The organism is Xanthomonas hortorum, assembly GCF_024339125.1.
GTDB classification, from domain to species: Bacteria; Pseudomonadota; Gammaproteobacteria; order Xanthomonadales; family Xanthomonadaceae; genus Xanthomonas; species Xanthomonas hortorum.
In genome coordinates this window covers 2,967,812-3,024,632 of the sequence record NZ_CP101417.1, presented here as the reverse complement: position 1 = coordinate 3,024,632, position 56,821 = coordinate 2,967,812, and the positions used below count along the sequence as shown (strand labels likewise).

Genomic DNA, 56,821 nt, shown 5'->3' with positions numbered 1-56,821 from the left:
TGTAGCGCGACCACGCCGGCAGCCCGGACATCGGCAGCCTGCTTGGCTCACTGCTGGGCGGCTTGGCCAATGGTGCGCAAGGCAATGGCGCCGGCATCGTGAGTCATCTGTTCGGCGACAAGGCACCGCAGGCGGCGGCAGGCCTGGGCAAGGCCACCGGGCTGGAAACCGGCAAGGCCAGCCAACTGCTGCAACTGTTGGCGCCCATCGTGATGGCGTATCTGGCCAAGCGCTTCCTCAGTGGCACGACGACGGCCAGCAGTCAGCTCGGCCCGGCCTTGGCACAGGAACGCCAGCAAGTCGGCAGCAATAGCGGCGTCAGCGGCCTGCTGAGCAGCGTGCTGGATCAGGATGGCGACGGGAAGCTGGGCCTGGGCGATGTCATGAAACTCGGCGGCAGCCTGTTCGGCAAGCGCTGACAGGTCGCTGCCGTGCGCCTGGGTTCCGCCCGGGTGTCTCCTCGCATCCATAGCGACACACTATCGATATGGTTGAATAATTCGAATTCCCCAACCGATCGATGCTCCTTATCGTGTGCACACGCCGCCACGACGAGTCCGCCTGATGCGCACCTCTGCCAGTCACATTCCGGATACCGGCCTATACCGGCCCCTGCGGGCAGGCGCTAGCATCGGCACACGCGGCAACGATGTTCGATGACCCCACGGCCGCATGTGCGCCTTCGATCGATCACCATAGCTGACGCATTGCCCACCACTTCGACTCCACCAGCACGTGTCCGCAGTTTCGGCACACAGCTCCCCAAGTGCTCACGCACACAGGTATTGCCATGACAACCGAAGCAAAGTGCCCGTTCAATCACGCCGTCGTCGGTACCGGAACCACCAACCGCGATTGGTGGCCCAAGCAGCTGCGTGTGGACCTGCTCAGCCAGCATTCGAGCAAGTCCAACCCGCTGGGCCAGACCTTCAATTACGCCGAGGCGTTCAAGCGCATCGATCTTGCTGTGCTCAAGCAGGAACTGCGCGCGCTGATGACCGATTCGCAGGACTGGTGGCCGGCCGACTTCGGCCATTACGGTCCGCTGTTCGTGCGCATGGCCTGGCATAGCGCCGGCACCTATCGCATCGGCGATGGCCGTGGCGGCGGCGGTCGTGGCCAGCAGCGCTTCGCACCGCTCAACAGCTGGCCCGACAACGTCAGCCTGGACAAGGCGCGCCGCCTGCTGTGGCCGATCAAGCAGAAGTACGGCCAGGCGATTTCCTGGGCCGATCTGATGATCCTCACCGGCAACGTCGCGCTGGAAAGCATGGGCTTCAAGACCTTCGGATTTGCCGGCGGCCGCGAAGACACCTGGGAGCCGGATCAGGATCTGTACTGGGGCCGCGAAACCAAGTGGCTGGGCGGCGACGACCGCTACTCGCGCGGCTCGCCGGGCGTGGACGAAGCGCACGGCGTGCTGGTGAAGGACGACGACAGCGAAGTGCCGCACACCCGCGATCTGGAAAACCCGTTGGCTGCCGTGCAGATGGGCCTGATCTACGTCAATCCGGAAGGCCCGGACGGCAAGCCCGACCCGATTGCTGCCGCGCGCGACATCCGCGACACCTTCGCGCGCATGGCGATGAACGACGAAGAGACCGTGGCGCTGATCGCCGGCGGCCATACCTTCGGCAAGACCCACGGCGCCGGCCCGGCCGACAACGTGGCCGCCGAGCCGGAAGCCAGCGATCTGGAAAGCCAGGGCCTGGGCTGGCACAACAGCTACGGCACCGGCAAGGGCGCAGACACCATCACCAGTGGCCTGGAAGTCACCTGGACCACCACCCCGGCGCAATGGAGCAACGACTTCTTCGATCACCTGTTCAAGTTCGAGTGGGAACTGAGCAAGAGCCCGGCCGGCGCGCACCAGTGGGTGGCCAAGAATGCCGACGCCATCATTCCCGATGCGCACGATGCCTCGAAGAAGCACCGGCCGACCATGCTGACCACCGATCTGGCGCTGCGCTTCGACCCGGCCTACGAAGCGATCTCGCGTCGCTTCCACGAGCATCCCGACCAATTCGCCGATGCCTTCGCCCGCGCCTGGTTCAAGCTCACCCACCGCGACATGGGTCCGCGTTCGCGTTACCTGGGGACCGAGGTGCCGAGCGAAGAACTGCTGTGGCAGGACCCGGTGCCCGCCGTCGACCACCCGCTGGTCGATGCGCAGGACGCCGCTGCTCTCAAGCAGACCATCCTCGCTTCCGGCCTGAGCGTGGCGCAGCTGGTCTCCACCGCGTGGGCATCGGCATCGACCTTCCGCGGCTCGGACAAGCGTGGTGGCGCCAACGGGGCACGTCTCCGTCTGGCACCGCAGAAGGACTGGCAGGCCAACCAACCCGAGCAGCTGGCGCAGGTGTTGGGCACGCTGGAGCGCATCCAGGCCGAGTTCAACGGCGCGCATGCCGGCGGCAAGCAGATCTCGCTGGCCGACCTGATCGTGCTGGCCGGTAACGCGGCTGTCGAACATGCAGCGCACGCCGCAGGCCATAGCGTCACCGTGCCGTTCGCGCCGGGCCGCACCGATGCATCGCAGGAACAGACCGATGTGGAATCGTTTGCCGTGCTGGAGCCGGTGGCCGATGGCTTCCGCAACTTCGCCAAGCGCAGCTACGCGGTGCCGGCCGAAGCGCTGTTGATCGACAAGGCGCAGTTGCTCACTTTGACCGCGCCCGAATTGACCGTGCTGGTCGGCGGCCTGCGCGTGCTCGGCGCCAATGTCGGCGACTCGAAGAATGGCGTGTTCACCACCCGTCCCGGCGTGCTGAGCAACGACTTCTTCGCCAACCTGCTCGACATGCGCACCGAGTGGAAAGCCACCTCCGAAGCGAAGGACCTCTACGAAGGCCGCGACCGCGGCACCGGCGAACAGAAGTGGACCGGCACGCGTGTGGACTTGGTGTTCGGCTCCAACTCCATCCTGCGTGCGGTGGCCGAGGTCTATGCCAGCGCCGATGCACAGGAGAAGTTCGTGCACGACTTCGTCGCTGCCTGGACCAAGGTCATGCAGCTGGATCGGTTTGATCTGGCGTAACAGCGGCGATCAGGACGACGGCACTCGCCATCAGGCGGGTGCCGTCGTTGCTCGGGGCGGCACTTGCCACGCGCGCTAGCCACTGACGATTGCTGGCTACTTTTGCCGCCCAATCAAGGTGGCATCGAGAAGCTTGCATCGAGCAGGCCCTCGAGAACGGATGGCGGTTGCGGCGACGTTGGTTTCCACGCTTCAAGCGCAACGCAAACAGATGACCGCATTGACGCAAACGCCCCGAATCACCGGGGCGTTTGCGTTTCCATCATTCCAGACGCAGCACGACTATCACGCAGCGCTACAACGCGTCGATATCGCCCAACGCAGTGATCAGCCGACGCGCGCGCTTGTCCGGCTTGCCGATGGGTGCCCGATAGCCGGTGCGTTCGGCCACGCGCTGCAGCCGCCACTGCGTGCGTCCCTCGCGTGAGGCGTCGCTTTCCACGTACAGCGCCTGCGCGACGGGTGCCGGGCCGCGCACGTCGCTCAACGCGGCAACCGTGATTTCGAAGATTTCACCGCCACGGTCGATGCGCAACTGCTCGCCCTGGCGTACCGCACGCGATGGCTTGGGCCGCTGGCCGGCGACATCCACCTTGCCGTTGTCCACCGCCGTCTTGGCCAGGCTGCGGGTCTTGAAGAAGCGTGCCGCCCACAGCCAGACATCCAGCCTGACCGTCGTCGCTTGTTCCACCAATTGAGTCATCGCGTTGTGCTTGCCGTTGGGTCCATGGGATGCATGCCGGTGTGGTCGTCGCCGCTGCATCGGCGCGGTGCAACTGGCTGCATCGAGCGAGAAATATCTGGGCAACCGCGCCGGAACTCAAGCGCCACCGCCGGCCAGATCCAGCCTGCCTGCCACACACTGGCTGACCGATACAGGCGGAGCTGCATGGCACGTGTGGTGCCCCGTGACATCGGCCTGGCGAGCTCGCTCTTCCACGGCTGTTGAGATTCGCCAGGCGACCGCACGCGGCACACACGCCAATGCTAGTGTTCGCAGCTTCCGCACCACGGCGCGTCTGCGATGCCTAAATCCGCTGTCCTGACCGAAGGCCCGATCGGCAAGAATCTGCTGCTGTTCGCACTGCCGATCCTGGCAGGCAATATCGCCCAGTCGCTCAACGGCTCGATCAATGCGATCTGGGTGGGCCGCTACCTCGGCGAGGCGGCACTGACTGCGGCAGCTAACGCCAACAGCATCATGTTCTTCCTGATCGGCTCGGTGTTCGGCATCGGCATGGCCTCCACCATCCTGATCGGCCAGGCGATGGGCGCACGCGACATCGCGCAGGCACGCAAGGTCATGGGCACCAGCGCCAGTTTCTTCGGCGGCCTGTCGGCAGCGATTGCGGTCTTCGGCTGGTTTCTGGCGCCGCATCTATTGACCGCAATGGGCACGCCGCCCGCATCGCAAACATTGGCCGAGGAGTACCTGCGCGTCATCTTCCTGGCGATGCCGCTGATCTATGTGTTCGCGTTTTTGTCGGCGGCATTGCGCGGCACCGGCGATGCGCGCACACCGTTCCGCTTCTTGCTGGTGTCGGTGGTGCTGGACATCGTGTTCAACCCATTGCTGATCTTCGGTCTCGGCCCGTTTCCGGCACTCGGCATTGCCGGTGCGGCCTGGGCCACACTGCTGGCGCAGGTGGTCGCACTCGGCGGGTTGCTGCTGTATTTACGCAAAAAACGCCACGTCCTGTGGTTGGGGCGCGGCGATCTGCAGCTGTTCCGGATCTCACCGACGATCCTGCGCGCGCTCATCGTCAAAGGCGTGCCGATGGGCCTGCAGATGGTGCTGATCTCGCTGTCCATGATCGCGATGATGACGCTGGTCAACGGCTTCGGCACCGACACTGCAGCCGCTTACGGCGCAGCGCTGCAGCTATGGACGTATGTGCAGATGCCGGCGATGGCGCTGGGCGCTGCCTGCTCCACGATGGCGGCGCAGAATGTGGGCGCGGGATTGTGGAATCGCGTGGATGCGACCGCACGCACCGGCATCGTCGCCAACTTTTTGATGACCGGCATTCTGATCGTGCTGCTGATCCTGTTCGATCACTGGACGCTCGCGCTGTTCCTGCCGACCGACAGCCCGACGCTGGAAGTGGCGCGGCATCTCAATCACATCGGCATCTGGTCGTTCCTGCTGTTCGGCGTGAGCTTTGTGATTTCCGGCGTGGTGCGCGCGACCGGCGCGGTGATCCCGCCACTGCTGATCCTGGCATTCGGTCTGTGGGGCGTGCGCGTGCCGCTGGCGAACGCCTTGATCCCGCATCTGGGAGCCGACGGCATCTGGTGGAGTCTGCCGATCAGTTCGGTCTGCTCGATGCTGCTGTCGCTGGCGTATTACCGCTGGGGCGGCTGGCGCAAGGCGCGCATGTTGACCACACCTGCAGATCCGGCAGAGCTGGCGGCCGCTGCGGAGGTTCCGGCACACCCGGCCTCGCCGGTCGCCGATACCGCGCCGTTGACGGAATTGCCGAGGCCTCGCCAGCGCTGATGTCTGCTGGCAGTGAGGAGAACAGACGCTCGCGCGCCTACGTTCCCGCGAACGTTGTGAGATCACCACCTGCAGATTCCCGAATCCCGATTCCCGTAACGCAAACGGCCGCCCGAAGGCGGCCGTTTGGCAGTGGCAGAAACAACCTGCCAGTGTGACTTACTGAGCCTTGGCAGCAGCCTGGCGAGCAGCCTTGGCCTGCGCAGCGGCGGCCAGATCTTCCTTGATGCGGGCAGCCTTGCCTTCCAGACCACGCAGGTAGTACAGCTTGCCGGCGCGGACCTTGCCGCGGCGCTTCACTTCGACCGAGTCGATGATGGCGCTGTGGGTCTGGAACACGCGCTCGACGCCGAAGCCGTGCGAGATCTTGCGGACGGTGAACGCGGAGTTCAGGCCGGCATTCTTGGTACCGATCACGACGCCCTCATAGGCCTGCACGCGCTCGCGATTGCCTTCCTTCACCTTGACGTTCACCACAACGGTGTCGCCCTGGTTGAATTCCGGCAGCTGGCGCTGAATCTGGGCGGCTTCGAAGTCAGCCAGGATGGTCTTGTTGAGTTTGCTCATGATGGGCACCGCGTGTCTGGTGATATTGGACCGGCAGTCGCCGCACGGCGATTGCTCGAGGTTCGTAGGAGGGCCAGACGCAAGGCTGGCCAGCAAGCCGCATATTGTACCCCAATCAATGTTGCAAGAGCTAGGGGTGAGCCCTTATTACTTGTCGCCGGGTTTATCGTCGTCTGAGGCGAGTTCGCGACGAAACTCCTCCAGCAAGCGGAGATCGTTCTTGTCCAACCCGGCCTCGTCGAGCAGATCCGGGCGACGAAGCCAGGTCCGGCCCAGCGACTGCTGCCGGCGCCAGCGCGCAATCGCAGCGTGATTGCCCGAGCGCAGTACATCCGGCACATCGCCCCAGTCATGGGTCGAGGGATGGCTGTAGTGCGGGCAGTCCAGCAGACCCTGCGGGCCTTCGAAACTGTCCTGGGCCGCAGATTCGGCGTCGTTCAACACGCCTTCCTGCAACCGCGTCACCACATCCACCAGCACCGCTGCGCCAAGCTCGCCACCGGACAACACGTAGTCGCCGATGGAGATTTCCATATCCACTGACTGGGCCAGAAAGCGCTCGTCCACGCCTTCGTAGCGCCCGCACAACAACACCATGCGTGGCAACTGCGCCAGCTCGCGTGCGAGCGGCTGGGTGAGCGGTCGCCCCTGCGGGCTGAGGTAGATCACCGGTGCAGGACGCGTGTCTGCGGCCTGCACCGCAGCCAGACAGGCCCGCAACGGCTCGATCAACATCACCATGCCGGGCCCACCACCGAACGGACGGTCGTCCACACGGCGGTAGTTACCCTGTGCATGGTCGCGCGGATTCCAGCCCTGCAGTTCCAGCAAGCCACGCTCCTGCGCCCGCCCAACCACGCCGAACGCCGCGCATTGCGCGATGAACTCGGGGAACAGGCTGATGACGTCGATGCGCACTGGATGGGAATCGGGATTGGGGAATGGGTACAGCAAGAACGGAGCGCAAGCACCGCTCAGATCAGATCAGAAATTCCGATCAGAAATCCGGATCCCAGTCCACCACGATCAAGTTGGCTTCGAAGTCGACCGACTTGACGAAATCCGGCAGCACGAACGGCACCAGCCGTTCGCGATCGCCGCGTACCACCATCACGTCATTGGAGCCGGTAGAGAACAGATGCGAGACCGTGCCGAGCTTGACGCCCTCGACGGTTTCCACCTGCAGCTCTTCCAGATCCACCCAATAATATTCATCGGGCTTGGGTGGCGGCAGCACGCTGCGCGAGACGTAAATCTCGATCCCGTGCATGGCTTCGACGGTGTCGCGATCGGAAACGTTGGGGAATGTTGCGACCAGATGCTTGCCCTGATCGCGCCCGCGCGCTCCGCTCAGTGTCGACTCCTCACCCGAGGGCGTACGCAGAATCCACGGTTGGTACCGGAAGATTGCGCTACGCGGCTCGGTCCAGGACTCGATCTTGAGCTCGCCCTTGACACCGAAAGCGCCGGCAACCCTGCCCAGCAGGATACGGCGCTCGGTCTGTTTCATCTGCGTCAGCTAGGCCGAGCGATGCGCTCGGCCCTCCCAAATCAGGCCGCAGCGGCCTGAGGCTTGGATGCTTCGCGATACAGGTTACGCACCTTGTCGGTCAGCTGTGCGCCCTGGCCGACCCAATGGTCGACGCGCGCGATATCCAGCACGACGCGCGGTTCTGCGCCCTGGGCAACCGGGTTGTAGTAACCCAGACGCTCGATGTTGCGGCCGTCGCGCGCGCTGCGCACGTCGGTCACGATGATGTGGTAGAACGGACGCTTCTTGGCGCCGCCGCGGGTCAGTCGAATCTTGACCATGGTGTCGTTTTCCTGAGTTGCCCAGTCGCCAGAGTGGCGCGGTAAGCCGGCGATTATAGCGGGCACCGGCGGCGAAGCCAAGTCACCCGGTGACCGCCCCGCGCCAAGCCTCAGATCGCCTGCCAGGCATGGGTTTGCAGGGCCTGCTCCAGCAGCGGCAGCTGGGCCGCATGAGGGCCCCAGCGGGCCGGTCCCATCGCCACGATCGCCTGCTGCCCGCGCGCATTGCAGGCGAAGGCGCCATCGAAACGATCCAGTTCGTCCAGTTGCACCGGCCGCCGAATCTGGCTGATCCCCAGCGTTTCCAGCCCGGTCTGCAGCAATTGCTGACGCGTTCCCAGCAAGGCTGGGCCCTGCGGCCAGACCACGCCGCCGCGCTCCCACAAACCCAGATTCCAGAACGCGCCTTCCAGCACCCTGCCCTGCGGATCCTGCAACACGACATCGTCGTGATCGGCCTGCATCGCCAGGCGGCGCAGATGCAGCAGCGGAAACGTGCCGACATGCTTGAGTTCGGGCCGCTCGCGTACGTAATCGGTCACCTGCACGCGCAGCCCGGTCTCGGGCATGTCCGCTGGCGGCGACACCGCAACCAGCACGTCCAGCGCGACCTCGCGCAAGGGATCGCGAAAGTCGTAATCCTGCGCGAACACTGTGACGCGCAGGCTGGCATCGGCCATTGCCGAGGCTTCCAGCGCGGCATGCATTTGCAGACGCACTGCCTCCTGCGCCAGCTCCATGCCGAACAGCGCGCTACTGCCCTGCTGCAGACGCTGCAGATGCAGATCCAGCCCGAGTGCGGCACTGCTGCGCACCTGTAGCGTGGTGAAGTGGCCGTAGTTTATCAGCGCGGCAGCTCCGAGCTGCGCCGCGCTGGCAGGTACGCCATTGCAGAAGATCACCGACATAACAGCGCCTGCGCGTCAGCCCACCACTGCGTTACCACCTGCGCGGCGGGCTGCGCGGGCGCCATCCAGGCCGATTGCCCGGCCCAGGCCTGCATGGCATCCAGGCGGTTGTCGCGCGCGGCGGCCTGGCGCATCGGCGCGGTCAGCGCGCGCTGCACCGGATACGGCGCGGGCATTGGCGCATCTGCAGCGCTGGCGGCGCTTACGTACGGTGTGACCAGCGCGCGGCCCAGCCGGCCGGAGAATGCGCGGGTCGGCTGGGTCTGTTCCGGTTCGGCCTGCGTCAGTGCGTCGGCCCAGGCGCTCGGCAGTGCAGCCTCGGGCGTACGCAGCAGGCCGGTACCGATCTGCACTGCACTTGCGCCCAGTGTGAGCGCCGCAGCAATGCCGCGTGCGCTGGCGATGCCGCCTGCGGCGATCACTGGGATGTGCAGGTGATCGACCAATCGCGGTAACAAGGCGAACAACCCGGTCGTCTGGCGCTCGGCCTGGCTGGCATCGAAGGCGCCACGATGGCCACCGGCTTCGGCCCCTTGTGCGACCACCGCATCGGCACCTGCTGCCTGTGCCGCAAGCGCTTCGTCCAGTGTGGTGGCGCAGGCGGACCAGGCGATGCCGGCAGCCTTCAAACGCGCAACATGATCAGGCCGAAACAGCCCCATGATCGATGAGGCAACCGCAGGACGCGCGGCGAGCAAGGCCTCGAATTGTGCGTCGAAATCGGCTGGCGTTGCGTCGCCTACGGCTGCAGAAACTGGCGGCCCCCACTGCGATAGAAATTCCCGCATGCGCGCTTCCGCATCTGCATTGCGTACCGGTGCAGGATCGGGAATCCATAGATTGATCTGCGCAGGCCCGGCGCTCGCGTCACGAAACGCCATCATCCATGCCACGATCTCCTGCGGCTGCGACAACACCGCACCCATCGCGCCCATGCCACCGGCTTCGGCAACCGCCGTCGACAACGGCACCGGGCAGGCGCCGGCCATGGGGCTGAGCAGAATGGGAACGCCCAAGCCAAAACGCCGGCAAAAACGCGCGACGTTTGCGTGCGGGCCATCCGACGCAAGCGACGGTGTCACCGACACCTCAGTGATCGCCTTCGAGGAGCTGCACGATTCTGGGCCATTGCATCTGCCGAGCCAGATCCAATGCCGTCTTGCCCGATGGCGTGCGCAGCGACGCATCCGCGCCGTGCTTCAGCAGCAATGACACCGGCTGATAGTTGCCCGCCAAGGCATCGCGCTGCAACAGCGTCCAACCGGCGTCGTCACGGAAATGCACCATGTCCGGCTGATCGCGCAGGCCTTCGTCGAACTTTGCGCCCATGTTCTCGCTCATCGGATGCTCGCGCTCGGACGGAGCCTGCTCCGTTGCAACGACCTGAGCCGGCTTGCTACCGAACATCTTGCCGAACAAGCCGCTTTTGCGCTCCGGCACAGGTGCAGGCACCAGGCGCACTACGCCCGGCTCACCGAAGTCCAGGCCCCACGCAGCGTCGTGCTCGGCGCGTTCGGCCTGCGACATCGTGCGACGCATCGCTGCAATGGTATGGCCGCCGTAGACCTGGCCATCGACCACGTACATCCAGTCTTCCAGGTCGATGATCGGTGCAGACACGGCGTCACCGGCAGTGAGTCCTGCGATCCATTCCGGATCGTTGAGCAGGCTACCGGAGACCTGCTCGCCATCGAACTGCACGTCGGAAATCCACATATGCTCGTGCGAAGGCGCATCAGTCGCGGAAGCATCGGTGGCGAAAGGCAGTTTTACTGCCGCCATCTCTAGGCCCGGTACGATGCGGCGATATTCCCAGGACAGTTCGCGCCAGAAAAACTTGAAGGTGTCGCGCGCTGCGGCGTAGGCCGCCTGCAGTGCAGCGTCTTCATCGTTTGCGAAATACATGCGGTTATCGGTCATGGTTACCTCGACGAAGAGCCGCCAACAAAACTACTTCACGCCAGTCTACTGCAGGCCGGCTGATCTGCTGCCTGGCTGCAGGGCCCTTGCCCGCCCATCATCGCGGGACACGCTGCAAGTACGTCCTTGTAAGCTCTTACGCGGCATCCATGCCGCGTAAGGTCCCGCGACGGTGGGCGGGCAAGGACCAGTCGAGTTGATCGGTGCGCATGGCTTTCAATAAAACAGCCTGCAAGCTGTCTGGCGTGGTGTCCTCACCGATTGCGGGACCATGTGGCGGCATGGATGCCGCCACTGAGCCTCCACGGATGGATTTACGGCGTGTCCCGCGAGCGGTGAGGGCACCGCGCGCTCGACCAACTCAGCGTTTGACCTGGACGTTTGACTGCATCCACGCAATCGCACCTGCATCTGCGCGATGCCCTACATTGCCAGCGCAGGGCCAGTGCGGCGCAGCGCTGGCCGCGTCAGCACATCACTGAACTCAACGGAACGGCATGCCGCCGCGGCCGCCCATGGCGCCCATCATGCCCTTCATGTTGCGCATCAAGCCCTTCATGCCGCCGCCGGCCAGCTTGCCCATCATCTTTTCCATCTGCTGATACTGCTTCATCAGCTTGTTGACGTCGGCCGGCTGCATGCCCGAGCCGCGCGCGATGCGCGAGCGGCGCGAGCCGTTGAGCAGCGCCGGGTTGCGGCGCTCTTTCTTGGTCATCGAATTGATGATCGCGATCATGCGCGGCACTTCCTTGCCGGTGACCTGCTGCTTGACGTTGTCCGGGATCTGGCCCATGCCCGGCAGTTTGTCCATCAGCCCATGGATGCCGCCCATGTTCTGCATCTGCTCGAGCTGTTCCTTCATGTCGTTGAGGTCGAACTTCTTGCCCTTGGCGACCTTGGCGGCGAGCTTGGCGGCTTTTTCCTGATCGACGCTCTGCTCGACCTGCTCCACCAGCGACAGCACATCGCCCATGTCCAGGATGCGGCTGGCGACGCGGTCGGGATGGAACACGTCCAGGCCGTCGGTCTTTTCGCCGGTGCCGACGAACTTGATCGGCTTGCCGGTGATGTAGCGCACGCTCAGCGCGGCACCGCCACGGGCGTCGCCGTCGGTCTTGGTCAGTACCACGCCGGTCAGCGGCAATGCCTCGCCGAAGGCCTTGGCGGTGTTGGCGGCGTCCTGGCCGGTCATCGCATCGACCACAAACAAGGTTTCGGTGGGGTTGACCGCGGCGTGCAGCGCCTTGATCTCCTCCATCATCGCCGCATCGATCGCCAGGCGACCGGCGGTATCGACCAGCAGCACGTCGACGAAGGACTTGCGCGCGTCGCTGATGGCGGCGCGCACGATGTCCACCGGCTTCTGCGAGGCATCGGAGGCGAAGAACAGCACGCCGACCTGTTCGGCCAGGGTCTTGAGCTGCTCGATCGCGGCCGGGCGATAGACGTCGGCCGAGACCACCATGACCTTTTTCTTGCGCTTTTCCTTCAGGTGCTTGGCGAGCTTGCCGACCGTGGTGGTCTTGCCCGCACCCTGCAGGCCCGCCATCAGGATGATCGCCGGCGCCGGCACGTTGAGGTTGAGGTCGGTGGCGGCCGCGCCCATGACCGCAGTCAGTTCGTCGCGGACGATCTTGATCAGCGCCTGGCCCGGGGTCAGCGACTTGAGCACTTCCTGGCCGACCGCACGCACCTTGATGCGTTCGATCAGCGCCTGTACCACCGGCAATGCGACGTCAGCTTCGAGCAATGCGATGCGCACTTCACGGGTGGCTTCGCGAATGTTCTCCTCGGTCAGGCGGCCGCGGCCGCGCAGGCGCTCCATGGTGCCGGAGAGACGTTGGGTAAGGGACTCGAACATGCGCAAAGGACCGCGTGAGGGGAAACGGGCGTCGATTATAGCGGCACAGCCCAATCGGCCGCCCTGCCCGGCTGGGCATGCCCGCTCTTCCGATTCCCGACTCCCGATTCCGGCGCCAGCCCCCAGTGTGCGAAACTTCCACGATGACAATCGTTCTCATCGCGTTCGCCTTGTATCTGTTGGCCACCGCGCTGCTCACCCGTTCGGTGCTGCGCGATGGCAACCAGGCGCCTGCACGCTGGCTGATACCGGCGCTGGCGGCAGTGGCGTTGCACGCCGGGTACCACGTGCTGGTGGCATTCCGCACCGCCGGCGGGCCGGACATGCACTTCTTCGCGGCACTATCGCTGTGCGGGCTGGGCATGGCCGCGCTGACGGCGGTGTTCGGCGGGCGCGGGCGCATGGCGGCGGTGGGCGTGGTGGTGTTTCCGCTGTCGGCGATTCTGCTGGCCTGCTATCACGCTTACGGCCATGAGCCGAGTTCGGATCTGGGCTGGCGGCTGGAGCTGCATGCCTGGATGGCGCTGCTGGCCTACGCCACGCTGGGGATCGCCGCGCTGCTGGCGATCATGCTGTGGTTGCAGGAGCGCGCGCTACGCCGACGCGATTTCCATACTTGGCTGCGTGCGCTGCCGCCGTTGACCGAGTTGGAGACGTTGCTGTTCCGCACGATCACGGTGGGCTTCGTGCTGCTGAGTCTGACCCTGCTGACCGGCCTGCTGTTCGTGCAGGACTTTCTGGCGCAGCGGCTGTTGCACAAGACCGTGCTCAGCATCCTGTCGTGGATCGTGTTCGGAGCGCTGCTGATCGGCCGCTGGCGCAATGGCTGGCGCGGCACCAAGGCGGTGCACTGGACGCTGACCGCGATGGTGCTGCTGGTGCTGTCGTTCTTCGGCAGCAAGTTCGTGATCGAGCTGGTGTTGGGGCCGCGCTGAGCTCAGGCATCCAGCGCAGCGCTCACCGCGGCCCACGGCTGATCCGGGCCAGCGCTGGCGAAGTGATAGGCGATGCGGCGGCGGTAGATCTCGCCGGGCCGCAAGATTGTCGACGGGAAGTTGGGGTGATTGGGCGCATCCGGGTAGTCCTGCGGTTCCAGACACACGCCGCGGCCCAGGCCGGGATGATGTGCGTCCAGATGCTGGCCTTCGTAGAGTTGCACCGCCGGTGCATCGCTGGTGATGCGTAGCGCCACGCCACTGTGCGGCGAGTACAGCTCGGCAACGCAATCGGCGTCGGCGGCCAGCACCAGGCATTGGTCGTAGCCTTTGCCGAGCACCACTTGCGGATGCGATGGGTCAGTGTTATCGGACAACGCGGCAGCAATGCGGAAATCGAACGGCGTGCCGGTGATCGAAGCGATCTCGCCGGTCGGGATCGATTCGGCATCAACCGGCAGATAGCGATCGGCCGGCACGCGCAGCACCTGCCGCGCGGCACTGTGATGCGGGTCGCCGGACAGGTTGAAATATGGGTGATGGGTGAGATTCAACGGGGTGGCGGCATCGCACTGCGCCTCGAAGTCCAGCTGCAGCTTGCGTCCCTCCAGTTGCAGCCGCGCACGCACCTGCAGATTACCGGGATAGCCTTCTTCGCCATCGGGCGAGTCGTAACCCAGCAAAACCTGATCCGAGGTGTGCTCGAGCACGCTCCACACGCGCCGGCCGAAGCCGCGTAGGCCACCGTGCAGCTGGTTGCGCCCCTCGTTGGCCGCCAGCGTGTGAGTGACGCCATCCAATGTGTAACGCGCCCCGGCGATGCGATTGCCGAAGCGGCCGACCAGGATGTTGAGGCTGTCGCCGTCGGCCGCGTAAGCGGGCAGATCCGGCAAGGCCAACAGCAGCGGCACCACGCCCTGTGCCGTGGTGAGCCGCAGCGCATGCAGGATGCCGCCATAGGTGAGCACTTCCGCCTCCAGCCCAGCCTCGCTGCGCAGCGTAAGCGCGTGGACCTCGACACCGTCTGGCAACTGCCCGAATACGCGCTGCATGAATCGTCCTGCCGATAGTGGAAGCTGGCGAGCATAGCGGGAGAGCGCCGTCGCCGACCATGCCGATGCGCGCATCGTGACGCTAGCACTCGCTTTCCAGGGCAACTAGGGCCTGTTAACACTAATGGCCCGAGCGATTAAACTATTGAGCATGGAGATCACGCCAGCACAATTTTCTCTGATCGAACACTGCCTGCCGGCGCAGCGCGGCAATGTCAGCATGACCAACCTGCAAGTGGTCAACGCCATCCTTTACGTTGCCGAGCATGGCTGCAAATGGCGCGGCCTACCCAAGCGCTTTGGCAACTGGCATACGGTCTACACACGCATGAACCGTTGGGCCAAGGCGGGTGTGCTGGACCGGATGTTCGCCCAATTGCAGAAGTCCCAGATCGTGCGCATCAAAATCGAAGCAGTCTCGCTGGACTCCACCAGCGTCAAGGTCCATCCCGATGGCACGGGTGCATTAAAAAAAACGGCCCGCAGGCCGTCGGCAAGTCCCGCGGTGGATGGAACACCAAGATTCATATGGTTGCCGCAGATGCTCGAACAGCCATCACCTTTGGATTGACGCCTGGCAACGTGCATGACGCACCTGCAGGCCGCGCGTTGCTTGAACACCTCGGGCCAGTGGAGCGGCCGATTCATTTGTTGATGGACCGTGCTTATGAAGGCAACGAAACCCGCCAGTTGGCGCTCGATCTTGGCTTCGTTCCGGTGGTTCCACCGAAATCCAATCGGGTCGAGCCTTGGGAATACAACCGGGAGATGTACAAGCGGCGCAACGAAGTAGAGAGACTGTTCCGTCGCTTGAAAGGCTACCGCCGGATTTTCTCGCGCTTCGAGAAGCTAGATGTCATGTTCCTTGGATTCCTCAGCTTCGTCCTAGTCGTTGATGGGCTTCGGATGTGTTAACAGGCCCTAGCACCGAATGGGCGTGCAGACCGGGCTCGCCGGTGGACGAGCAGTCGCGTCTGCTACTGCAGATCTACCCAAGTGCAACGGGTGCAACGGCGCACTGGCAAAACACCGGTCTGACCGTCCTGGTCGACGCGGGATTGCCGGTACCGTCGCCGACCACTACACCAGCTGCCACGCCACGGCCGCGCAGCTGAGCGCGCTGCAGGACTGGATCGAGCTGCATCTGCCGGCAGTGGCGCCATGATCAAGCCCGCCAGCCTGCGCGCGCATCTGGTGGCGGCCTTGCCGGACCTGGCACGCGACGCCGACCGGCTGCCGGTATTCATCGACGCCGGCAGCCTGGTCAGCACGTTCCAGCAGGGGCTGTCGTTCGAGTACCAATACACGCTCAATCTGATCCTGACCGACTACGCCGGCCACCCGGACAGCGTGATGCTACCGCTGCTGGAATGGGTGCAGGTCAATCAGTCCGAGCTGCTCTCCAACCCTGCGCGCCGTGGCGACATCGCCTTCGAGGCAGACATCCTCGCCAACGATGCGGTGGATCTGTCGATCAAGTTGCCGCTGACCGAGCGCGTGGTCGTGACGGCGAAAGACGGCGGCGGGTATGACATGACGCATGCGCCCGAGCCGTTGATCGATACGACATGGATGAGCTGAGCACGCTGAAGACCTGGGCCGCGCCGTTGCTGGCGCGCCTGCAGCCCGGCGAACGCCGCACGCTGGCGCGCAAGATCGGAACGGAACTGAGGCGCTCACAGAGCCAGCGCATCGGTAAGCAGCAAGCGCCCGATGGCTCACCTTATGCACCGCGCAAGCAGCAGCTGCGGCAGAAGTCTGGACGCGTCAAGCGCGCGAAGATGTTTGCGAAACTGCGTCAGGCCAAGTTCTTCAAGGTCAGCGCCAGCCCCAACGCTGTGAGCGTGGGGTTTGTTGGGCGCGTGTCGCGCATTGCGCACGTGCATCAATACGGGCTGAGTGAGCAAGTGCGGTCTGGTGGTCCCAGAGCACATTATAAAAACGCGTGTTACTGGGTCTGTCCATTGAAGACCGAAATATCATAGGGAATCAGCTCCTGAATCACTTGGGCGGGTGAAGAAGGCAAGTCAGGAGCATTACAGCTCGAGCGCATTGCACGAGCAATGATGACCACGCGCACATTCGAGACGCCAGATTTTTGACGCGGAAAGAAAATGTGGGTAGGTTGACATCGGGGAGGCAACGGAATGCTGCGCCGATCCGGGGCTTTCCCGTCCCCCGAAATCAAGGAGTGATGTCATGGAATCGAAATTTGACCGCAACAGGTCTAGCAAGCTCACCAACCTGCGCACCGCCTGTCTCGTATTCTCGCTCTCAGCTGGAATGCTCGCTACGATGCCGGTTATGGCCCAGCAGGTGTTGCCAAATGTTGCCAATCTCTCAGCGGATCAGCGCACCGAGCTCAGCAAATTATTGAAAGCAGAGCTCCAAAAGACTATAGCTAGTCAGAAGCGCCTCCCTGGTCAGGTCGTGTCGCCTGTTGATGTTCGCTTCGATAGTAAAACTGGAATGGTTCTAATCGAGCTTGGCAAAGGATTTGTCCCGAAGGGAGATAGCCACATCTCGGGTGAACTAGGGATGGTCTGATCAACGGCATCGGAGGATGAGCCTAACCACATCGACCAGGCTGACGGCGCTCAGATCCTCGATTTTTTTGCCGTTTCCGGCGCGTTTGCAGGGTGTTGCCCGGGTTACAGGCGCACGTTCCCCATCGTCGGCAGTAACTGCTTTCGCTTCATCCACAGGTTCGATAGCGCAAACAAGGTCAGCACCTGCGCGGTGTTCTTGGCCAGGCCGCGATAGCGGACCTTGGTGTAGCCGAACTGGCGCTTGATCACCCGGAATGGATGCTCCACCTTCGCGCGCACGCTGGCCTTGAAGTGTTCCCAACGTCTTTCCCGAGCACGCTCGCGTTTGTTGCCGAGGGCTTGCATCGTCGAGGGCCTGGCGGCGATGAAGAATGCAGCCTTGCAGGCCTGCAGTTCTTCGCGTTTGTCCGCACCGGTGTAGCCGCTATCGCCGAACACGCTGTCTTCTTTGCCATGCAGCAACGTGTGCATCACCGTGACATCGGCGACGTTGGCGGCTGTGCAATGGACGTGGTGCACCAACCCGGAAAATTCATCCACGCCGATGTGCGCCTTCATCCCGAAATACCACTGATTGCCCTTCTTGGTCTGATGCATCTCAGGGTCGCGCGCGTTGTCGGCATTCTTGGTCGAACTGGGCGCCGCGATCAGCGTCGCATCGACGATCGTGCCCGACCGCAGGCTCTGGCCCTTGCGCGCCAGATGCGCGTTGACCGCTTCCAGCATCCGCGCGGCAAGGCCATGGGTCTCCAGCAGGCGCCGAAAGTTGAGAATCGTGGTCTCGTCCGGAACGTTGTCCAAGCCACCGAGCTGGGCAAACCGCCGCAAGGTCGGGATCTCGTGCAGTGCTTCTTCCATCGCCGGATCGCTCAGCGCATACCACTGCTGCAGCAGATGAATCCGCAACATCGTCGCCAGTGCGTACGGCTGCCGACCTGGCCGGCCCGATACCGGATAGTGCGGCGCGATCAGACCGAGCAGTTGCTGCCACGGAACCACCTGCTCCATCTCGGCCAGAAAGATCTCGCGCCGGGTCTGCTTGCGCTTGCCCAGGCCCTCAGCGTCACCGAACGTCAGTTGCATGGATCACTCCTCAACATCAGGCGGGTAGTGTCGCGTATCTGTGGTGCGTTGTTCAGAGGTTCCTTAGACCCTGTTTTTCAAGACGCAGCCATGCGCGGCATTGAAAAAGGCTATCGTGTAAATCGCGACGGGAAGACGTGTGTCGCTCAAAAGCTGACGGTTCCCAATACTTCGGCTGTGGTGAACGGCCCGAAGATCACTATCGCGACCAACTTCGTAGGAAACCCACAGTTTCCGCTGGCGTACGAAAGAAAATTCACAACATGCCCCAGCGGCTGGACATGTCCTTCTTTTAGCAAGACATATGCGACTGAGCAAGCATCACCATTGACAAATGAGTGGTACTGCACCGGATCAAGTAGCACGAAGACGACTTCATTTGAAATGCTGACCACTGTTGTCGACGCTGATGGTGTGAAGACAGAAGCAAAAAGCACTTTCACCTGCAAGGCCGTCACCTAAAATTTTTAAGTGGCGACTGGTATTTTACCTATTTACAGACTACCCCGTTAGATAATTTCGCTCCAAGTACCTAAGATCATTTCTTCGGTTCTTGGAGCGATTATGGCTTCGTTTACTGCTGTCGATCTCTCTAAGGATGGTCTGATCAACGGCATCGGAGGATGAGCCTAACCACATCGACCAGGCTGACGGCGCTCAGATCCTCGATTTTTTTGCCGTTTCCGGCGCGTTTGCAGGGTGTTGCCCGGGTTACAGGCGCACGTTCCCCATCGTCGGCAGTAACTGCTTTCGCTTCATCCACAGGTTCGATAGCGCAAACAAGGTCAGCACCTGCGCGGTGTTCTTGGCCAGGCCGCGATAGCGGACCTTGGTGTAGCCGAACTGGCGCTTGATCACCCGGAATGGATGCTCCACCTTCGCGCGCACGTTGGCCTTGAAGTGTTCCCAACGTCTTTCCCGAGCACGCTCGCGTTTGTTGCCGAGGGCTTGCATCGTCGAGGGCCTGGCGGCGATGAAGAATGCAGCCTTGCAGGCCTGCAGTTCTTCGCGTTTGTCCGCACCGGTGTAGCCGCTATCGCCGAACACGCTGTCTTCTTTGCCATGCAGCAACGTGTGCATCACCGTGACATCGGCGACGTTGGCGGCTGTGCAATGGACGTGGTGCACCAACCCGGAAAATTCATCCACGCCGATGTGCGCCTTCATCCCGAAATACCACTGATTGCCCTTCTTGGTCTGATGCATCTCAGGGTCGCGCGCGTTGTCGGCATTCTTGGTCGAACTGGGCGCCGCGATCAGCGTCGCATCGACGATCGTGCCCGACCGCAGGCTCTGGCCCTTGCGCGCCAGATGCGCGTTGACCGCTTCCAGCATCCGCGCGGCAAGGCCATGGGTCTCCAGCAGGCGCCGAAAGTTGAGAATCGTGGTCTCGTCCGGAACGTTGTCCAAGCCACCGAGCTGGGCAAACCGCCGCAAGGTCGGGATCTCGTGCAGTGCTTCTTCCATCGCCGGATCGCTCAGCGCATACCACTGCTGCAGCAGATGAATCCGCAACATCGTCGCCAGTGCGTACGGCTGCCGACCTGGCCGGCCCGATACCGGATAGTGCGGCGCGATCAGACCGAGCAGTTGCTGCCACGGAACCACCTGCTCCATCTCGGCCAGAAAGATCTCGCGCCGGGTCTGCTTGCGCTTGCCCAGGCCCTCAGCGTCACCGAACGTCAGTTGCATGGATCACTCCTCAACATCAGGCGGGTAGTGTCGCGTATCTGTGGTGCGTTGTTCAGAGGTTCCCTAAGCTGCAAGCGCCAGACCTTATCGAGGCACTGGACTTCGAGGCTATATTTTCCGAGGCGCTTGCCCAATTTCGTCGACTGATGCCGGAGTTCTCCGCGCTCACGGAAGCCGATCCGGTCTACAAGCTCCTGCAGCTGTTTGCCGCTCGCGAGTTGCTGATCCGCCAGCGCGCCAACGACAAGGCGCAGCAGACCATGCTGGCCTTCGCCACCGGCACCAACCTCGATCACCTCGATCACCTCGGCGCGCTGTTCGGCGTCGCACGACTGATGCTCGATCCGGGCCAAACGGAGACCGGCATTGCACCGTCCTTTGAGTCGGACGTGGACTTCCGCCGCCGCATCCAGCGGGCACCGGCGGGCTTCAGTGTTGCTGGCCCCGAGAGCGCATGCATCTATCACGCGCTCAGTACAGCGGCCGGTGTCATGGATGCCAGTGCCATCATCCAGCCCGCGGGCGTGGCACTGAGCAGGAAGCGGCGGAAGATTGGACGTGTCGATGATAAGAGCTTCTTCAGCGATGCGCCGACGCAGTTGGACCTTGAAACTGTGCATGGCGGGGCTCCTGCGAGCTGCGGCGATGCAGCCATGGGCGCAGACATCGGTCCTTGCTCGTAATACGCTGGCGCCACGCCTGCCGATCTGGCAGTGCGTGAACGACTCGACCAACCCGCACAGGAGCGCCAAGCCGATGCAGTGGATTTCCCTCGCGTTGCGAATCCCGCGCAGGCGGATGTTGCAATCAATCGTCGCCGCTGCATTGATAACGAACGCACTTGCCGCATCGGCTGCCGAGGTCAAGGTGAGCGGTACGCTGCGCGTGGACAAGCCCGGTGCGCAAGTGTCGCGGCAACTGTTCGGCCAGTTCGCCGAGCATCTGGGTACCGGCATCTATGGCGGGGTGTGGGTCGGCGAGGACTCGGCGATTCCCAATACGCGTGGCTATCGCGACGATGTGGTGGCCGCGTTGAAGGCCATTGCGGTACCGAACATTCGCTGGCCGGGTGGCTGCTTTGCCGACGAATACCATTGGCGCGACGGCGTCGGGGCGCAGGCCAAGCGCCCGATCCGCGTCAACACGCACTGGGGCGGCGTGGAAGAGTCCAACCGGTTCGGTACGCACGAGTTCATGGACTTTACCGAGCTGCTTGGTACCCAGGCGTATATCGCCGGCAATGTGGGCAATGCGGCGCCGGACGAGATCGCGCAGTGGGCCGAATACATGACAGCACCCACGCGCTCGAGCCTGGCCCAGGAGCGCCGCGCCAATGGCCGCGATGCGCCATGGCAGGTGCCCTACTTCGGCGTGGGCAACGAGCTGTGGGGCTGCGGCGGCAATATGCGCGTGGAATATGCGGCCGACGTATATCGGCGCTACCAGACCTTCGTCAAGGCGCCGGTCAATCAGAAGATCCTCAAGATCGCGCCCGGCCCCAACAACGACGATTATCACTGGACCGAAGTGATGATGCGCGAGGCCGGCACGTTGATGGACGGCCTGAGCCTGCACTACTACACCGTGCCCGGTGGCTGGCCGCCACGCGCCTCGTCTACCAATTTCGACGAAGCCGCCTGGATCGATACGCTGTCGCGCACGCTGGTGATGGACGAGCTGATCACCAAACACAGCGCGATCATGGACCGCTACGATCCGGACAAGAAAGTGGCGCTGGTCGTGGACGAATGGGGCACCTGGTACGCCGGCCTGCCCGATGCGAACCCGGGCTTTCTGCATCAGCAAAACAGCCTACGCGATGCGCTGGTGGCGTCGTTGAATATCGACATCTTCAGTGTGCATGCCGAGCGCGTGCGCATGGCCAATATCGCGCAGATGGTCAACGTGCTGCAGGCAATGATCCTCACCGACGGGGACAAGATGGTGCTGACGCCCACCTACCACGTGTTCGCGCTGTACAAGCCGTATCAGGACGCCACCTACCTGCCGCTGCACTTGCAGACGCCCGAGTACCGTCACGGCGATGCGCATGTGCCCGCCGTGCACGGCTCGGCGGTCAAGAGCAAGGATGGGCATGTGTATATCGCGCTGACCAATCTGGATGCGAACTCGGCGGCGAGCATGAGCGTGCAGGTAGAAGGCCTGTCGCCGAGCAGCGTGGAGGGGCAGATCCTCACTGCGCCGGCGATCACCGCGCACAACACCTTCGCCCAGCCACATGCGGTGGAGCCGAAAGCGTTCAAGGGAGCGCGGGTGCAAGGCAAGGCGCTGAGCGTTGCGCTGCCGGCGCATTCGATTGTGATGCTCAAGCTGGAGTGAGCGATGGTGATGGCAAACGCGTTGACTGAAAGCCGCCGGCGCGCTTGATTGTCATGTCCAAGCTAGAATGAGCAACAACGGCGGCGGTAGCTGCCGCCGTTGTAGTTGATCAGGAACGATGACTTGGGGTGCTGCACTTTTCAAAGTGGACCGCTTGCAAGCAACTTGGCACGCATTTGCGAGTCAACGCATCACGCCTTTGTGCGCCTTATTGACCAGAGCGCAGGACACAAAGGGTTGCAACTCAGATGCTGGCTATGCACCGGTTGCTGCTTGAGCTGTCGCAGATGTCAGCGCTGGCTCGGCAATGCGCCACTCCGCCGGCAGGCGTTCGAGTACGTGGTCCATAAAGGCGCGCACCTTTGGAGTGAAGTCGCGGCGGTCGGCGACGCACAGGTAGATGCGCAGCGGCTCCGGTAATGCCTGGGCGGTGCTGCGGAGATCGGACACAAACAGCGGCTGCAGCTGGCCGCGCTGCAGGTACGGCTGCACGACATACGCGGCCAATCGTGCAATGCCGCCGCCGGCAGCGGCCATGGTGGCGAGCGCATCGATATCGTCGCTGACCATCGCTTTGCCCAGCTCCGGCTGGAAGCGCACGCCATTGCGGACGAAGTTCCAAGGCAGACAACGCCCATCGACCGGGTAACGCAGCAACAGGCAGTGGTGGTACTTCAATTCATCCGGGGTCTGCGGCGTACCGCAACGGGCCAGGTAATGCGGTGCCGCGCAGACCACCAGCGGCACCTGCGCGATGCAACGCGCCACCAGGCCGTCTTCCAACTGCGCTTCGATGCGCAGGCTGACGTCCACGCTTTCCTGCGCGTGCTGCACGGCGCGGTCGGTGCACAACAGCTCGATCTCCAGTTGCGGATACCGCTGGCGCAGCGCCGGCAACATCGGGGCGAGCACATGGCGCGCAAATGCGGCGGTGCTGGCCACCCGCAAGCGCCCGGCCGGGGCCTGCTGCGGACCGGCGACCGATTGCCGCGCGCGTTCCAGGTCGCGCTCCAGCTGCCGCACCTGTTCGAAGTACAGCGTGCCGCGCTCGGTGAGCGCCAGGCTGCGCGTGGTCCGGTGCAGCAGGCGCACGCCCAGATGCTGCTCCAGACGGGCGATGTTCTGGCTGACCGCAGCCGCGCTGACGCCGAGCAACTTGGCACCACCAGCAATGCTGCCGGCATCGACGGTGCTGACAAAACTACGGATGGACTGAAGAATGTTCATTGTTGAGGCACGTATTACCAAACGATTCGTAATTTTTTCTTACGTAAGCCACAAGGCTACGCGATCTACCCCGGCCGCGGTGGCGTCTCTACAGTTCCCTTCCCGCCGCGGTTGTGCGGCAGTCGAGGTCATCCCCATGTCGTCATCTCCACCCTCCTCCCCGTTGGCGCGACCGCGCTGGAAACTCGGTGTGCGCGCCACCCCGTTCGTCTTCGCGTTCTACATGGCCGCGATCATGGCCTTGCTGATGTGCCTGGTCATCACCGGCGCCAACACCGGGCTGGCACCCGGCTATCTATGGCGCGTGCTGGACGCCTACCGCATTGCGATGCCCACCGCGTTCTGTTGCGTCTTGGTGGTGCGGCCATTGGTGATACGACTGGTGGCGTGGACGGTGCACGCGGGGCATTGAAGTGTGCGTGGATGTGCATCTGCCGGTCGCAGACAAGTGTTGCCGCGCAGCACGGCACAGACCGCGTTTGCGACCGCCGTCATGCCACTGATGGATTATTCCGTAATGAACACCACGGAACTGAAACACGCCCGACAATTGCTTTGACACTGAAGCAGCACCTGCGCAGCGTCGCTTCTCCACGGACGTGAGTCCGTCTTTTGGGGAAGCACGCATGAACACGCTACGCAGTGTCGCTGTGCAGTTCGCTGTTGTGTTGGGCATGGCGCTGGCACCGAGTGCGCAGGCGCAAACCCTGGTGTGGGAAGACAACTTCAACGGGCCGGGTATCGACGGCAACAAATGGACCTACGACGTCGGTAACGGCTGCCAGATCGGCTTATGCGGTTGGGGCAATGGCGAGATGCAGTACTACACCAGCCGTGCCTAAAATGCGCGTATCGATAATGGCCGGCTGGTGATCGAGGCGCGGCGCGAAGCGTTTCAGGGTATGCCATTCACCTCGGCACGGCTCAAGACCGAAGGCCGCATGCACTTCACATACGGCACGCTGGAAGCGCGCATCAAGACGCCGGTGGTCGGCAACGGGCTATGGCCGGCGTATTGGATGCTGGGCACGATCGGCGTATGGCCCGGCCGCGGCGAAATCGATCTGATGGAGGCCGGCATGGCGGCGGCAATCGCCGCCGGCACCGCCAACCGCCACATCGGCGCGGCCGTGCATTGGGACTACAACGGCGCGCAAGCCGATTACGACACCAGCTATACCAGCCCGGTAAATCTGCACAACGACTTCCATGTGTACCGGATGACCTGGGACCCACAATTCATCCGCGTGTCGATCGACGGCCAGCAGTACTTTGAATTTGCGATCTCCAACATCCAAGGCGCCTCGTTGCACGAATTCCACCAGCAGCAATATCTGCTGCTCAATCTTGCGGTGGGCGGCACCTATACCGGCATTACCTCGCCTGCTGCGGTGACGGCGCCGCTACCGGGCAAGATGGAGATCGATTACATCCGGCTGTATCAAAACCCCGGCGCACAACTGTATGTCGGCGCGCAACATGCCGCGCCTGCGGGGCGCTTCGGTGTATTCACCGAGCAAAGCGATACCAGTGCGCGGCTGACCTTCGGCCAGGATGCCGAGCTGTACTTATGGAACAACCTCACCCCGATTGCGCAGACCCCATTCGAAGGCCGCAACGTGATGGCGTACCGCGCCAATGCCGGTGCCTGGTACGGCCTGGGCATCCAGACCGACTATCGCAATATGTCCGCGTATGCGGGCGGCGCACTGAAACTGCACGTTAAAACCACTACGCCTTCGACCTTCAAGATCGGCATCAACACCAGTTTCGGCGACAGCTGGGTGGACTTCGCCGCGGGCGGCAATCAGTACGGATTGGTGCGCGATGGCGCCTGGCATGAAGTCAGCATCCCCTTCAGCGCGTTCTACGATCTGGATCTGCAGGCGGTCAAACAGATGTTCATGCTGGTGGCCGATCCCCCGGCTGCGCCGGTGGAGATCGCCATCGACAAGGTTTACTACCAGAGCCGTTGAACCGGCCCCACGAGCTGGATGCAGCCAACGTTTACGCGTTGGCTGCAACGCCTTTGAGCATGTCGATCAGCTGACGCAGGCGGTAGGGCTTGGGCAGAAAATCCACTTGCGGCGGCAGTGGCGGCAACTGCGCCTTGGCAAACCCGGACGCCAGGATGATGCGCGCCTGCGGCAGCAATTGCGTCACCTGCTCGCTCAGCTCGATGCCCGACATGCCGTTGGGCATGCGGATATCGCTGAACACCACATCGTAAGGGCCGCTCTCGCGCAGCATGCGCAATGCACTGTGCCCATCGTCGGCGGTGTCGACGGTGATGCCGGCATCGCGCAGTGCCTCGCCGATCAGTTCGCGTAACTCTTCTTGGTCCTCAACCATCAGCAAGCGCAGGGATTCAGTCATGCTCGGCGTCCTCGATGGCCGGGAGAAACAAGGTCACGGTGGTGCCGTGTCCGGGTGCGGTGTCAAGCTCGACAAAACCACCGGATTGGGTCGCGAAGCCGAACACCTGGCTCAAGCCCAGGCCGGCGTTCTTGCCCGCATCCTTGGTGGTGAAAAACGCGTCGCCAGCGCGCTGCGCGACATCCGCCGGCATGCCGCTGCCATTATCGCGCACCGCAACGCTGACGTAAGTGCGCTGTGCAGCGTGCGGGTCGGACGGTGCGGCACGCCGCTGTACGGCGGTGGCCAGCACGATCGTACCGCCATCGGGCATGGCATCGCAGCTATTGAAGACCAGGTTGAGCAATGCGGCGTCCAATTGACCTGGGTCCATACGCACATCCGGCAGTGTCTGGGCCAATTCAAGCGAGAGGCCAATGCCGGCCGGGCACGCACGCAGCAGCAGTTCCAACGCGCCGGTCACGACTGCATTGACTGCATGACGTTGCGGAGGCGATTGCTGCCCGCGTGCGAAGGCGAGCACGTGGCGGGTCAGCAAGGTGCCCCGCTCCACTGCCGTCTGCGCAGCACCCAGCAAGGTGCGCAGACGCGCATCCTCGCCCGCACGCCGCGAGATCAGATCCAGGCTGGTCGCCATCACGGTCAGCAGATTGTTGAAGTCATGCGCCATGCCCCGCGTCAACCGGCCCAGCGCCTGGCTGCGTTGCGCCTGCGCCAGCACCTGCTGCGATTGCTGCGCTGCATGGCGTTCGCTGATATCGCAGGTCACCACGGCAAAACCGACCAGCACGTCGAGTTCCAATACCGGCTCGATCACCACGCTGGCCAGGAACTGGCTGCCATCCTTGCGCAAGCGCCAGCCTTCTGCAGCTGCGCGACCATCGCGTCTGGCGATCTCAAGCAGGTGTGCCGGCTCGCCGCGCGGCGCATCTTCGTGCGCATGAAACCGCGAAAAATGCGTCCCCATGACCTCGGCAGCGGCGTAGCCGTGAATGCGCTCGCAGGCTGTATTCCAGCTACGCACGTGACCGCCCGTATCGAGCGTGTAGATCGCGCAATCGCACATGCTCTCGAGCAACAGCTGGCACTGCCGGCTGTTGTGAGAAAGCGGCCCGACGGTGTCGGTGGCCGTTTCCGCATCCATCACGCGATGTTTCCCCCTGCAAAGCGCGCGACCATAGTGACGGATACGTGAAGGCCATGTGCAAGCCAACCCGGCCGGAAAGCGTCAAATTTCCGGCGATTTCGCGTGAAAGTTATCGGCTAACATGACCGCCCTCCCACTTAGGTCCGCGCGCCTCATGCAGAACATCTCGACCACACGCGACCGCTGGGTGTGGGTCATCGCGGGGGCCTTGATGGCTGCGACGCTCGCTGTGGAATTGGTCACACCGCTTGGCTATGCGGTGTGGCTGACCTACTTCGTCGCGGTTGGGGTGACGGTGTTTCAAAACCGCACGCAGGTTCCATTGATTGTGGGCGCGCTGTCATGCGTGTTGTTGGCAGTGGGTTTCAATCTGGCGCCGTCCAGCACCAATTCCAGTTTTTCCTCGATCAACCGCAGCATCGGTGGCGTGTCGTTCCTGGCGATGGCGCTGGTGGTGACGCAGGCGATCCGCGCGCGGCGTCAGGCCGAATTCGCGCTGTGGCTGCAGCAGGCAGAGAACACGGTCGAAGCGAGTTTGCGCGGCGACCAAAGCCCGGAAGCATTGGCCGATGCTGCCGTTAGCGCACTGTGCGACACGCTGGATGCGCAGGTAGGCGCGCTGTATCGCATCGAAGGCGAGCGCCTGCGTTTGACCGGTGGCACCGCGCTTCCGGCCGACATGCCCAAGACGCTGCCGACCAACACCGGGCAACTGGGCGACGCCTTGCAGCGTGGCGCGGTGCGTCGCGTGCGCGGCGTGGACGCAGGACATCTGCAGATCGCCTCCAGCCTGGGCAAGAGCAGTTGCCAGGAACTGCTGCTGGCACCTGTCACTGCCGATGGTCGTGTGATCGGCATCGTCGAACTTGGCCGCGTGACCGACCCGCGCACTGCCGGTTCGCGCGAGCAGGAACTGCTGGCACGCTGTGGCGAGAACATCGGCCTGGCCTTGCGCACCGCGTTGCTGCGCGCGCAGCTGGTGACCCTGCTGGAAGAAACCCAGCGCCAGAGCGAAGAACTGCAGACCCAGCAGGAAGAGCTGCGCGTGACCAACGAAGAGTTGGAAGAGCAAAGCCGCAGCCTGCAGCAATCGCAAAGCGATCTGGAACAGCAGCAGGCCGAGCTGGAACAGACCAACGTGCAGCTGGAAGAACGCACCCAGGCACTGGAGGCGCAGAAGCAGGCCTTGCTGGTTGCGCAGAACCAGCTGGTGCGCAACAGCAACGAGCTCTCCACCGCCTCGCGTTACAAGTCCGAATTTCTGGCCAATATGTCGCACGAGTTGCGCACCCCGCTCAACAGCGCGCTGATCCTGGCCAAGCTGCTGGCCGACAACAAGGACGGCACGCTCAGCCCCGAGCAGGTGAAATATGCGCAGGCGATTCTCTCTTCCAACAACGATCTGCTGGCGCTGATCAACGACATTCTGGATTTGTCCAAGATCGAAGCCGGGCATGTGGAACTGGCCGACGACACCATCGCCACCAGCTCGGTGCTGCAGCGCCTGCGCGAAACCTTCGAGCCACTGGCGCGGCAAAAAGGCCTTGCGTTGCAGATCACGGCCGACGCCGATGCACCGACGCAACTGGTCATGGATAGTCAGCGTCTGCAGCAGATTCTCAAGAACCTGCTGGCCAATGCGATCAAGTTCACCGAGCACGGCAGCGTCAGTCTGTCGCTCCAGGCGCAGGCGCCGGGCCGCGTGCTGTTCAAGGTCCAGGACACCGGCATCGGCATTGCACGCGAACAGACCGAGATCATCTTCGAAGCGTTTCGTCAGGCCGATGGCAGTACGCGCCGTCGCTATGGCGGCACCGGTCTGGGGCTGTCGATCTCGCGCGATCTGGCGCAGCGCATGGGCGGCAGCATCCGTGTGGACAGCGAGCCGGGACGCGGCAGTTGCTTCACGCTGGAATTGCCGACCGATGGCGCGCCGGCCAAGGGTGTGAATGTTGCGGAAAGGCATGCGCCGCCGGCGTCGCTTAACACCGCGCAAGCAGCGCAGCACACCAGCGGCATGGCGATGGCATCTCGTCTTGGTGAGCAGGCTGTGGTTGCGTCCAGCGCCTTGCCGCTGCCGATTCCTGCAGCGAGTGCAGCGCCGCTCCAGCGCGCCGACGACGATCGCGATCAACGCAGCCGTCCCGGCCGGCTGATCCTGGCGGTGGAAGACGACACGCGTTTTGCCCAAGCCCTGGTCGACCTGGCGCATGAGCTGGATTTCGATTGCGTGGTGGCACCCAGCGCTGAAGAAGCGCTGCAGCTGGCAGCGGACCTGCGCCCCAGCGGCATTCTGCTCGACATCGGCCTGCCGGATGCCTCCGGGCTCAGCGTGCTGGAGCGGCTCAAGCGCGATCCGGCAACGCGGCACATCCCGGTGCATGTGGTCTCGGCCATGGAGCGCAGCCAGATCGCGCTGGAACTCGGTGCGGTGGGCTATCTGATCAAGCCGGCCACGCGCGAGCTGCTGGCCGGCGCAATCCGCCAGCTGGAAGACACCAATGCACGCGCCGTGCGCCGCTTGTTGATTGTCGAAGACGACAGCGCGCTGCGTGCGAACCTGGAGCTGCTGCTGGCGCGCGATCAACTGGAAATCGTCGCGGTGGGCAGCATTGCCGAAGCCATGCAGCAACTGGCCGGCTCCACCTTCGATTGCATGGTCACCGATCTGGCGCTGCCAGACGGCAGCGGCTACGACCTGCTCGAACGCATGGCCGGCAACGATGCGGTCGCCTTCCCGCCGGTGATCGTCTACACCGGGCGCGCACTCACACGCGACGAAGAGCAACGCCTGCGCCGTTATTCCAAGAGCATCATCATCAAGGGCGTGCGCTCGCCGGAGCGCCTGCTCGACGAAGTGACGCTGTTCCTGCATAGCGTGGAAGCCTCGTTGCCCAGCGACCAGCAACGCCTGCTGCGCGAAGCGCGCCGCCGCGATGCGGTGCTGGATGGCGCCACCGTGCTGTTGGCCGAAGACGATGTGCGCAATATCTTTGCGCTCTCCAGCGTGCTCGAACCGCTGGGCGTGACGTTGCAGATCGCCCGCAATGGCCGCGAGGCGCTGGAACATCTGGCCAGGCACGAAGTGGATCTGGTGCTGATGGACATCATGATGCCGGAGATGGATGGCCTCACTGCGATGCGCCAGATCCGTGCCAATCGTCAGTGGCAGGATCTGCCGATCATCGCGCTGACCGCCAAGGCCATGGCCGACGATCGCGAACGCTGTCTTGAGGCCGGTGCCAACGACTACATCGCCAAGCCCATCGACGTGGACAAGCTGGTGTCGCTGTGCCGGGTGTGGTGCTCGCGGCAATGACTGCAGTGGAGCTGTTCGATCTTGAGCTGCGGGTGCTGCTGGAAGCGGTCTACCAGCGCTATCACTACGACTTCCGCGATTACGCGGTGTCCTCGTTGCGTCGACGCATGCGCCACGCCATGGGCCGCTTCGATTGCGCACGCGTGGCCGATCTGCAGCATCGCCTGCTGCACGAGCCGGAAACGTTTGCGCAGGCGATGCAGTTCTTCACCGTGCAGGTGTCGGAGATGTTCCGCGACCCGGCGTATTTCCGCTGTTTGCGCGAGCACGCGGTGCCGGTATTGCGCACCTATCCCTCGATCAAACTCTGGGTGGCCGGCTGCAGCACCGGTGAAGAAGTCTGGTCGCTGGCGATCCTGCTGCACGAAGAAGGCCTGCTGGAAAAAGCGGTGATCTACGCCACCGACATCAATCCCGAAGCGCTGGGCATGGCCGAAGCCGGCGCCTTCGGCATCGACCGCATTGCGCAGTTCAGCCGCAATTATCTGGAGGCCGGCGGCCGCGGGTCCTTGTCCGATTACTACACCACCGCCTACGACGGCGCGGTGTTCGATCGCCGCCTCAAGCGCCACATCGTGTTTGCCGATCACAGCCTGGCCACCGATACGGTGTTCTCCGAAGTGCATCTGGTGTCGTGCCGCAACGTGCTGATCTACTTCAACCGCACCCTGCAGGATCGCGCGGTGGGTCTGTTCCATGACGCGCTGGTGCACCGTGGTTTTCTGGGGCTGGGCAGCAAGGAATCGCTGCAGTTCGGCGCGCATGCGCAGGCCTTCGAAACCGTGGCCCGCGAGCAACGTCTGTTTCGGAAGGCGGCATGAGCGGCGCGCATGAGTGGCAGCACTTCGAGGCGATCGTGGTCGGTGCATCGGCCGGAGGTGTAATGGCGTTGCAGGCGTTGTTGTCCAGCCTGCCTGCAGAGTTGCCGATGCCGGTGTTGGTGGTGCTGCATCTGCCACGCGACCGTACCAGCCATCTTGCCGAATTGATGGATGCACGCTGCGCCTTGCCGGTGCGCGAGGCAGAGGACAAGCAACCGCTGCTCGCCGGCACTGTGACCATCGCCCCGCCCGACTATCATCTGCTGGTAGAAAACCGCGACAGCCTGGCGTTGTCGATGGATGCGCCGGTGCTGTTCTCGCGCCCGGCGATCGACCCCTTGTTCGAATCGGCCGCCGATGTCTTCGGGCCACGCCTGCTGGCGATCCTGCTCACCGGCGCCAGCAGCGATGGCAGCGCTGGCGTGGCGGCGGTGCGCGCGGTCGGCGGCACCGCCTGGATCCAGCTGCCCGACGATGCGGCGTCTCCCTTGATGCCCGCCTCCGCCATCGCCCACGCCGGTGCCGATGCGGTGCTCACCTTGCAGGCGATCTGCAGCCGACTGGAGACTTTCCACCGATGAATCTCACCGCGACCGGTCTGGCTGCAGACAGCACCACTACCGAACCGGCCAAGCTGCTGATCGTGGACGACGTGCCGCAGAATCTGGTGGCGATGGAAGCGCTGCTGCAGCGCGACGGCATCCAGGTACTGTGCGCAGCCTCCGGTGCGCAGGCGCTGGAACTGTTGCTCGAACACGATGTGGCGTTGGCATTGCTGGATGTGCACATGCCGGAAATGGACGGCTTTTCGCTGGCCGAACTGATGCGCGGCTCGCAGCGCACCCGGCATGTGCCGATCATTTTTTTGACGGCATCGCCGAACGACCCGATGCGCGCGTTTCAGGGCTACGAGACCGGCGCGGTGGATTTTTTGCACAAGCCCATCGAGCCGCACGTGATCCTGAGCAAGGTCAACGTGTTCATCGAGTTGTATCAGCAGCGGCGCCTGCTCAAGGCGCGCAACGCCTCGCTGGAACGCGCGCTCACCCTCAATGAAACCATGATGGCGGTGCTGACCCACGACCTGCGCACGCCGCTGTCGGTGATTTTGCTGTGTGCCGACAAGCTGAGCCTGGATGTGGCCGCCGACGGCTCGGCTGCACGCACGCTGGAACATCTGGAAAACAGCGCGCATCGCATGGCACGCATGGTCGAGCAGCTGCTGGATTTCTCGCGCCTGCGTACCGACGGGCTGTCGATGCAGTTTGGCCCCTGCAATCTTGGCGAGGTGGCCCATAGCGTGGTGAACGAGGTGGCGCAGGCCAATCCGCACACGCCGATCGACCTGCGTAGCGAAGGCGATCTGCACGGCGACGGCGACGGCGATCGGCTGGCACAGGTGGTCTCCAATCTGGTCGGCAACGCAGTGCTGCATGGCGCGCGCCAGCCGGTGCGCGTGCACCTGGACGGACGCCAGCGCGACACGCTGCGTTTGTCGGTGCGCAACGCCGGCCATATCCCCGACAGTCTGATGCCGCGTCTGTTCGAGCCATTCAAGGCCAGCTTCCACGCAAGCCAGGGCTTGGGCCTGGGTTTGTTTATCGCAGATCAGTTCGTCAGGGCGCATGGCGGCTCGCTGCAGGCACGCAACGAAGACGGCGATGTGGTGTTCGAAGCGACGTTGCGACGGCACAATCTGGCAGCGTAAGCACAACGAGCAGGACACTGCGCCGTTGCGCAGGCTCAACAAGACGCGGTCACGCCACCTGGCGAACCCATCAAACGCGCATCACCCAGTGCGATTGAATTGTCGATTCTAATGACGATTCGTCGTTCTTATCAGGCGCACGCCGTGCGCCGTATCTGCGGAGGTGGTGTATGTCGTATGTGGATGGTTTTGCGCTTGCCGTACCCACTGCCAACAAGGCTGCATTTCTGGAGCATGCCCGCATGGGCGATTCAGTGATCATCGAATACGGTGCGCTGCGCGTGGTGGAGTGCTGGGGCGAGGAAGTCCCGCACGGAGAACAGACCGACTTCCATCGCGCGGTCGAGGCCGGCGACGATGAAACCGTGGTGTTTTCCTGGATCGAATGGCCCGACAAGGCCACCCGCGATGCCGGCATGCAGAAGATGATGGCCGACCCGCGCATGGACCCGGCGGTCAATCCGATGCCGTTCGACGGCAAGCGCCTGATCTGCGGCGGCTTCGTTCCGGTGCTGAGGTTGGGACAGACAGGCTGAGCGCTACAGCATGCGACAGCGCGGATACGCATGTCGCACGCTGCAGCAGACACCGCAGCGAGGTTGTTTTCGGCTGCCTCCAGCACAACATCTTCAACCACCGCCATGCCACTGGTGTGCGGCCGCGTTCGCCGCCATTGGTGGGTGGGCGCAACACATTGATGATGTTGCCTGTTCACTGGAGACCCCCGCATGACCAACGCACCACTGCTGGTGGCCTGCCCGAGCTGCGCCGCGATGAATCGCATAGCGGCCGCGCGTCTGCGCGATGCGCCCAACTGCGGCAGCTGCCATCAGCCGCTCTTTCTCGGGGCACCGGTAGCGCTGTCCACTGTCGATTTCGACAAGCATGCAGTGCGCAGCGAGCTGCCGTTGGTGGTGGATTTCTGGGCACCGTGGTGCGGGCCGTGCCTGAGCATGGCGCCGCAGTTCGCCGCAGCCGCTGCATTGCTGGAACCGCAGGTCCGTCTGGCAAAGGTGGATACCGACCTGCATCCGGCGCTGGGCACGCGTTTTGGCATTCGCAGCATTCCCACCTTGCTGGTCATCCGCGGCGGCAGCGAGCTGGGCCGTCATTCCGGTGCGGTGAGCAGCACGCAGATCGTCAGTTGGGTGCAGTCGGTGTTGCGCAGCCGTTGACACAAAAAGCCCGCTGCGTACTGCACGCAGCGGGCTCGGTTGTCGCACCAAGCATCACAGCGACGCGCATGTCGCTGTGATGCGGTGATGCAGTCAGTCGATCAGCGACTCATTGCCAGTTGACGTTGACCGACACGCCCACGATGCGCGGCTCGTTGTAGACCGCCGCCATGTAGTTTTCGATCACACCCTTGACGTTTTTCTCGTTGGTGATGTTGCGCGCAAACGCCGCCACTTCCCACGCACCGTAGCCGCCGGTGTAACCGAGCTTGAGGCCGCCTTCGAAATTGCCGTCGGCGCGGAACTCGGTGGAGTCGTACAGCACGAAGCTGGTTTCGCCCTGCTTGTTCCAGTCGGTGGAGACGAAGAACGCGCCGTCGTTACCCACGGGGATGTCGTAACGCGCGGCCAGGTTGAGGTTGTACTTGGGCGCGTTGGGCAGCGGGTTGCCGTCGATCTGCGCAAAGGTGTTGGCGCCGACGCGGATGGTCGGGTCGTTGACCGTGCACACCACCACGCCGTTGAGCGCGCAGGCCTGCGCAAACACGCGCTTGTCCTGGATTTCGCTGTGCAGCAGGCTGAGGCCAGCAGTCAGCGACAGGTTGGAGATCGGGCGCCAGTCCAGGTCCGCTTCCAGACCGTAGGCCTTGGCCTTGTCGGCATTGAACAGCACGCCATTGCCGTCCGAATCGTTGCCGTTGAGCTGGATATCATCGACGGTATAGGTGAAGCCGCTGACATTCAGGCGCAGCCGGTTGTCGAACAGGCTGCTCTTGATGCCGGCTTCCCACGACAGGATGGTTTCCGAATCGGCGGTGGTGAAATCCGAGTTGAACACCGCGCTGCGGCCCTGGATGGTGGGGCCGCGGAAGCCGCGCGCCACGCGTGCATACACGCTCAGCTCGGGATTGATTTCGTACATCGCGCTGAGGTCCCAGCTGGGCTGGGTGTCGGACATGCGCACGTCGCGACGGCCACGATATGTCACCGCACCGGCGGCGGTGTCGGCGGTCTTGAGCAGACGGGTTTCCTTGGTGTCCTTGGTCTGGCGGATGCCGGCGGTCAGGGTGAGCGCGTCGGTGGCCTTGTAACTGAGCTGACCGAAGCCGGCCCATGACGTGTTGGTGTTGCGCAGCCGCACCCAGTTATTGGGATTGCGCGCAGCGGTCTGCAGAAAAAACGCACGCTGATAGAAATCGGTGGTGTCGCGGCCATCGAAGTAGAACGCGCCCACCTGCCATTGCAGTGCGTCGTCGCCTTCGCTGGCCAGACGCAGTTCCTGGGTGTACTGATCCAGATCGCGGATCTGTCCCATCGACTGGCCGAAGCCGTTCGGCACGCCGTTGACCGGGTAGTTCGCCGCCGCGCCGCCATCGGTGTCGCCACGGCTGTAGCCGGAGGTGGTTTCGTAGGCTGTGATGGAGGTCAGCGAGACCCCGCCAAAATCGTAGATCGCCTTGATCGAGCCGCCGTCGGTCTGATACGCCTGCGGGTTGTCGTGTGCCTCGTCGTAGGCAACGCGATCGCGCGGCACGTCGACCTTGTCGCTGCCACGCGTCACGGCATTGCGCAGGAACAACGTGGAGGTGCCGTCGTAGTCGCGCGTATGCACCGAACCCAGCAGCGAGAACGCGTCGTTGGGCTTGAGCAGCAACTGCAGGCGCGCATTGCGGTCGTTGTAGCCGCCCATCGCATCCTTACGCGGCGTGCGCGTGCCATCGGCGCTGGTGCCGGCAAAGGTGTTGTCCACCCAATCGTCGCGGTGCTGATACAAGGCCGAGACGCGGAACGACAGCACGTCGTTGATCGGCCCACCGAAGCCGCCATCCAGCGACACGGTGTTGTAACTGCCGTAGCTGGCATCGAGGCGGCCGGTATAGGTATCGCCGGGCTTGACCGTGTCGAACTTGACGATGCCGGCAGTGGTGTTGCGGCCGAACAGGGTGCCCTGCGGGCCGCGCAGCACTTCGACCTGGTCCACGTCGTAGACCGGGTTGGATTTGAGCACCACGTGCTCCAGCACCACATCGTCCTGGATGATGGACACCGGCTGCGAAGCGCCGAGATAGAAATCGATATTGCCCAGACCACGGATATAGAAGCGCGGGAAGATGCGCCCGGTGGTGGTCTCGGCATAGAAGCCCGGCACGCGGCCGGACAGTGCCAGCAAGGTGTCGTCGCCGCCTGCGGTGAACTCGCGCATCGCCGCGCCCTGCACCACGCCCACCGACACCGGCACCTCCTGCAGGTTCTGCTCGCGGTGCTCGGCGGTGACGGTGACCGTATCCAGCGCGGTCGCGCTGCCCTCGCCCTGGGTCGTCGGCGTTTGCTGCGCAGATGCGGCGGCGGCCATCGAAGCGAGCAACAGGCCGGCACAGGCGCGCGCCAGCGGCGTGCGCTGCAAGGCGGCGCGACGGCGTGCAGAAGCATGCGTGGCGGCGGACGTCAGGGACGCGGAGATAGACAAGTACAACGACATACGAGGTGATCCTTGGAGTAAGAGCGGCTAACAAACTACTGCGCGGCCGCCAGGCGGGCGCAGCCGGTGCTCGGAATCCTCATGTACCCACTCGTACACTCCGGTTCCTGCGCGCCGTCTGCACCCACCTGACGACCGCTCGCTACGTTTGTTAGCCGCTCTAAGTAGAGTGAGGTGACGTCCGTCGGCACAGGCATGCCGGACGAAGGCGCAAGGTGGCGCCGCGCGCACGATATGTCAGCAATGTTGCAGCTCTATGGCAAGCGTGCCGCAGCGCACATGCCGCTAGGTCTACACCCATGCCATTGCACGCGTGTGGCATGGCGAAACGGCATGCCCGCACTGGCCGTGTGCTGACAGCAGGCGGTTTTTTGTGCGCCACCTTTGGCCCGTATGCCCACGCGCGCTAAGCGCGGGAAAATAAACAAGTCGCGCTAGGCGCGAGGAAATAAACACTCCGCGCTGAGCGCGGGCAAGCACACCACTGGCGTTATGCGCGGGCGGCAAGCACACTGCTGTCAAGCATCTGCCCAACCATGTTGAGCAGATCGTTGAGGCTGAAAGGCTTGGGCAGCAAGGCCATGCCTTCGGCCAGAAATTCCTGCCGCGTGGCTGCGTTTTCGGCGTAGCCGGTGATGAACAGGATCGGCAAGCCGGGCCGCAGCGCGCGCGCAACATCGGCCATGTCGCGCCCGTTCATGCCGGGCAGGCCCACATCCGACACCACCAGATCGATCTCCACCCCGGCACGCAATTGCTCCAGCGCGCCATTGGCATTTTCGGCTTCGGTCACGTGGTAGCCGGCATCGCTGAGCACCTCGCTCACCATCATGCGCACCACATCGGTGTCGTCCACCAGCAGGATGCGCTCGTGACGGTGACGCGGCGATCTGGGCGGCGGTGCTGGCGCCACCTCGCTTGCCGTAAGCCCGCGCGGCAACAGCAAGGCCACCGTGGTACCACGGCCCACGGTGCTGGTGATGCGCGCGGTGCCGCCGGATTGACGCGCAAACCCATAGGTCATGGACAAGCCCAGGCCGGTGCCCTCGCCGATGGGTTTGGTGGTGAAAAACGGCTCGAACACCTGATTGAGAATGGCCGGCTCGATCCCGCTGCCATTGTCGATCACATTCACCGCCACGTAATCGCCATCGTCCAGTTCCGGATCGTTGCGCGCGGTGTAGGCGGCGCTTTGAATGCGGATGGTGCCCTTGCCCTTCAATGCATCGCGTGCATTGATCACCAGGTTGAGCACCACATTTTCGAGCTGGTTGGCATCGGCCACCGCGACCAGCGGCGTCTGCGCCAGATCCAGTTCCAGCACGATGTTCTCGCCGATCGAACGGTGCAGCATGTCTTCCAGCGAGCGCACGCGTGCATTGATGTCGAACGCCTGCGCATCCAGCGATTGCTTGCGTGCAAACGCGAGCATGCGCTGGGTCAGCGCGGCAGCGCGATGCGCCGAGCCGGTGGCAATTTCCGCCAGCCGCGGCACGCGCTCGATGCGGTTGGATTCCACCGCCAGCTGGATCATGTCCAGCCCGGAAATGATGCTGGTCAGCAAGTTGTTGAAGTCGTGCGCGATGCCGCCGGTGAGATTTCCCAGCGCTTCCATCTTCTGCGCCTGCAGCAGCTGGATTTCGGTGCGCTGGCGCTCGGCGATCTGGTGCGCCAGCTCGGTGGTGGCGGTGTCCAGCTCCTGGCGTTGTTCGCGCTCGCGCAGACGCTGTTCGGTCACGTCCTCGACCAGCAACAAGCCCAGATCCGGCTCGCGATACGGCGACACCCGCCACTCGGTTTCGCACAGCTTGCCATCGCGGATGATCGACAGCGTGCCGCTCCAGCGCGCGCGTTGCGCCAGCGCGGTGGTCAGGGCATGCACGGTTGTCGCCTGGTCCAGCCCCGCCGCCTGGATCGCATCGCCGGGCGTGGCGCTGCCGATCAGGCGCTGGAAGGCCGCATTGGCTTCGTGCGTGTGCAGCCTGGAATCGACCACGGCGATCGGCGCGCTGATGTGCTCGAAGATCTCGCGGAAGCGGGCCTCGCTGATCCGCAATGCATCTTCGGCATTGCGGGCGCGCAACAGCGTGCGCAGCGTGGCGACCAGCACGCTGGGGTCGACCGGATGGATCAGGTACGCATCGGCACCGGCATCCAGCCCGGTGGCCATGTCGCCGGTGGCGATCGATGCGGCCGACACATGCACCACCGGCAGCAGCGCGGTGCGCGGGGCGGCACGCAAGCTGCGCACGATGTCGAAGCCGCTCATATCCGGCAGGTTGACGTCCAGCACCACTGCGGCAAACGCGTGCGTGGCCAGCTTGGCCAGGCCATCGGTGCCGGTGCCGGCCTCTTCGACCACGAATTGATGATGCTCGAGCACGCGCCGCACCGAATAACGCGTCACCGCGTTGTCGTCGACCACCAGAATCCGATGACTACCGGGCAAGTGCGTTCTCCGCCGCCAGCGTCACCGGCAGCACCACGAAAAATTCGGAACCTTCGCCAACCACGCTATTGATCCCCACCCTGCCACCGAGCAGCTCGGCGAAGCGCTTGCAGATCGCCAGCCCCAGGCCGGTGCCGGTCAGGCGTTTTTGCAGCGGCGAATCCACCTGCACGAAATCCTCGAACAAGGCCTCGTGCAGCTCGGCCGGAATGCCGATGCCGGTATCCTGCACACCGAAGCGCACATGGGTGTCGCCTTCCAGCTGCGCGAACACGCGCACGTGGCCGTGCGGGGTGAACTTGAGCGCGTTGGAGATGAAGTTGCGCAGGATCTGCGCCAGCTTCTTGTCGTCGGTATAGAGCATCGGCAGCGCCGGCGGATCTTCGAAGATCAACGTGGTGCTGCCGGCATCGGTGAGCGGGCGGAACATGCCGCGCAACGCCGAGAACAGATCCATCAGGTCGAACCAGCCCGGCGATATGGCGATGCGGCCGGCTTCGATCTTGGCCAGATCCAGCAGGTCGTCGACCATCTCGGTGAGCTCGCGCGCCGAGGCACTGACAAAGCGCACCTGTTTGGATTGCTCGGCGTTGAGCGGCCCGTCCATGCCGTCTTCCAGCAGGCGGGTGATGCTCAGGATCGAACTGAGCGGCGTGCGGAACTCATGGCTCATGTACGACAGAAAGCGGCTCTTGAGCTCGGACACATCACGTAACTGTTCGGCCTGCTGATCGAGCTCGGCATACAGCGCCAGCACGCCCTGGTTGGTTTCTTCCAACTCCTCGCGCAAGGCCTGGTTCTGCTGCCGCAGCGCGTCGAGTTCGGCCAGCGGATCGGCTGCCGATGCGGCGTCGGATGACTTCATTGCAGGGCTCCCAAACGCATGACGAACACGCAGGCATCGTCGCGGCCGCGCGCGTAATCGCGCAACAGCACCGCCGCAACAATACGCGGGTGGCGTGACAATAGCGCCGGGTGATCGCGCAGATTCCAGCGCGTTTGCAGGCCGTCGCTGTGCATGACCAGCAGCTTGCCGGTCGCATTCGGAAAATCGAACGGCTGCGCCTTGCGAAACTGCACCCCGACGATGCCCGGATGCGACGGCATGCCGCGCACCCCATCGCCATCGCACAGCGAAGCGACGATATTGCCGACGCCGGCAAAGCGCACCTGGCCGGTGCGGCTGTCGAACTGCGTCACCGCCGCCGCACCACCGCGGGTGCCGGACATGCCGGCATGCAGGCGTGCGATGAGCTCGCCGGGCTCGCCGCTGGCCGCTACCAGCGCGCGCGTACCGGCATCGGCGGCGTCGGCCGCGCCTTGCCCGTGGCCCAGGCCGTCGATCAAGGTCACGGTGACCCATTGCTCGCGGATCGCCAACTGCCAGGCGTCGCCGCATACCACTTCGTGATGCAGCGGCACGCGCACCGCGCCATACGGCAGGTCCAGCTCGGCGCGTGGTTGCGCAAACAGCCGCACCATCACGATCGCGCCCTTGGCATCGGAGTACGCGTCCAGCACCTGCGCCTTGCGCTTGATCGCGCCCAGCCCGGTGCCCGGTGTGCCGGCAGTGGAATAGCCATCGCGCAGGCCATCTTCCAGTGTAAAACCCGGGCCTTCGTCGATGGCGCAGATTTCCACGCCCATGCCCTCGCGCGCAGCCACGCCCGACAACTGAAAGCAGCCGCCACGCCCATGCTTGAGCATGTTGGTGGCAAGTTCGGTGGCGACCAGCGCAACGCGACCGCAGGCGGCTTCGTCGAACCCCAGCGTCTGCGCGAGTGCCGTCGATTCACGCCGCGCCTGCCCGACCTGGCTAGCTTCGTCGACGCGAAACAGGCGGGTCACGTCACCGGTAACCGTCACTTCCATGTGGTGATGGTGATGCGCGTGCCCTTACCCGGCGTGGTGTCCAACACAAAGTCATCCACCAGCCGCCGGCTGCCGGACAGGCCCAGACCAAGTCCGCCGCCGGAAGTCCAGCCGTCTGTGAGCGCCAGATCCAGATCGGGAATGCCGGGGCCTTCGTCGCGGAAGGTCAGCTGCACGCCCTTGCGGATGCCGTTTTCCACCAGTGCCCAGTCCATATCGCCGCCACCGCCGTAGATCACGGTGTTGCGGGCCAGTTCGCTGGCCGCGGTGACCAGCTTGGTCTGGTCGACCAGACGCAGGCCACACTGCACCACCAGCTTGCGCACCGTCTGCCGGGCCAGCACCACATCCTGTTCGGTGCGTACCGGTTGCGACCCTGTGGTCATGAATCGCGATCGGGTTGCTGCAACAAGCGCATGCCGCGTTCGACATTGAGCGCGGTGCGCACCGACGGCAGGGTCAGGCCCAGTTCGACCAAGGTGATCGCCACCGCCGGCTGCATGCCGACCACCACGGTCTTGGCGTCCATCACTGCGGCCAGCCCGGAGATGGTGCTGATCATGCGGCCGATGAAGGAGTCGACGATGTCCAGTGCGGAGATGTCGATCAGCACGCCGCGCGCGGAGGTGGCGCTGATTTTTTCCGACAGATCTTCCTGTAGTGTCATCGCCAGTTGGTCGTGCATGTCCACCTGGATGGTGACCAGCAGCAGGTCGCCCATCCGCAGGATCGGGATACGCTCCATGTCAGCTCGCCTTGCTCACGGTCACGCCGGTGCGCTTGAGCGCCAGCGCCAATGCGTCGGCCAGGTTGGCCTTGGTGACGATGCCCTGCAGATCCAGCCCCAGATGCACGATGGTCTGCGCAATCTGCGGGCGCACGCCGCTGATGATGGCATCGGCGCCCATCAGGCGAATCGCGGTGACGGTCTTGAGCAGGTGCTGCGCCACCAAGGTGTCCACGGTGGGCACGCCGGTGATGTCGATGATGGCGATCTCCGAGCCGGTATCGACGATGCGTTGCAGCAGCGATTCCATCACCACCTGGGTGCGTTGCGAATCCAGCGTGCCGATCATCGGCAGCGCCAGCACGCCGTCCCACAACTTCACCACCGGGGTAGAGAGTTCGAGCATTTCTTCCTGCTGCCGCACGATGATGTCTTCGCGGGTCTTCTGGAACGCCTTGACGGTGTACAGGCCCAGACGATCCAGCAATTCGGACAGCGCCCACAACTGCAGGCCCAACTCCTCCGGCGCACTGGCGTACTCGCGCTGCACCAGCTCGAACAGCACGCGCTTGAGCGAGAAAATGAAGTTGGCGGTTTCCTGCGAATCGAAGCCGCGCGTGGCACGGTCGCGCGAGAGCGTCTCCAGAAAACGGCGCACCTCGCTCCATTCGGCGCTGTCCAGGCTGCTGCCGCCGTCTTTCAACGAGGCCACCAGCAAGCGCAGGAATTCCGCGCCCTGGGTTTCGATTTCCTGCCGCGAAATACGCACGTCGTTACCGAGGCTGGAACCCAGCCACGCGGTCAACAACGTTGTTTCCTGCCCACGAATCGCATCGATCGAGCGCTGCTGCAATGCCACCATGAGATCACCCGCCGAGTAAAGAGAAGAAAGGCCGGGCATGCGGGCTGGACTGCGCCCGTGGTTGGCGCGGCGCCCCCACGCCGAAGCGCAGCAGAATAAAACAATTCAGATTCGGCAACCAACGACGAACCTGTAGCAGTCATCAGACACTACACCCTGCAGTTTGACATTGCAGCGCACATGGCGAACGTGCGCCCTGCCACGCCTGCGCAGATGCAGGCGGCGGATGCAGGCGGTGATGGTCTGAGTGCCGCCGACCGATGGCGGACGCTGCCGCAAAGCGTGCTGGGGAGTTTGATCGAAGCGAGGTGATACCTGTACGCCGAACAAGCACGCCTGTGGGCAACCGCCAGTGCGTGCAACGCGCTGTGCCACCAGCGGCGTGTCGGGCTGTGGCCGGGCGTGTTCTGATCGCGCCCAGACTTTTCTCAGGCTCTCCGATGTCATCGCTGTTTTCTCCGTATCAACTCAAAGACCTCACGCTGCGCAACCGCATCGCCATTCCGCCGATGTGCCAATACACCGCCGTGGACGGCCTCACCAACGACTGGCATCAGGTCCACTACGCCAGCATGGCGCGCGGCGGTGCGGGCCTGGTGATCGTCGAGGCCACCGGCGTGTCGCCGGAAGGAAGCATCACGCCCGGTTGCCTGGGCCTGTGGAACGACGCCCAGGCCGAAGGGTTGGCGCGTATTGCGGCATCGATCAGCGCCGCTGGCGCAGTACCCGGCATCCAGATCGGTCACGCCGGGCGCAAGGCCAGCGCCAACCTGCCGTGGGAAGGCGACGACCACATCGCCGACGGCGACGCACGTGGCTGGGACACCATCTCGCCTTCGGCCGTCGCCTTCGGTGGCGGTTTGCCCAAACTGCCGCGCGAAATGACGCTGGACGACATCGCCCGCGTGCGCGGCGATTTTGTCGCCGCCGCACAGCGTGCGCGCGATGCCGGCTTCCAGTGGTTGGAGCTGCATTTTGCGCATGGTTATCTGGCGCAGAGCTTCTTCTCGGTGCACGCCAATCAGCGCCAGGATCAGTACGGTGGTACTGCCGAAAATCGTGGACGCTTCCTGCTGGAAACACTGCAAGCCGTGCGTGCGGTCTGGCCGGAACATCTGCCGCTCACCGCGCGCTTTGGCGTGATCGAATTCGATGGCCGCGATGAAGAGACCTTGCAGGAAGCCATCGCACTGACGCGCAACTTCAAGCAAAGCGGCCTGGATCTGCTCAACGTCAGCATGGGCTTCAGCACCACGACCGCGCAGATTCCATGGGGCCCGGCGTTGCTGGCGCCGTTCGCCGAACGCGTCAGCCGCGAGGCACAGCTGCCGGTGGCCTCGTCCTGGAATATCGACGACCCGCTGGAAGCCGACCGCGTGATCGCCGCCGGGCAGATGGAGTTGGTGATGATCGGCCGCGCGCACCTGGCCAACCCGCACTGGCCGTATCACGCCGCGTTGGCGCTGGGCGAAGAACGCCCGTCGTGGGTGCTGCCACCGTCGTACGCGCATTGGCTGGAGCGCTACGGCAAGCGCAGCTGATCGGACACGAGCGACGTGCCCGGATGCGGCACCGCGCGCAAGCCGACCACGCACACGAAGTCAGCAGGTTTCGTGGGAATGCTTCGGTTCGCTGCAGGCGCTTGCACGCGTACCGCAGTAGGACACCAAATGCAGTACCGCGCATCGACTATCCCCGCACACGACCTAAGCGGCTCAGCGATGATATTGATCGTCGCCCTTACAGCCCGTAACGCTCCACTGCTTCCAGATGTGGGCGAGGATCCTGATCGCAGGCCTCGGCCAAACGCAGCCAGCACATCGTGTGCGGCCACTGCGCGGTGGCGGCCAGCAAGGCGCGATGCAATTCCAACGGCGCTGCCGCTTCCGGCAGCGCTACAGTAAACAGCACGCCGGGCAGGCCCGTGCTTGCGTCTTCCGGGTCGAACGTGTCCGGATGTTGCGGATCGATCACGTGATAATCGTCGCGACTGTGCACCCACAGCTTCCAGCCGCGGGCCTCGATCTCTTCGCGCAAGGCCTCGACCGCCGGCTCGCCGGGATGCACGCCATCCACCAACCAGCTGCTGCCGTAACCGCCTGCCTGCAACACATGCACCTGCGCGTAGGTCGGTACGAAACGCTCGCGCTCGGCCTCGTCTTCCGGCGGCGGATACAGCAACTCGGCATCGAACACCACCCAATCGCCGACATGCTGACGCCGATGCGCAGGCGCGTTTTCGAGGATGCGCGCGGTGACCGGGCCGGTGCGGCGCGCGTAATACTCGGCCGCCTCGCCGTCGTCCACACAACGCACGATCACCCAGCCCCAGTTCTCTTCGACCACACCGCTAGTGCTGCTCAGCTCCATGCCGATCGCCAGCGCCGAGGCACGCACCGCCTCCCACTGCTGCGCCGCACTGGCCGCAGTCATGTGATCCCAATGCGCAGAGCGCGGTTCTTCCATCAGCTCGGTCAGTTGCCGGTAGACCTCGGCCGCTTCGGCAAACCGACCGGTGTTGAGATACATGCGCCCCAGCAAACCGCGTGCGCCATGCGAGCCGGGCGACAATTCCAGCAACGCGGTACAGGCCTGTTCCAGCGCCGGCCAATCGGCCAGCCGCTGGGCCAGCTGTGCTTCGCACCACAGCGCCGCCACCGGCACCAGCGGGCGATACAGCTGCGCCAGCCGACGCATGCCGGCGTCGTCGCCACGGCCCAGCAGCAGATTCATCAGCCGGAAGGTCGGGCTGGTCTCGCGGTCGGCATGCCGCTGCACGAATGCCCACAGCAGCGTGATCGCCTCATCGTCGGCCGCACACGCGCTCAATGCTGAGGCAGTGGTGTCCACCAACTCGGCATCGTCGGGACGCTCGGCCACTGCCTGCAGCAACCATTGCGCCTCGCGCTCGGGGTTGCGCACCACGTCTTCGGCTTGCGCCTCCAGCCATTCCAGCAACTGCGCGGCAGGCACCGGCGGCGCCTCGCCCGCCGGTGCGGTCTCGATGCGCATGGCCAAACGGTCCAGCAATTGCGTCGCGCCACGATCCTGCCGCAACTTGGGCACATGCGCACGCGCAAGCGCCAGATGCCGGCGCGCGGTCCACACCGCACCACGCTGCAACGCCAGCTCGATTGCCATCTCGGCCGCGTCGATCAGGATGCGATGCGCACCGACCTGCGCGTAATGATCCAGCATCACCTGCAAGCGGCTGCCCAGATCCCAGGTATTGCGTTCCGGCGTGCGCGACACCAGCACCACCACCGCACGCAACCAGTGCATGCGATAGCGCGGCGCAACCTCGCGCCACGGCAGAAATGCCTCCAGCGCTTCATCATCGCGATGCAACAACGCCAATGCGCGCGCCTTTTGCAAACGCCGCGGCTGGCTGCAGTTGGCCCACTCTGCACCTTCGCGTGCGGCCTCGCGTTCGCGCTGTTCGATCAGCGCCAGCGCTTCTTCTGCACGGCCGAGCGAGAGCAGGATCGAGATGCGCATGTCCGGCACGCCGTCGTAGATCTGCCCGCCATGCGCAAGAATGGTCTGCGACTGCTCTTCCAGATAATGCAGTGCCGCCTCGCCGCGCCCATCGTCCAGCAAGGCGTCGGCTTTTTCGCAGCTCAGACACTGGTAACACGACCAACTCGGGTCGATGCGGCCCAGCGTTTCCTCGCATACTTCGATGCGCTCTTCCACCCAGCCCGGCCCGTCGATATTGGCGTAGCACGCGGCCAGATCCTGGGTTACGCACACCGATTGCGGGCACTCCACCGCATCGGCGCGATGCGCGCGCTCGAACAGCGTCACCGCATCGCTCAGCGCACGCTCGCCTTCGCACAGGTTGCCGACCCGGTTGCGCATTTCCCAGTGCCCGACGAACACCTCCAGCCACGGATTGGCCAGCGTCTTGCCCAGCGCACGCGCCTCGGGCAAGAGCGCTTCGGCGCGCTCGATCTGCAGGTCGCAGATGTGGTCGGTCAGGCGCGTCAGCAGTTGCGCGTTCTGCGGCTGACCGGCTTCGCCCAGATCGTCCTGCAGCTTTTCAACCCAGTTCCAGATTTCCATCCTGTTGCTCCTTCGATGCGGCGCTCAGCGCGCCAGCAGTTGGGTCACGGCCTCGGCAAGATCGCCGAAAGCCCGGTTCAAATCCGATCCGCCCGATCCGCCCGATGCGCCGGCACCCGGCTGCGGCTGGGTGCGCCCCTGCGCCGACACGATCACCTTGAGCGAGCGCAGCAGCCGCGCCGCCACCGCCGCCTGCGGATTGCCGGCACGCTGCGCCGCCAGCAATGCCTGCAACGCCGGGTTGTCGAGATTGAGATACAGCCGCTGGGTCTGGCGTGCTTCGATCCCCGCAGTGAACTGCCGGGCCAGCCGCAACGCAGCGGTGGACACGCGCTTGTCGTTTTCGTCCTGCTCCAGACGGCGTTTCAGTTCGGCCTCACGGTCGGGCACCACCACCAACGGCAATGCTTCGGGGCTGAAACGCGCCGGCACCAAGGCTTCGCCATCGCCCAGATGCTGTTCCAGCCAGGCCAGTTCGTCGGCCGGCAAGCTGTCGTCCAGTTGGAACAACTGCCGGTTGCCCTGCTCGGTACCCAGCTCGACCAGCCGCACGCCCTTGGCCTGCGCCCAGCGACGCAGGAACGGCACCACCGCATAGCGATTTCCGTAGGCCACCGGCACGCCCATCGCGCGGAACAGCATCTCTTCGAAACCGCTGTCGCTATCCAGGATCACATGCACTGCGCCACGCGCCGGCAACTGCTGGGCCGGCAGATCGCCTTGCGAGGTCGGCACCCGCACGTGTTCCATCAGCAACTCGAACAGGCGCTCGTCGCACAAGGCCGCACCCAGCAAGGCCTCGTTGTGGCGCAGCAGGATGCGTCGCCAGGCTTCCGGCTGCTGACGTGCGACATCGGCCAGACCTTGCACCAGCGCTTCGGACAGCGCGTGCTGCACCGCCGTGTAGGTGGAGTCGCGCTGCAGATCCTCACGGCTGGCGGTAGGCGTCAAGCGATTGGATTCGATCACCCCGCCGATGAAGCCCGCCCACGGCGGCAGCAGCTCGCGTGCGTTGTCGTCCAACAGCATGCCGCGCAGGAACACCGACAGATTGCGGTTGTCGCTGGTGCCGTAGGTCGCCCCGTCCTGTACCCATAGCAAGCCGACCGCATCGCTGCCCTCCTCCGTGCGCACCGGCATGCAGCACAGCGGTTCGAAGTTGCGCTCGAAGCGCGCGGCAAACTCGCGTTGCCGCCGCCAGGCCTGCACCGGATGCAAGGGCACCGCATCGTGCATGCGCCACGGTGGTGGCTCCGGGTTGATCGCCTGTGCATCGCCCCCGATCCAGATCGGCTCGCGCAACAGCGCGCAGTAGCGCGACAGGATCTCGCGCAGCCGCCCTTCCTGGGCCAACGACAGATAGTCCTCATGCAGTTCCAGCACCACTTCGGTGCCGACCTGCGCGCGCGCCGGGATCGGGCTGACCGTGTATTGCTCGGCATTGCTGGAGATGTAGCAATGCCCCAGCGTCGGGCTCTGGTACGAGGTGGTGCGCACGGTGACCCGGCGCGCCAGCACGAAGGCCGACAAAAAGCCCAGCCCGAACATGCCGATCAGGCCGCTGTCTTCGTGCCCGCCCTGACGCAGCCCACGGGTGTAGCCCACGCCCACGGTGGCCAGATAATCGTGAATTTCCTGCTGGGTCAGCCCCGCGCCGGTATCGACGATGCGTACGATGCCCTGGGCCGCATCGGCATGCACTTCGATGCGCGATTCACCTTGCCAGTCGGGTTGTTCCAGGCGGCGGCGCAGGATCGAGTCGTGCGCGTTCTGCACCAGCTCGCGCAACGCGACCACCGGTGTGGAATAGAGGTGCTTGCTGAGGACGGACATCAGTCCGTTGAGATCGACGCCTGCACGGCGGATCTGAGAGGCGTCCGTCGCCTCGGAGGTGTGATCTTGCATGATCGTCTGTCGTTTCCTTGGCGGCCACGCCCATCCTCGGACGCGCCTTCCTGGGTGGCAATGCTAGCCGGAAAGCATAGCCGCAAGCCACGCCGCACGCACGCACGTCTCAATTCGGATCCCTCCACCGCACTGCGACCGGACATCGCTGCTGCATCACCCACCGGAAACGAAGCGCCACGGCCTGCATGACTGCACGGCCGTGGCGCCAGACACATTATCGCTGCAAGGTTTCCATCGGTGCCTCATTGAAGTGTTGGCGGTAGCCCTTGGCCAGCGCCGAGCGGCTGCCCACGCCCCAACGGCTTGCCGCCTGCAGCACACTGCCGCAGCCGCCTTCGGCCAGCAGTTCGTCGCGGATGCTCTGCATCCGGTAACGGCGCAGCACCTGGGTCGGCGACAGCCCGGTGGCAGACTTGAACGCCTGCTGCAAGGCGCGCCCGGTCACCCCGATCTGCGCAGCCACTTCGTTGATCGACAGATCCGAGCGATGCGCGTTGGTGATCATGTAGGTGTAGGCGCGCCGGTACTTGGCCGGCAGACGCGCCGAGATGTCGTCGCTCACATGCGCCGGGGTACCGCTTTCCAGCAGGCGCGGCGCCTGCACTTCGCTGCGCAGGCATTGCACCGCACCCAACGCATACCGGTTGTAGAGCAACAACGCCTGCTCGGTCTTGCCCAACGCCTGGCTGATCTTGGCCTGGCAATACTCGAACTCCAGATTCCAGCGCGGCGCATGGTGCCGGCCGGCACCGGCCAACGCACGCTCGGCCAGATCCGCACGCCCCACCGCCAACGCAGCCAGTGCCAGTTCCACCTGCGCGTCCTGGCGGGCGCACGGCGGGCAACCGGTGGCCGCAGCCGGCAACGCATCGATCTGCGCATCGAAACCGAAGGTATCGCCACCGGCAATCCGCAGCAGGTTGCGCACATGCCGCATGCGCTGGGCGAGCACCGGCATGCTCTCGGCCAGATCGGCGATGCAGGCGCGCAGCTCGTTGGGCTCGAACGCATGCGCCGCATCCTCCTGGCGCAGCGTGGCCTGCCAGAATACGTGGTCGCTCATGCGATCGGAGCGACGGATGCGCAGCTGCGCAATCATGTCCAGGCGCAGCGCGGTGGCGATCCGCAGCCAATCGCTCGCACCGGTCTCCAGTTCCGAAAGCACCTCGTTGGCGCGCTCCAGCGTCTGCAGCGCGAGTGTGCTCTGGCCAAGATGGAAGTGCGTCAACGCTTTACCCAACAGGCTCTCGCCGCACAGGCAGGACGGTGTCTCGCGGTCCATCGCCAGCTGCGCAAAACAGTTCAACGCGGCGCTGAGCCGGCGCTGGCTCAGCATCAACCAGGCGGTGTTGCGGCACGACAGCAGCCGCAGCTGCCGTTGATGCCCCCGCATCGCCTTCAACGCATGGCGATAGGCATCTTCGGCTTCTTCCTGATACTCCAGGATCAGCAGCGCGTCACCACTGGCGCCGAGCAGGCTGACTTCATCGTCGCCGCCATCCGAGGCGGCCTGCCCGTCGCGGCGTTGTTGAAGGTGTTGCAGACCCTGCGGCCAGGCACCAACCAGCATCCTGCTTGTATAGGTAGGAAGACGGTCTGCGTACGACAACGCAGAGATCGCTGCGAGGTAGGTGGAAAGGATCATGCCAGGCTCTCTCTTAGGGGGATGAGCAAAAAACAACCAATTTCGCCGGTCTTTTGGCGCAATCGATTGTATGCAGCGGATCCAATGGAATTTCTCACTTTGGGGCACTAAGAAAATCAAAAATTCTCACTCTGTGCCGAGCCGTGCCAGTCGCACAGCGTGCAGAGCATGTGGGCATTTTTTGCACTCCAGGTCCGATGTCGTGCACAGGACATCGCACGACATGCGATTGCGTATTGAAGACATCGGCTCCTGCAGCAAGACCCTGGCGGTGCCGGAACGTCTCGGAACATCTCGCTTCCACGCGCACCTCGCGTTGTCGAAGCATGTCGTGGCAATGACTGCATGTCGGTTGCGTGTGGTAACAGACGCAATTGCCGCGAATAGAAACTTCGGCGATCCGCCGCGTCGATAAACCGCCGACATATTCCACAAGCGCTATAACAGCGAATAAATTGCAATACCTTGGTCTATACCTGACCAATTGGTCTGGATGTCTGCGGGCCCAGGCAATTTTCTGGCGCTTCCGCAGGGCCATCCGCCGCAGCAATGTCGTAATTTTGTTATTTCCGGCGCATCCATGCCTAAATGTAAGAGCTCCGTTACGCCTATCTGAGCGCACGTTAAAGCCAACCCACGCAAAGCCGAAGAAAAGTACGCAGCAGTGAAACTTTCTGCCTCGCCAATGGTACATACCATTCGTCTGATCTCGGTCAGACCCTCCCTGGCAGCCGAAAGGTTTGGCGATGTACTTATCTATACACGTGGGTTTTGTATTGGCGCCGGCTGCTCGTCACAGGCACCCGACATACGACTGGTACGCATGCCGACATGGGAAGGCTGGCTGATGTACGCCAACGCTTCCGGCAAGCAAGGATCGGCTTTCCTGTTGACGCAGGATGCGCGTCTGGCCTCGCAGGTCAACGCGAGCCTCGCACCGCTCGCGCCGAGTTTTGCGGTCTTTTCCGACGAACTCGAACTTCTGCGCTCGCTGCGACATTCCCCTTGCGAGCTGCTGGTGTTCGATGCGACCTGCGTCGCCTCCGACGATAGTTCGCTGCTGGCCTGGCAGCGCTGCCATAGCGGCCATCCAACGCCATTGATCGTGCTGGGGCGCTTCGATTGCCCCAACGACATCCTGGCCTGGTATCGCGCCGGTGCGCAGGACGTGCTGGCGCTGCCGTTCAATTCGCATGAGTTGCATGTCCGCGCGGCATTGGCGATCTCGCCGGTGGCGCAGGCATGCCCTGAAACGCAGCAACTCAGCGTTGGGCCCTACCAGTTGATCCGCGACGAGAACACCGTGTATCTGCACGGCAAGCCGATCGTACTCACCGCACGCGAGTTTTCGATTGCCTGGTTGCTGTTCTCCAGCCCCGGTGTGTGCTTCCGCCGCTGCCAGTTGGCCAAGGCGGTATGGGGAAGCCATACCGAGTTCACCGACCGCACCATGGAGCAGCACATCTACAAGCTGCGCAAGAAGTTGCAGCTGTGCAATCACAGTGGCGCGGTGCGCATCAGAACCGTGTATTCGCATGGCTACAAGCTGGAACTTGCACTGCATGACACAGATGCAGTGACTCCGGGCAAGCTCACACCCCAGAACGCGGCAAGCCACGCTGCGGCGTGCTGATCCAGACGCGTCTTGGCGTGGTGCGTGCCGACGCAAGGCTTGTTTCAAGCCAATAAAATTGCACAAACGACAACGGCGCAGGGACTTCCCTGCGCCGTTGTTCGATCGATCGGTGCGTCCGGTTACTGCTTGGGGCTTTCACCGTATTCGTTCGGGCCCGGGGTGCCGTCCATGCACATGAAGACCAGCAAGACGATCGCACCCACGTAAGGCACCAGGCTGATCAGATAGAACCAGCCGGACTTGCCCTGGTCATGCAGGCGACGCACGGTCACTGCAATGCCCGGCACGATCATTGCCAGGCCGACGATCATGATGATGGCAAACACCACCCACGCCAGCGGGCCGGGGCCGTTGTCGCCGCCGCCTATCGCCGCCGCGACGCCGAAAATGCCGCCCAGCACCAGCAGCACAATCATCTGCAGCAAGAAGAACATCCAGTATTCCTTGCGACGCGAGCGACCGGTGAAGTCGGCGTAGCGCTTGAGCGGCAACAACATCCATTCCATTGTGATTCTCCAGGTAAGAGCAGTCAGCGGTGTCTGTGATCCGGTGCACGGTGCAACCGGCCGCGCATGGTGCCATAGCCGCACTCTTTCTGAAAACGTTTTCTCGACAATCAAACGCGAATACAGCCGTCTATCCGACAGACGGTTTGCAGTGCTCAGTCGCAGCGGAGAGGCCAGGTCAACGCACCAACCAGACCGGCTGACGTTGTGCACCCGGCACGTCGCCGCCGCAGCTCGTTACGCACTGAAGGTTGCCAGGTTTTCAACGATGACTCTGGCTGGGCGTGCGCGCACGAGAGGCGATCGTCAGGGCGTCCGATCGCTCATAGCTCATAGACGGTCGGCCGGCGACGGTCGGGAAGAGCGCAACATGCGGCTGCCTGACATGGTCGAGGCAAGGCTGCCGCCACGTTCGACACAGCTCAGCGCATCTCAGCGCGCGCCCCGCTCTGCGTGGACCTCAGTCAGCCGCCGCTTCCAAGGCCTGGCTCAGCCGCTCCACCGCAATGATCTCCATGCCCTTGATGCTGGTGGTCTTCGGTGCATTGGCCTTGGGCACGATCGCGCGCTTGAAGCCATGGGTGGCGGCTTCTTTCAGGCGATCCTCGCCGTTGGGCACCGGCCGGATCTCGCCGGACAACCCCACCTCGCCGAAGGCGATCGTCTTCTCGGCCAATGGCCGGTCGCGCAACGAGGACAACACTGCCAGCAACACCGGCAGATCGGCCGCGGTTTCCTGCACGCGGATGCCGCCAACCACGTTGACGAATACGTCCTGATCGCCCACCACGATGCCGCCATGGCGATGCAGCACCGCCAGCAGCATAGCCAGCCGATTCTGTTCCAACCCCACCGCGACCCGACGCGGATTGGACAACGGCGAGGCATCCACCAGCGCCTGCACCTCCACCATCAACGGCCGGGTGCCTTCGCGGGTGACCATCACGCAACTGCCGGGCTGCTGGGTGCTGCCGCCGGACAGGAAGATCGCCGACGGGTTGGAGACCTCTTTGAGGCCCTTCTCGCCCATCGCAAACACCCCCAGCTCGTTGACCGCACCGAAGCGATTCTTGAAGGCGCGCAGCAAGCGAAACCGGCTGCCGCTCTCGCCTTCGAAGTACAGCACCGCATCGACCATGTGCTCCAGCACGCGCGGCCCCGCGATGCCGCCTTCCTTGGTCACATGGCCGACCAGGAAGACGGCGGTGCCGGTTTCTTTGGCATAGCGCACCAGCCGCGCCGCGCTCTCGCGCACCTGGCTCACCGAACCCGGCGCTGCGGTCAGCGATTCGGTCCACAAGGTCTGTACCGAGTCGGCCACGATCAGCTTCGGCCGCGCCACGCTGGCGTGCTGCAGAATGTTTTCGATGCCGGTTTCGGCCAGCGCATTCAGGCCTTCCAGCGGCAGATCCAGGCGCACCGCACGTCCTGCGACCTGGGCCAGCGATTCTTCGCCGGTGACGTACAGCACCGGCAGCGTACTGGCCATGCTAGCCAATGCCTGCAGCAACAACGTCGACTTGCCGATGCCGGGGTCGCCACCGATCAACACCACCGCGCCTTCGACCAGACCGCCGCCCAGCACCCGATCGAACTCGCCGATGCCGGTGGACACGCGCGACTGTTCGGATTGGCGCACGTCCTTGAGCGCGGTGATCTTGGGCGCCTCGGTCTTGCCCGACCAACCAGTGCGGCGCGAAGCCGCCGGCGATGCCTTGCCGCCGGGGGTTGCGCTTTCGAGCACGATTTCGCTGAGCGTATTCCACACCCCGCACTCGGTGCACTGCCCCTGCCACTTGTTGTATTCGGCGCCACACTCGCCGCAGACATAGGCTATTTTTGCCTTCGCCATCGTCAGTTAGCCAATCGTTTCTGGAGCGACAGCATAGTCGCCGCCGGTCTCAGGATGCGCGACGCTGGCGCTTGGCGCCGGGAATCGGGAATCGGGAATCGGGAATCGGGAATCGGGAATCGTCCAAGCTGACGCACTGTTGGATTGCGTGCAACTGGAAATTTCAACAACGACGCTCTACGTGGGAGGCATCGACGAGGCCGGCCACTTGGCTAGCGCGATGTCTTTCTATCGATCAGTCGGCATCGGCAGCAACGAAGATCGATCTCCGAAGCTGCATGATCGATCGCAGCCGACCATGCAGCTCCAGCTCCTGCCATTGCCCGCTCGAACAGCTCCGAGCGGGCAGCGCCCATCAACGTGCCTTGTACAACTCGCTCAAGCGATCCGGCTTGCCGGCGATGCGCTCCAGATGCGGATACAGCAGGCCGCCGTGGTAATCGATGCGCACGGTGTCGTAGCGATCCAGGCGCTTGACCAGCAATTCGATAGGCGCAGTGCTGCCCTTGGCCGCCGTGATCGCGTCCTTGATCACCTCGCTGCTGAAGGCGCGGCCGTTGACCGCCACGATCGTGTTGCCGGCGATCAGGCCGGCATTGAAGGCCGGGCCGTCCCACAGCACATCACCGATGTCGCCAGAGGCTTTCAAGGACACGCCAAGCGAATAGGCCAGATTGGCGTCCTTGTCGTCGCTCTCGTCGGCCTTGGTGGCCAGGTTCGGCTCCTCGTTGTAGACCAGCTTCCAGCCATTGGCTTCGATGCCGCCGTTCAACGACCCGTGCCCGTCCATGCGGCTGCGCAACAGGCTAGCCCAATCGTAGGCGGCCACGCCGTTGAGCGTGGTCACGATGTCGTCGAAGGTGTACGGATTGACGTCCCAATCGCCGTTCTTCATGCCGAAGAACGCCTTGCCGAAGTCGTCGATGGAGCGCTTGTTGTTGGTCAGCGCGCGCAGCTTGCTGTCCACTTCCAGCCACATCATCTGGCCGCCGGAATAATAGTCCTCGCTCATCTGATAGCTGCGGTACGCCTTCGGGCGGCGCATCGACATGGTCGGGTCGTTGGTGGTGTCCTGCACAGTGCGCCAGGCCATGCCGGGGCGGCCACGCTCATAGCTTGCCGCCACGCCGGCCAGCATGTCGCGCGCCTGATCCTGCGTCCACAGGCCCGAGCGCGCGGCCATCACTTCGCCCCAGAACTGGGTCTGGCCTTCGTACAGCCACAGCAGGCTGTCGCCCATCGGCACGTTGAAATTGGGCGTGGACAGATCCGCGCCGCGGCGATACTTGCCGTTCCAGGAATGGTTGAATTCGTGCGCGAGCAGGTCGCGCCCGGTCCAGCTCTTGTCCCACTCGGTGAAATAGGTCGGCACGCCGCTGTTTTCGCTGGAACGGTGATGCTCCAGGCCGATACCGCCCAGCTTCTTGGTCAGCGCGAGCAGAAATTCGTAATGGTCGAAATGGCGCGCGCCGTACAACTTGTCCATCTGCTGCACCAGCGCCGCATGCGCCTTGATCTGTTCGGGCTTGGCGTCCAGCGACTTGGCTTCGTCGGCAAAGACGTTGAGGTAGACCGGCTGCTTGCCGCCGCTCAGCTCCACGCGCTTGTAGTACTTGCCGGCGAACATCGGCGAGTCGACCAGGTCGTCGAAGTCGATCGGCTTGAAGGTCACCGTGTCGCCGACCCGGCTCTGGGTTTCCAGCGCGGTCGCGTAGTCCCAGCCCTTGGGCAAGGTCACACTGGCCTGCGTCTTGATGTTGCGTGCGAAGACACCGGCCGGATACAGCGCGGTGGTATTCCACTGCAGGTTGAGCATTTCCGGGGTCATCATCACCCGGCCCTGGTTGCTGGCCTGCGGAGAGAGAAACTTGAACTCGGCTACGAGCTCGGTGGCGCCCTGCGGCACATCGATCTTGAAGGCGTACACGTCGAACTGATCGCGCGTCCACGGCACCACCTTGCCATCGACCTTGATCACCAGGCCGGCGAGCTTGTCGATCGGCCCGGTCGGCGAGTGATTGCCGGGGATCCACTGCGGATACAGCAGCGTCATCGGGCCGGGCTTTGCCGGCATGGTGGTCCTGACCTTGAAGATGCGGTGCGCCAGATCGGTGGCATCGACATCGATCTTCAAGCTGCCTTCGAACGGCACGTCCTGCGGCGGCGCAGTTTGCGCGGCGGCGGGCAACGACAGCGCTGCCAGCAGCGACACGGACAACAGGGTGGGCATCTTCATCGCAACTCCGCAGGTGACCTGGAACAGGCAAGCCCACGATGCTAAGCGCCCACCACGGCTTCCCCGTATGCCATTGGTCATGCCGCAGGCAAATTCATGCGCAAAAAAAAGCCGCCAATCGCTGGCGGCTTTCTTCATAACAGCATGACGCGATCCGGCGTGGCGCCGTCTCAATGCATCATGTTGACGTTCATGTTGTGCAGCACCCACAGCGAACCGACGATCACGATGCCGATGATCAGCAGCGAGAACAGGCCCACCTGCACGTTGGAACGCTGCTCGGGCGAGCGATCCATATGCAGGAAATACACCATGTGAACCAGCATCTGCACGGCGGCCATCAGCGAGATCACGATGACGGTGACGCCCTTGGAGAACGCCCCGCTCATCACCATCGCAAACGGGATGACGGTCAGGATCACGGCCATCACAAAGCCGATCAGGTAGGACTTCAGGCCGCCGGCATGTGCGTCGGCGGCGGTTTCATGCGCGTGGTGATTGGCCATTACAGCGCTCCCAGCAGATAGACGACGGTGAACACACCGATCCAGATGA

General features: G+C 63.7%; 47 protein-coding genes, 1 other RNA gene and 4 pseudogenes (2 of these 52 cut by a window edge). 22 read left to right on the top strand and 30 right to left on the bottom strand.

Annotated elements, in window-relative coordinates; all coding sequences use genetic code 11:
- Both NMB96_RS12975 and katG read left to right on the top strand, forming a co-directional pair.
- Positions 1-419, top strand: a pseudogene (locus tag NMB96_RS12975) (DUF937 domain-containing protein) (it extends 196 nt beyond the left edge of the window).
- A 371-nt stretch (positions 420-790) separates the two neighbouring features.
- The gene (katG, locus tag NMB96_RS12970) at positions 791-3,037 is read left to right on the top strand and encodes a catalase/peroxidase HPI (RefSeq protein WP_023903209.1); all 2,247 of its coding nucleotides are present in this window, start codon (positions 791-793) and stop codon (positions 3,035-3,037) included.
- Positions 3,038-3,332: 295 nt separating this feature from the next.
- Here the strand turns inward: katG and NMB96_RS12965 are convergent, their stop codons facing one another.
- Positions 3,333-3,740, bottom strand: coding sequence for an RNA-binding S4 domain-containing protein (locus NMB96_RS12965; protein ID WP_006449161.1), 408 nt, complete (start codon positions 3,738-3,740; stop codon positions 3,333-3,335).
- Positions 3,741-4,061: 321 nt separating this feature from the next.
- Between NMB96_RS12965 and NMB96_RS12960 the strand changes: the two genes are divergently transcribed.
- A complete protein-coding gene (locus NMB96_RS12960) occupies positions 4,062-5,537 on the top strand; it encodes an MATE family efflux transporter (RefSeq protein WP_006449160.1) in 1,476 nt (491 codons plus the stop codon).
- A gap of 159 nt (positions 5,538-5,696) precedes the next feature.
- On the opposite strand, the gene rplS is transcribed toward NMB96_RS12960, so the two are convergent.
- From rplS to ffh, 8 genes are all read right to left on the bottom strand, one after another.
- Complete coding sequence (rplS, locus tag NMB96_RS12955) at positions 5,697-6,104, bottom strand: 50S ribosomal protein L19 (protein WP_006449159.1); 408 nt, start codon at positions 6,102-6,104, stop codon at positions 5,697-5,699.
- Positions 6,105-6,251: 147 nt separating this feature from the next.
- Positions 6,252-7,022, bottom strand: a complete 771-nt coding sequence (gene trmD, locus NMB96_RS12950) for a tRNA (guanosine(37)-N1)-methyltransferase TrmD (RefSeq protein ID WP_023903206.1) — start codon at positions 7,020-7,022, stop codon at positions 6,252-6,254.
- 79 nt (positions 7,023-7,101) lie between these two features.
- On the bottom strand, positions 7,102-7,614 hold the full coding sequence (gene rimM, locus NMB96_RS12945) for a ribosome maturation factor RimM (RefSeq protein ID WP_055818725.1): 513 nt from the start codon (positions 7,612-7,614) through the stop codon (positions 7,102-7,104).
- A 41-nt stretch (positions 7,615-7,655) separates the two neighbouring features.
- Positions 7,656-7,916, bottom strand: a complete 261-nt coding sequence (gene rpsP, locus NMB96_RS12940; RefSeq protein WP_006449156.1) for a 30S ribosomal protein S16 — start codon at positions 7,914-7,916, stop codon at positions 7,656-7,658.
- 110 nt (positions 7,917-8,026) lie between these two features.
- Positions 8,027-8,824, bottom strand: coding sequence for an aminotransferase class IV family protein (locus tag NMB96_RS12935; protein ID WP_023903203.1), 798 nt, complete (start codon positions 8,822-8,824; stop codon positions 8,027-8,029).
- A complete protein-coding gene (locus NMB96_RS12930; RefSeq protein ID WP_255086968.1) occupies positions 8,815-9,813 on the bottom strand; it encodes an NAD(P)H-dependent flavin oxidoreductase in 999 nt (332 codons plus the stop codon). The genes NMB96_RS12935 and NMB96_RS12930 overlap by 10 nt, the downstream gene beginning before the upstream one ends.
- A 100-nt stretch (positions 9,814-9,913) precedes the next feature.
- Positions 9,914-10,744, bottom strand: a complete 831-nt coding sequence (locus NMB96_RS12925; protein ID WP_255084990.1) for a DUF2314 domain-containing protein — start codon at positions 10,742-10,744, stop codon at positions 9,914-9,916.
- A 484-nt stretch (positions 10,745-11,228) separates the two neighbouring features.
- A complete protein-coding gene (gene ffh, locus NMB96_RS12920) occupies positions 11,229-12,605 on the bottom strand; it encodes a signal recognition particle protein (protein ID WP_255084989.1) in 1,377 nt (458 codons plus the stop codon).
- 143 nt (positions 12,606-12,748) lie between these two features.
- Here ffh and NMB96_RS12915 point away from each other — a divergent pair, with 143 nt between their 5' ends.
- The gene (locus NMB96_RS12915; protein WP_074056958.1) at positions 12,749-13,540 is read left to right on the top strand and encodes a cytochrome C assembly family protein; all 792 of its coding nucleotides are present in this window, start codon (positions 12,749-12,751) and stop codon (positions 13,538-13,540) included.
- A gap of 2 nt (positions 13,541-13,542) precedes the next feature.
- Here NMB96_RS12915 and NMB96_RS12910 read toward each other — a convergent pair whose 3' ends face one another.
- The gene (locus NMB96_RS12910) at positions 13,543-14,592 is read right to left on the bottom strand and encodes an aldose epimerase family protein (protein ID WP_255084988.1); all 1,050 of its coding nucleotides are present in this window, start codon (positions 14,590-14,592) and stop codon (positions 13,543-13,545) included.
- A gap of 151 nt (positions 14,593-14,743) precedes the next feature.
- On the opposite strand from NMB96_RS12910, the gene NMB96_RS12905 reads away from it, so the two are divergent.
- The 4 genes and pseudogenes from NMB96_RS12905 to NMB96_RS12890 all read left to right on the top strand — a co-directional run bounded on the left by NMB96_RS12905 (position 14,744) and on the right by NMB96_RS12890 (position 17,139).
- Positions 14,744-15,507 (top strand): IS5 family transposase gene (locus NMB96_RS12905; RefSeq protein ID WP_095574585.1). Its coding sequence is split into 2 segments (ribosomal slippage): positions 14,744-15,059 and positions 15,059-15,507, totalling 765 coding nucleotides; the frame shifts between segments, so codons are not numbered across the junction.
- Positions 15,508-15,753: 246 nt separating this feature from the next.
- A complete protein-coding gene (locus tag NMB96_RS12900) occupies positions 15,754-16,173 on the top strand; it encodes a phage tail protein (protein WP_183086842.1) in 420 nt (139 codons plus the stop codon).
- Positions 16,161-16,609 (top strand): annotated as a pseudogene (locus NMB96_RS12895) (phage virion morphogenesis protein). The gene NMB96_RS12900 and the pseudogene NMB96_RS12895 overlap by 13 nt, the downstream one beginning before the upstream one ends.
- A 182-nt stretch (positions 16,610-16,791) precedes the next feature.
- Complete coding sequence (locus tag NMB96_RS12890; protein ID WP_255084987.1) at positions 16,792-17,139, top strand: hypothetical protein; 348 nt, start codon at positions 16,792-16,794, stop codon at positions 17,137-17,139.
- 104 nt (positions 17,140-17,243) lie between these two features.
- Here NMB96_RS12890 and NMB96_RS12885 read toward each other — a convergent pair whose 3' ends face one another.
- Complete coding sequence (locus NMB96_RS12885; RefSeq protein ID WP_183086593.1) at positions 17,244-18,224, bottom strand: IS5 family transposase; 981 nt, start codon at positions 18,222-18,224, stop codon at positions 17,244-17,246.
- A gap of 90 nt (positions 18,225-18,314) precedes the next feature.
- Here NMB96_RS12885 and NMB96_RS12880 point away from each other — a divergent pair, with 90 nt between their 5' ends.
- Positions 18,315-18,686 (top strand): hypothetical protein, encoded by a 372-nt coding sequence (locus tag NMB96_RS12880; protein ID WP_255084986.1) that lies wholly within the window; start codon positions 18,315-18,317, stop codon positions 18,684-18,686.
- Positions 18,687-18,935: 249 nt separating this feature from the next.
- Here the strand turns inward: NMB96_RS12880 and NMB96_RS12875 are convergent, their stop codons facing one another.
- Complete coding sequence (locus NMB96_RS12875) at positions 18,936-19,916, bottom strand: IS5 family transposase (RefSeq protein WP_255084985.1); 981 nt, start codon at positions 19,914-19,916, stop codon at positions 18,936-18,938.
- Between the two features lie 38 nt (positions 19,917-19,954).
- Between NMB96_RS12875 and NMB96_RS12870 the strand changes: the two are divergent.
- Positions 19,955-20,473, top strand: a pseudogene (locus tag NMB96_RS12870) (baseplate assembly protein); the annotation flags it as partial.
- Positions 20,474-20,672: 199 nt separating this feature from the next.
- Positions 20,673-22,256: an alpha-N-arabinofuranosidase gene (locus NMB96_RS12865; protein WP_255084983.1), complete on the top strand. Its 1,584-nt coding sequence runs from the start codon at positions 20,673-20,675 to the stop codon at positions 22,254-22,256.
- A 255-nt stretch (positions 22,257-22,511) separates the two neighbouring features.
- Here the strand turns inward: NMB96_RS12865 and NMB96_RS12860 are convergent, their stop codons facing one another.
- Entirely contained in the window at positions 22,512-23,483 is a 972-nt protein-coding gene (locus NMB96_RS12860; protein ID WP_255084982.1) for a LysR family transcriptional regulator, read from the bottom strand.
- Positions 23,484-23,619: 136 nt separating this feature from the next.
- Between NMB96_RS12860 and NMB96_RS12855 the strand changes: the two genes are divergently transcribed.
- Both NMB96_RS12855 and NMB96_RS12845 read left to right on the top strand, forming a co-directional pair.
- Positions 23,620-23,895 (top strand): DUF2798 domain-containing protein, encoded by a 276-nt coding sequence (locus NMB96_RS12855; protein ID WP_023903163.1) that lies wholly within the window; start codon positions 23,620-23,622, stop codon positions 23,893-23,895.
- 214 nt (positions 23,896-24,109) lie between these two features.
- Positions 24,110-25,459 (top strand): annotated as a pseudogene (locus tag NMB96_RS12845) (glycoside hydrolase family 16 protein).
- Positions 25,460-25,490: 31 nt separating this feature from the next.
- On the opposite strand, the gene NMB96_RS12840 reads toward NMB96_RS12845, so the two are convergent.
- Positions 25,491-25,859: a response regulator gene (locus NMB96_RS12840; protein ID WP_006450601.1), complete on the bottom strand. Its 369-nt coding sequence runs from the start codon at positions 25,857-25,859 to the stop codon at positions 25,491-25,493.
- On the bottom strand, positions 25,852-27,003 hold the full coding sequence (locus tag NMB96_RS12835; protein WP_023903159.1) for a two-component system sensor histidine kinase NtrB: 1,152 nt from the start codon (positions 27,001-27,003) through the stop codon (positions 25,852-25,854). The genes NMB96_RS12840 and NMB96_RS12835 overlap by 8 nt, the downstream gene beginning before the upstream one ends.
- A 157-nt stretch (positions 27,004-27,160) precedes the next feature.
- Between NMB96_RS12835 and NMB96_RS12830 the strand changes: the two genes are divergently transcribed.
- The 6 genes from NMB96_RS12830 (at position 27,161) to trxC (ending at position 34,029) form a co-directional block, all read left to right on the top strand.
- On the top strand, positions 27,161-30,325 hold the full coding sequence (locus NMB96_RS12830) for a response regulator (protein ID WP_023903157.1): 3,165 nt from the start codon (positions 27,161-27,163) through the stop codon (positions 30,323-30,325).
- Positions 30,298-31,146 (top strand): CheR family methyltransferase, encoded by an 849-nt coding sequence (locus NMB96_RS12825; RefSeq protein ID WP_174705847.1) that lies wholly within the window; start codon positions 30,298-30,300, stop codon positions 31,144-31,146. Before NMB96_RS12830 ends, NMB96_RS12825 begins: the two co-directional genes overlap by 28 nt.
- Positions 31,143-31,727 (top strand): chemotaxis protein CheB, encoded by a 585-nt coding sequence (locus NMB96_RS12820; protein ID WP_183086844.1) that lies wholly within the window; start codon positions 31,143-31,145, stop codon positions 31,725-31,727. Before NMB96_RS12825 ends, NMB96_RS12820 begins: the two co-directional genes overlap by 4 nt.
- Positions 31,724-32,854 carry a hybrid sensor histidine kinase/response regulator gene (locus tag NMB96_RS12815; protein ID WP_023903155.1) on the top strand — a complete coding sequence of 377 codons (1,131 nt, stop codon included), beginning with the start codon at positions 31,724-31,726 and terminating at the stop codon, positions 32,852-32,854. Before NMB96_RS12820 ends, NMB96_RS12815 begins: the two co-directional genes overlap by 4 nt.
- A 170-nt stretch (positions 32,855-33,024) precedes the next feature.
- The gene (locus tag NMB96_RS12810) at positions 33,025-33,390 is read left to right on the top strand and encodes a DUF1428 domain-containing protein (protein ID WP_255084979.1); all 366 of its coding nucleotides are present in this window, start codon (positions 33,025-33,027) and stop codon (positions 33,388-33,390) included.
- A gap of 192 nt (positions 33,391-33,582) precedes the next feature.
- Positions 33,583-34,029 carry a thioredoxin TrxC gene (gene trxC / locus NMB96_RS12805; protein ID WP_255084977.1) on the top strand — a complete coding sequence of 149 codons (447 nt, stop codon included), beginning with the start codon at positions 33,583-33,585 and terminating at the stop codon, positions 34,027-34,029.
- A 109-nt stretch (positions 34,030-34,138) separates the two neighbouring features.
- Here the strand turns inward: trxC and NMB96_RS12800 are convergent, their stop codons facing one another.
- A complete protein-coding gene (locus tag NMB96_RS12800; protein WP_255084976.1) occupies positions 34,139-36,508 on the bottom strand; it encodes a TonB-dependent receptor in 2,370 nt (789 codons plus the stop codon).
- A gap of 81 nt (positions 36,509-36,589) precedes the next feature.
- On the opposite strand from NMB96_RS12800, the gene NMB96_RS12795 reads away from it, so the two are divergent.
- Positions 36,590-36,665, top strand: a non-coding RNA gene (locus NMB96_RS12795) — sX9 sRNA.
- A gap of 333 nt (positions 36,666-36,998) precedes the next feature.
- Here the strand turns inward: NMB96_RS12795 and NMB96_RS12790 are convergent.
- From NMB96_RS12790 to NMB96_RS12765, 6 genes are read right to left on the bottom strand one after another with little or no spacing between them, the layout of a single operon-like run.
- Positions 36,999-38,957 carry a response regulator gene (locus NMB96_RS12790; protein WP_023903150.1) on the bottom strand — a complete coding sequence of 653 codons (1,959 nt, stop codon included), beginning with the start codon at positions 38,955-38,957 and terminating at the stop codon, positions 36,999-37,001.
- Entirely contained in the window at positions 38,947-39,822 is an 876-nt protein-coding gene (locus tag NMB96_RS12785) for a sensor histidine kinase (RefSeq protein ID WP_043889030.1), read from the bottom strand. The genes NMB96_RS12790 and NMB96_RS12785 overlap by 11 nt, the downstream gene beginning before the upstream one ends.
- Positions 39,819-40,829, bottom strand: a complete 1,011-nt coding sequence (locus tag NMB96_RS12780) for an ATP-binding protein (RefSeq protein WP_183086845.1) — start codon at positions 40,827-40,829, stop codon at positions 39,819-39,821. Before NMB96_RS12780 ends, NMB96_RS12785 begins: the two co-directional genes overlap by 4 nt.
- Positions 40,820-41,215, bottom strand: a complete 396-nt coding sequence (locus NMB96_RS12775; RefSeq protein ID WP_006450589.1) for an anti-sigma regulatory factor — start codon at positions 41,213-41,215, stop codon at positions 40,820-40,822. The genes NMB96_RS12780 and NMB96_RS12775 overlap by 10 nt, the downstream gene beginning before the upstream one ends.
- Complete coding sequence (locus NMB96_RS12770) at positions 41,212-41,574, bottom strand: STAS domain-containing protein (protein ID WP_023903148.1); 363 nt, start codon at positions 41,572-41,574, stop codon at positions 41,212-41,214. The genes NMB96_RS12775 and NMB96_RS12770 overlap by 4 nt, the downstream gene beginning before the upstream one ends.
- 1 nt (position 41,575) lies before the next feature.
- A complete protein-coding gene (locus NMB96_RS12765) occupies positions 41,576-42,418 on the bottom strand; it encodes an STAS domain-containing protein (RefSeq protein ID WP_023903147.1) in 843 nt (280 codons plus the stop codon).
- Between the two features lie 440 nt (positions 42,419-42,858).
- Between NMB96_RS12765 and NMB96_RS12760 the strand changes: the two genes are divergently transcribed.
- A complete protein-coding gene (locus tag NMB96_RS12760) occupies positions 42,859-43,959 on the top strand; it encodes an NADH:flavin oxidoreductase/NADH oxidase (RefSeq protein WP_255084975.1) in 1,101 nt (366 codons plus the stop codon).
- Positions 43,960-44,158: 199 nt separating this feature from the next.
- On the opposite strand, the gene NMB96_RS12755 is transcribed toward NMB96_RS12760, so the two are convergent.
- The 3 genes from NMB96_RS12755 to NMB96_RS12745 form a co-directional block, all read right to left on the bottom strand.
- Positions 44,159-46,483, bottom strand: a complete 2,325-nt coding sequence (locus tag NMB96_RS12755) for a hypothetical protein (protein WP_255084974.1) — start codon at positions 46,481-46,483, stop codon at positions 44,159-44,161.
- 24 nt (positions 46,484-46,507) lie between these two features.
- Positions 46,508-48,388, bottom strand: a complete 1,881-nt coding sequence (locus NMB96_RS12750; protein WP_255084973.1) for an ATP-binding protein — start codon at positions 48,386-48,388, stop codon at positions 46,508-46,510.
- 217 nt (positions 48,389-48,605) lie between these two features.
- The gene (locus NMB96_RS12745) at positions 48,606-49,961 is read right to left on the bottom strand and encodes a helix-turn-helix transcriptional regulator (protein ID WP_174556022.1); all 1,356 of its coding nucleotides are present in this window, start codon (positions 49,959-49,961) and stop codon (positions 48,606-48,608) included.
- A gap of 922 nt (positions 49,962-50,883) precedes the next feature.
- On the opposite strand from NMB96_RS12745, the gene NMB96_RS12740 reads away from it, so the two are divergent.
- A complete protein-coding gene (locus NMB96_RS12740; RefSeq protein WP_023903139.1) occupies positions 50,884-51,669 on the top strand; it encodes a winged helix-turn-helix domain-containing protein in 786 nt (261 codons plus the stop codon).
- A gap of 122 nt (positions 51,670-51,791) precedes the next feature.
- Here the strand turns inward: NMB96_RS12740 and NMB96_RS12735 are convergent, their stop codons facing one another.
- The 5 genes from NMB96_RS12735 to cyoC all read right to left on the bottom strand — a co-directional run.
- The gene (locus tag NMB96_RS12735; protein WP_023903138.1) at positions 51,792-52,178 is read right to left on the bottom strand and encodes a DUF805 domain-containing protein; all 387 of its coding nucleotides are present in this window, start codon (positions 52,176-52,178) and stop codon (positions 51,792-51,794) included.
- A gap of 460 nt (positions 52,179-52,638) precedes the next feature.
- Positions 52,639-54,030, bottom strand: a complete 1,392-nt coding sequence (gene radA / locus NMB96_RS12730; RefSeq protein WP_023903137.1) for a DNA repair protein RadA — start codon at positions 54,028-54,030, stop codon at positions 52,639-52,641.
- Positions 54,031-54,385: 355 nt separating this feature from the next.
- The gene (locus NMB96_RS12725; protein WP_023903134.1) at positions 54,386-56,266 is read right to left on the bottom strand and encodes a M61 family metallopeptidase; all 1,881 of its coding nucleotides are present in this window, start codon (positions 56,264-56,266) and stop codon (positions 54,386-54,388) included.
- 170 nt (positions 56,267-56,436) lie between these two features.
- A complete protein-coding gene (gene cyoD / locus NMB96_RS12720) occupies positions 56,437-56,772 on the bottom strand; it encodes a cytochrome o ubiquinol oxidase subunit IV (RefSeq protein WP_006450195.1) in 336 nt (111 codons plus the stop codon).
- On the bottom strand, positions 56,772-56,821 hold the final stretch of the coding sequence (gene cyoC, locus NMB96_RS12715; RefSeq protein WP_006450194.1) for a cytochrome o ubiquinol oxidase subunit III. Its footprint extends 580 nt past the window's final position; the window shows 50 of its 630 coding nt (coding positions 581-630); its start codon lies off the right edge, out of view — the gene reads right to left on this strand; the stop codon is at positions 56,772-56,774. Before cyoC ends, cyoD begins: the two co-directional genes overlap by 1 nt.

What these genes read in the sequence shown, in the direction of transcription:
- katG (WP_023903209.1), top strand. Translation starts at nt 791, where the DNA reads ATGACAACCGAAGCAAAGTGCCCGTTCAATCACGCCGTCGTCGGTACC.
- NMB96_RS12965 (WP_006449161.1), bottom strand. Translation starts at nt 3,740, where the DNA reads ATGACTCAATTGGTGGAACAAGCGACGACGGTCAGGCTGGATGTCTGG.
- NMB96_RS12960 (WP_006449160.1), top strand. Translation starts at nt 4,062, where the DNA reads ATGCCTAAATCCGCTGTCCTGACCGAAGGCCCGATCGGCAAGAATCTG.
- rplS (WP_006449159.1), bottom strand. Translation starts at nt 6,104, where the DNA reads ATGAGCAAACTCAACAAGACCATCCTGGCTGACTTCGAAGCCGCCCAG.
- rimM (WP_055818725.1), bottom strand. Translation starts at nt 7,614, where the DNA reads ATGAAACAGACCGAGCGCCGTATCCTGCTGGGCAGGGTTGCCGGCGCT.
- rpsP (WP_006449156.1), bottom strand. Translation starts at nt 7,916, where the DNA reads ATGGTCAAGATTCGACTGACCCGCGGCGGCGCCAAGAAGCGTCCGTTC.
- NMB96_RS12935 (WP_023903203.1), bottom strand. Translation starts at nt 8,824, where the DNA reads ATGTCGGTGATCTTCTGCAATGGCGTACCTGCCAGCGCGGCGCAGCTC.
- NMB96_RS12930 (WP_255086968.1), bottom strand. Translation starts at nt 9,813, where the DNA reads ATGGCCGGCGCCTGCCCGGTGCCGTTGTCGACGGCGGTTGCCGAAGCC.
- NMB96_RS12925 (WP_255084990.1), bottom strand. Translation starts at nt 10,744, where the DNA reads ATGACCGATAACCGCATGTATTTCGCAAACGATGAAGACGCTGCACTG.
- ffh (WP_255084989.1), bottom strand. Translation starts at nt 12,605, where the DNA reads ATGTTCGAGTCCCTTACCCAACGTCTCTCCGGCACCATGGAGCGCCTG.
- NMB96_RS12915 (WP_074056958.1), top strand. Translation starts at nt 12,749, where the DNA reads ATGACAATCGTTCTCATCGCGTTCGCCTTGTATCTGTTGGCCACCGCG.
- NMB96_RS12910 (WP_255084988.1), bottom strand. Translation starts at nt 14,592, where the DNA reads ATGCAGCGCGTATTCGGGCAGTTGCCAGACGGTGTCGAGGTCCACGCG.
- NMB96_RS12900 (WP_183086842.1), top strand. Translation starts at nt 15,754, where the DNA reads ATGATCAAGCCCGCCAGCCTGCGCGCGCATCTGGTGGCGGCCTTGCCG.
- NMB96_RS12890 (WP_255084987.1), top strand. Translation starts at nt 16,792, where the DNA reads ATGGAATCGAAATTTGACCGCAACAGGTCTAGCAAGCTCACCAACCTG.
- NMB96_RS12885 (WP_183086593.1), bottom strand. Translation starts at nt 18,224, where the DNA reads ATGCAACTGACGTTCGGTGACGCTGAGGGCCTGGGCAAGCGCAAGCAG.
- NMB96_RS12880 (WP_255084986.1), top strand. Translation starts at nt 18,315, where the DNA reads ATGCGCGGCATTGAAAAAGGCTATCGTGTAAATCGCGACGGGAAGACG.
- NMB96_RS12875 (WP_255084985.1), bottom strand. Translation starts at nt 19,916, where the DNA reads ATGCAACTGACGTTCGGTGACGCTGAGGGCCTGGGCAAGCGCAAGCAG.
- NMB96_RS12865 (WP_255084983.1), top strand. Translation starts at nt 20,673, where the DNA reads ATGCAGTGGATTTCCCTCGCGTTGCGAATCCCGCGCAGGCGGATGTTG.
- NMB96_RS12860 (WP_255084982.1), bottom strand. Translation starts at nt 23,483, where the DNA reads ATGAACATTCTTCAGTCCATCCGTAGTTTTGTCAGCACCGTCGATGCC.
- NMB96_RS12855 (WP_023903163.1), top strand. Translation starts at nt 23,620, where the DNA reads ATGTCGTCATCTCCACCCTCCTCCCCGTTGGCGCGACCGCGCTGGAAA.
- NMB96_RS12840 (WP_006450601.1), bottom strand. Translation starts at nt 25,859, where the DNA reads ATGACTGAATCCCTGCGCTTGCTGATGGTTGAGGACCAAGAAGAGTTA.
- NMB96_RS12835 (WP_023903159.1), bottom strand. Translation starts at nt 27,003, where the DNA reads ATGGATGCGGAAACGGCCACCGACACCGTCGGGCCGCTTTCTCACAAC.
- NMB96_RS12830 (WP_023903157.1), top strand. Translation starts at nt 27,161, where the DNA reads ATGCAGAACATCTCGACCACACGCGACCGCTGGGTGTGGGTCATCGCG.
- NMB96_RS12820 (WP_183086844.1), top strand. Translation starts at nt 31,143, where the DNA reads ATGAGCGGCGCGCATGAGTGGCAGCACTTCGAGGCGATCGTGGTCGGT.
- NMB96_RS12815 (WP_023903155.1), top strand. Translation starts at nt 31,724, where the DNA reads ATGAATCTCACCGCGACCGGTCTGGCTGCAGACAGCACCACTACCGAA.
- NMB96_RS12810 (WP_255084979.1), top strand. Translation starts at nt 33,025, where the DNA reads ATGTCGTATGTGGATGGTTTTGCGCTTGCCGTACCCACTGCCAACAAG.
- trxC (WP_255084977.1), top strand. Translation starts at nt 33,583, where the DNA reads ATGACCAACGCACCACTGCTGGTGGCCTGCCCGAGCTGCGCCGCGATG.
- NMB96_RS12800 (WP_255084976.1), bottom strand. Translation starts at nt 36,508, where the DNA reads ATGTCGTTGTACTTGTCTATCTCCGCGTCCCTGACGTCCGCCGCCACG.
- NMB96_RS12785 (WP_043889030.1), bottom strand. Translation starts at nt 39,822, where the DNA reads ATGAAGTCATCCGACGCCGCATCGGCAGCCGATCCGCTGGCCGAACTC.
- NMB96_RS12780 (WP_183086845.1), bottom strand. Translation starts at nt 40,829, where the DNA reads ATGGAAGTGACGGTTACCGGTGACGTGACCCGCCTGTTTCGCGTCGAC.
- NMB96_RS12775 (WP_006450589.1), bottom strand. Translation starts at nt 41,215, where the DNA reads ATGACCACAGGGTCGCAACCGGTACGCACCGAACAGGATGTGGTGCTG.
- NMB96_RS12770 (WP_023903148.1), bottom strand. Translation starts at nt 41,574, where the DNA reads ATGGAGCGTATCCCGATCCTGCGGATGGGCGACCTGCTGCTGGTCACC.
- NMB96_RS12765 (WP_023903147.1), bottom strand. Translation starts at nt 42,418, where the DNA reads ATGGTGGCATTGCAGCAGCGCTCGATCGATGCGATTCGTGGGCAGGAA.
- NMB96_RS12760 (WP_255084975.1), top strand. Translation starts at nt 42,859, where the DNA reads ATGTCATCGCTGTTTTCTCCGTATCAACTCAAAGACCTCACGCTGCGC.
- NMB96_RS12755 (WP_255084974.1), bottom strand. Translation starts at nt 46,483, where the DNA reads ATGGAAATCTGGAACTGGGTTGAAAAGCTGCAGGACGATCTGGGCGAA.
- NMB96_RS12750 (WP_255084973.1), bottom strand. Translation starts at nt 48,388, where the DNA reads ATGCAAGATCACACCTCCGAGGCGACGGACGCCTCTCAGATCCGCCGT.
- NMB96_RS12745 (WP_174556022.1), bottom strand. Translation starts at nt 49,961, where the DNA reads ATGCTGGTTGGTGCCTGGCCGCAGGGTCTGCAACACCTTCAACAACGC.
- NMB96_RS12740 (WP_023903139.1), top strand. Translation starts at nt 50,884, where the DNA reads ATGTACGCCAACGCTTCCGGCAAGCAAGGATCGGCTTTCCTGTTGACG.
- NMB96_RS12735 (WP_023903138.1), bottom strand. Translation starts at nt 52,178, where the DNA reads ATGGAATGGATGTTGTTGCCGCTCAAGCGCTACGCCGACTTCACCGGT.
- radA (WP_023903137.1), bottom strand. Translation starts at nt 54,030, where the DNA reads ATGGCGAAGGCAAAAATAGCCTATGTCTGCGGCGAGTGTGGCGCCGAA.
- NMB96_RS12725 (WP_023903134.1), bottom strand. Translation starts at nt 56,266, where the DNA reads ATGAAGATGCCCACCCTGTTGTCCGTGTCGCTGCTGGCAGCGCTGTCG.
- cyoD (WP_006450195.1), bottom strand. Translation starts at nt 56,772, where the DNA reads ATGGCCAATCACCACGCGCATGAAACCGCCGCCGACGCACATGCCGGC.